At 69.4% G+C, this 55,471-nt stretch carries 56 protein-coding genes and 3 tRNA genes (1 of these 59 cut by a window edge); 40 read left to right on the top strand and 19 right to left on the bottom strand.

The genetic code is table 11. The features are described 5' to 3' along the window. Positions 1–385, bottom strand: partial view of an EAL domain-containing protein gene (locus tag MKK75_RS09720; RefSeq protein ID WP_244042379.1) — the beginning only. It extends 2,498 nt beyond the left edge of the window; the window shows 385 of its 2,883 coding nt (coding positions 1–385); it begins with the start codon at positions 383–385; the stop codon falls past the left edge of the window. A gap of 210 nt (positions 386–595) precedes the next feature. Here MKK75_RS09720 and MKK75_RS09715 point away from each other — a divergent pair, with 210 nt between their 5' ends. Continuing rightward, entirely contained in the window at positions 596–973 is a 378-nt protein-coding gene (locus MKK75_RS09715; RefSeq protein ID WP_244042378.1) for a plastocyanin/azurin family copper-binding protein, read from the top strand. 360 nt (positions 974–1,333) lie between these two features. Here MKK75_RS09715 and MKK75_RS09710 read toward each other — a convergent pair whose 3' ends face one another. Further along, positions 1,334–2,608 (bottom strand): efflux RND transporter periplasmic adaptor subunit, encoded by a 1,275-nt coding sequence (locus tag MKK75_RS09710; protein WP_244042377.1) that lies wholly within the window; start codon positions 2,606–2,608, stop codon positions 1,334–1,336. 93 nt (positions 2,609–2,701) lie between these two features. Then, entirely contained in the window at positions 2,702–3,406 is a 705-nt protein-coding gene (locus MKK75_RS09705; protein WP_244042376.1) for a sulfate transporter family protein, read from the bottom strand. A 110-nt stretch (positions 3,407–3,516) separates the two neighbouring features. Between MKK75_RS09705 and MKK75_RS09700 the strand changes: the two genes are divergently transcribed. From MKK75_RS09700 to MKK75_RS09690, 3 genes are all read left to right on the top strand, one after another. Further along, positions 3,517–4,854, top strand: coding sequence for a flavin monoamine oxidase family protein (locus MKK75_RS09700; RefSeq protein WP_409567547.1), 1,338 nt, complete (start codon positions 3,517–3,519; stop codon positions 4,852–4,854). Positions 4,855–4,931: 77 nt separating this feature from the next. Next, a complete protein-coding gene (locus MKK75_RS09695) occupies positions 4,932–5,555 on the top strand; it encodes a Crp/Fnr family transcriptional regulator (RefSeq protein WP_244042375.1) in 624 nt (207 codons plus the stop codon). Positions 5,556–5,654: 99 nt separating this feature from the next. Then, positions 5,655–6,278: a Crp/Fnr family transcriptional regulator gene (locus tag MKK75_RS09690; RefSeq protein WP_244042374.1), complete on the top strand. Its 624-nt coding sequence runs from the start codon at positions 5,655–5,657 to the stop codon at positions 6,276–6,278. A 25-nt stretch (positions 6,279–6,303) separates the two neighbouring features. Here the strand turns inward: MKK75_RS09690 and MKK75_RS09685 are convergent, their stop codons facing one another. After that, positions 6,304–7,302, bottom strand: a complete 999-nt coding sequence (locus tag MKK75_RS09685) for a 2-hydroxyacid dehydrogenase (RefSeq protein ID WP_244042373.1) — start codon at positions 7,300–7,302, stop codon at positions 6,304–6,306. Positions 7,303–7,540: 238 nt separating this feature from the next. On the opposite strand from MKK75_RS09685, the gene MKK75_RS09680 reads away from it, so the two are divergent. From MKK75_RS09680 to MKK75_RS36055, 3 genes are read left to right on the top strand one after another with little or no spacing between them, the layout of a single operon-like run. Then, positions 7,541–8,104, top strand: a complete 564-nt coding sequence (locus MKK75_RS09680) for an SH3 domain-containing protein (protein WP_244042372.1) — start codon at positions 7,541–7,543, stop codon at positions 8,102–8,104. A 32-nt stretch (positions 8,105–8,136) separates the two neighbouring features. Beyond that, a complete protein-coding gene (locus MKK75_RS36060; protein ID WP_313901847.1) occupies positions 8,137–8,328 on the top strand; it encodes a DUF2267 domain-containing protein in 192 nt (63 codons plus the stop codon). Further along, entirely contained in the window at positions 8,298–8,546 is a 249-nt protein-coding gene (locus tag MKK75_RS36055; RefSeq protein WP_313901846.1) for a DUF2267 domain-containing protein, read from the top strand. The genes MKK75_RS36060 and MKK75_RS36055 overlap by 31 nt, the downstream gene beginning before the upstream one ends. Positions 8,547–8,654: 108 nt before the next feature. On the opposite strand, the gene irr is transcribed toward MKK75_RS36055, so the two are convergent. Next, positions 8,655–9,170, bottom strand: a complete 516-nt coding sequence (gene irr, locus MKK75_RS09670; RefSeq protein WP_244042371.1) for a Fur family transcriptional regulator Irr — start codon at positions 9,168–9,170, stop codon at positions 8,655–8,657. A gap of 219 nt (positions 9,171–9,389) precedes the next feature. Between irr and fabA the strand changes: the two genes are divergently transcribed. The 3 genes from fabA (at position 9,390) to fabI (ending at position 12,475) form a co-directional block, all read left to right on the top strand. Then, positions 9,390–9,926 carry a 3-hydroxyacyl-[acyl-carrier-protein] dehydratase FabA gene (gene fabA / locus MKK75_RS09665; RefSeq protein WP_244042370.1) on the top strand — a complete coding sequence of 179 codons (537 nt, stop codon included), beginning with the start codon at positions 9,390–9,392 and terminating at the stop codon, positions 9,924–9,926. A 131-nt stretch (positions 9,927–10,057) separates the two neighbouring features. Continuing rightward, positions 10,058–11,284, top strand: coding sequence for a beta-ketoacyl-ACP synthase I (fabB, locus tag MKK75_RS09660; protein WP_244042369.1), 1,227 nt, complete (start codon positions 10,058–10,060; stop codon positions 11,282–11,284). Between the two features lie 360 nt (positions 11,285–11,644). Continuing rightward, on the top strand, positions 11,645–12,475 hold the full coding sequence (gene fabI / locus MKK75_RS09655) for an enoyl-ACP reductase FabI (protein WP_244042368.1): 831 nt from the start codon (positions 11,645–11,647) through the stop codon (positions 12,473–12,475). Positions 12,476–12,481: 6 nt separating this feature from the next. On the opposite strand, the gene MKK75_RS09650 is transcribed toward fabI, so the two are convergent. After that, the gene (locus tag MKK75_RS09650) at positions 12,482–12,853 is read right to left on the bottom strand and encodes a hypothetical protein (RefSeq protein WP_244042367.1); all 372 of its coding nucleotides are present in this window, start codon (positions 12,851–12,853) and stop codon (positions 12,482–12,484) included. Between the two features lie 20 nt (positions 12,854–12,873). Between MKK75_RS09650 and MKK75_RS09645 the strand changes: the two genes are divergently transcribed. Both MKK75_RS09645 and MKK75_RS09640 read left to right on the top strand, forming a co-directional pair. Continuing rightward, positions 12,874–13,113 (top strand): hypothetical protein, encoded by a 240-nt coding sequence (locus tag MKK75_RS09645; protein WP_244042366.1) that lies wholly within the window; start codon positions 12,874–12,876, stop codon positions 13,111–13,113. Positions 13,114–13,161: 48 nt separating this feature from the next. Continuing rightward, entirely contained in the window at positions 13,162–14,670 is a 1,509-nt protein-coding gene (locus MKK75_RS09640) for a DUF6880 family protein (protein WP_244042365.1), read from the top strand. A gap of 21 nt (positions 14,671–14,691) precedes the next feature. Here MKK75_RS09640 and MKK75_RS09635 read toward each other — a convergent pair whose 3' ends face one another. Together MKK75_RS09635 and MKK75_RS09630 are read right to left on the bottom strand one after the other, a co-directional pair. After that, entirely contained in the window at positions 14,692–15,054 is a 363-nt protein-coding gene (locus MKK75_RS09635; protein ID WP_244042364.1) for a DUF427 domain-containing protein, read from the bottom strand. After that, positions 15,051–15,941, bottom strand: coding sequence for a methyltransferase domain-containing protein (locus MKK75_RS09630; protein WP_244042363.1), 891 nt, complete (start codon positions 15,939–15,941; stop codon positions 15,051–15,053). Before MKK75_RS09630 ends, MKK75_RS09635 begins: the two co-directional genes overlap by 4 nt. A gap of 167 nt (positions 15,942–16,108) precedes the next feature. On the opposite strand from MKK75_RS09630, the gene MKK75_RS09625 reads away from it, so the two are divergent. Both MKK75_RS09625 and MKK75_RS09620 read left to right on the top strand, forming a co-directional pair. Then, positions 16,109–16,354: a hypothetical protein gene (locus tag MKK75_RS09625; protein WP_244042362.1), complete on the top strand. Its 246-nt coding sequence runs from the start codon at positions 16,109–16,111 to the stop codon at positions 16,352–16,354. 30 nt (positions 16,355–16,384) lie between these two features. Further along, positions 16,385–17,146, top strand: coding sequence for a ComF family protein (locus MKK75_RS09620; RefSeq protein ID WP_244042361.1), 762 nt, complete (start codon positions 16,385–16,387; stop codon positions 17,144–17,146). Positions 17,147–17,584: 438 nt separating this feature from the next. Here the strand turns inward: MKK75_RS09620 and MKK75_RS09615 are convergent, their stop codons facing one another. Next, positions 17,585–18,178 carry a GNAT family N-acetyltransferase gene (locus MKK75_RS09615; protein WP_244042360.1) on the bottom strand — a complete coding sequence of 198 codons (594 nt, stop codon included), beginning with the start codon at positions 18,176–18,178 and terminating at the stop codon, positions 17,585–17,587. Positions 18,179–18,468: 290 nt separating this feature from the next. Here MKK75_RS09615 and zapE point away from each other — a divergent pair, with 290 nt between their 5' ends. Continuing rightward, positions 18,469–19,701, top strand: a complete 1,233-nt coding sequence (zapE, locus tag MKK75_RS09610; RefSeq protein WP_244042359.1) for a cell division protein ZapE — start codon at positions 18,469–18,471, stop codon at positions 19,699–19,701. Continuing rightward, positions 19,698–22,658 carry a response regulator gene (locus tag MKK75_RS09605; RefSeq protein ID WP_244042358.1) on the top strand — a complete coding sequence of 987 codons (2,961 nt, stop codon included), beginning with the start codon at positions 19,698–19,700 and terminating at the stop codon, positions 22,656–22,658. Before zapE ends, MKK75_RS09605 begins: the two co-directional genes overlap by 4 nt. Positions 22,659–22,666: 8 nt before the next feature. Here the strand turns inward: MKK75_RS09605 and ubiB are convergent, their stop codons facing one another. The 3 genes from ubiB to leuB all read right to left on the bottom strand — a co-directional run bounded on the left by ubiB (position 22,667) and on the right by leuB (position 26,427). Continuing rightward, positions 22,667–24,229, bottom strand: coding sequence for a 2-polyprenylphenol 6-hydroxylase (gene ubiB / locus MKK75_RS09600; protein WP_244042357.1), 1,563 nt, complete (start codon positions 24,227–24,229; stop codon positions 22,667–22,669). A gap of 196 nt (positions 24,230–24,425) precedes the next feature. Beyond that, entirely contained in the window at positions 24,426–25,211 is a 786-nt protein-coding gene (gene ubiE, locus MKK75_RS09595) for a bifunctional demethylmenaquinone methyltransferase/2-methoxy-6-polyprenyl-1,4-benzoquinol methylase UbiE (RefSeq protein WP_244042356.1), read from the bottom strand. A 106-nt stretch (positions 25,212–25,317) separates the two neighbouring features. Beyond that, positions 25,318–26,427 carry a 3-isopropylmalate dehydrogenase gene (gene leuB, locus MKK75_RS09590; RefSeq protein ID WP_244042355.1) on the bottom strand — a complete coding sequence of 370 codons (1,110 nt, stop codon included), beginning with the start codon at positions 26,425–26,427 and terminating at the stop codon, positions 25,318–25,320. A 414-nt stretch (positions 26,428–26,841) separates the two neighbouring features. Here leuB and MKK75_RS09585 point away from each other — a divergent pair, with 414 nt between their 5' ends. From MKK75_RS09585 to MKK75_RS09570, 4 genes are all read left to right on the top strand, one after another. Further along, positions 26,842–28,404 (top strand): 2-isopropylmalate synthase, encoded by a 1,563-nt coding sequence (locus tag MKK75_RS09585; RefSeq protein ID WP_244042354.1) that lies wholly within the window; start codon positions 26,842–26,844, stop codon positions 28,402–28,404. Positions 28,405–28,502: 98 nt separating this feature from the next. Next, positions 28,503–28,578, top strand: a tRNA-Lys gene (locus MKK75_RS09580). Between the two features lie 889 nt (positions 28,579–29,467). After that, positions 29,468–29,629, top strand: coding sequence for a hypothetical protein (locus MKK75_RS09575; RefSeq protein WP_244042353.1), 162 nt, complete (start codon positions 29,468–29,470; stop codon positions 29,627–29,629). Positions 29,630–30,406: 777 nt separating this feature from the next. Beyond that, positions 30,407–30,649: a hypothetical protein gene (locus MKK75_RS09570; protein ID WP_244042352.1), complete on the top strand. Its 243-nt coding sequence runs from the start codon at positions 30,407–30,409 to the stop codon at positions 30,647–30,649. Positions 30,650–30,743: 94 nt separating this feature from the next. On the opposite strand, the gene MKK75_RS09565 is transcribed toward MKK75_RS09570, so the two are convergent. Further along, a complete protein-coding gene (locus tag MKK75_RS09565) occupies positions 30,744–31,142 on the bottom strand; it encodes a PRC-barrel domain-containing protein (protein ID WP_244042351.1) in 399 nt (132 codons plus the stop codon). A gap of 262 nt (positions 31,143–31,404) precedes the next feature. Here MKK75_RS09565 and MKK75_RS09560 point away from each other — a divergent pair, with 262 nt between their 5' ends. Then, complete coding sequence (locus MKK75_RS09560) at positions 31,405–32,277, top strand: DMT family transporter (RefSeq protein WP_244042350.1); 873 nt, start codon at positions 31,405–31,407, stop codon at positions 32,275–32,277. A 13-nt stretch (positions 32,278–32,290) separates the two neighbouring features. Here the strand turns inward: MKK75_RS09560 and MKK75_RS09555 are convergent, their stop codons facing one another. Continuing rightward, on the bottom strand, positions 32,291–33,211 hold the full coding sequence (locus tag MKK75_RS09555) for a hypothetical protein (RefSeq protein ID WP_244042349.1): 921 nt from the start codon (positions 33,209–33,211) through the stop codon (positions 32,291–32,293). 225 nt (positions 33,212–33,436) lie between these two features. Here MKK75_RS09555 and MKK75_RS09550 point away from each other — a divergent pair, with 225 nt between their 5' ends. From MKK75_RS09550 to MKK75_RS09525, 6 genes are all read left to right on the top strand, one after another. After that, complete coding sequence (locus tag MKK75_RS09550) at positions 33,437–34,000, top strand: nitroreductase (RefSeq protein ID WP_244042348.1); 564 nt, start codon at positions 33,437–33,439, stop codon at positions 33,998–34,000. Positions 34,001–34,258: 258 nt separating this feature from the next. After that, positions 34,259–34,888, top strand: a complete 630-nt coding sequence (locus tag MKK75_RS09545) for a flavin reductase family protein (protein WP_244042347.1) — start codon at positions 34,259–34,261, stop codon at positions 34,886–34,888. Between the two features lie 90 nt (positions 34,889–34,978). Continuing rightward, positions 34,979–36,061 carry a lytic transglycosylase domain-containing protein gene (locus MKK75_RS09540; RefSeq protein WP_244042391.1) on the top strand — a complete coding sequence of 361 codons (1,083 nt, stop codon included), beginning with the start codon at positions 34,979–34,981 and terminating at the stop codon, positions 36,059–36,061. Further along, complete coding sequence (locus MKK75_RS09535; protein ID WP_244042346.1) at positions 36,058–37,563, top strand: DUF2336 domain-containing protein; 1,506 nt, start codon at positions 36,058–36,060, stop codon at positions 37,561–37,563. The genes MKK75_RS09540 and MKK75_RS09535 overlap by 4 nt, the downstream gene beginning before the upstream one ends. Before the next feature lie 232 nt (positions 37,564–37,795). Beyond that, the gene (locus MKK75_RS09530) at positions 37,796–38,065 is read left to right on the top strand and encodes a type II toxin-antitoxin system ParD family antitoxin (RefSeq protein ID WP_244042345.1); all 270 of its coding nucleotides are present in this window, start codon (positions 37,796–37,798) and stop codon (positions 38,063–38,065) included. Continuing rightward, positions 38,055–38,357 carry a type II toxin-antitoxin system RelE/ParE family toxin gene (locus tag MKK75_RS09525; protein WP_244042344.1) on the top strand — a complete coding sequence of 101 codons (303 nt, stop codon included), beginning with the start codon at positions 38,055–38,057 and terminating at the stop codon, positions 38,355–38,357. Before MKK75_RS09530 ends, MKK75_RS09525 begins: the two co-directional genes overlap by 11 nt. Positions 38,358–38,383: 26 nt before the next feature. Here MKK75_RS09525 and MKK75_RS09520 read toward each other — a convergent pair whose 3' ends face one another. Next, entirely contained in the window at positions 38,384–40,249 is a 1,866-nt protein-coding gene (locus MKK75_RS09520) for a glycoside hydrolase family 15 protein (RefSeq protein ID WP_244042343.1), read from the bottom strand. Positions 40,250–40,542: 293 nt separating this feature from the next. Here MKK75_RS09520 and MKK75_RS09515 point away from each other — a divergent pair, with 293 nt between their 5' ends. The 5 genes from MKK75_RS09515 (at position 40,543) to MKK75_RS09495 (ending at position 45,238) form a co-directional block, all read left to right on the top strand. Beyond that, positions 40,543–41,298: a response regulator gene (locus MKK75_RS09515; RefSeq protein ID WP_244042342.1), complete on the top strand. Its 756-nt coding sequence runs from the start codon at positions 40,543–40,545 to the stop codon at positions 41,296–41,298. After that, a complete protein-coding gene (locus MKK75_RS09510) occupies positions 41,295–42,704 on the top strand; it encodes an ATP-binding protein (RefSeq protein WP_244042341.1) in 1,410 nt (469 codons plus the stop codon). Before MKK75_RS09515 ends, MKK75_RS09510 begins: the two co-directional genes overlap by 4 nt. Positions 42,705–43,218: 514 nt before the next feature. After that, complete coding sequence (rocF, locus tag MKK75_RS09505) at positions 43,219–44,187, top strand: arginase (protein WP_244042340.1); 969 nt, start codon at positions 43,219–43,221, stop codon at positions 44,185–44,187. Beyond that, the gene (locus tag MKK75_RS09500; RefSeq protein WP_244042339.1) at positions 44,187–45,047 is read left to right on the top strand and encodes an urease accessory protein UreD; all 861 of its coding nucleotides are present in this window, start codon (positions 44,187–44,189) and stop codon (positions 45,045–45,047) included. The genes rocF and MKK75_RS09500 overlap by 1 nt, the downstream gene beginning before the upstream one ends. Before the next feature lie 117 nt (positions 45,048–45,164). Further along, positions 45,165–45,238: transfer RNA gene (locus tag MKK75_RS09495), tRNA-Cys, on the top strand. 346 nt (positions 45,239–45,584) lie between these two features. Here MKK75_RS09495 and MKK75_RS09490 read toward each other — a convergent pair. Then, positions 45,585–47,264, bottom strand: coding sequence for a methyl-accepting chemotaxis protein (locus MKK75_RS09490; RefSeq protein WP_244042338.1), 1,680 nt, complete (start codon positions 47,262–47,264; stop codon positions 45,585–45,587). Positions 47,265–47,842: 578 nt separating this feature from the next. On the opposite strand from MKK75_RS09490, the gene MKK75_RS09485 reads away from it, so the two are divergent. From MKK75_RS09485 to MKK75_RS09460, 6 genes are all read left to right on the top strand, one after another. Then, positions 47,843–47,918: transfer RNA gene (locus tag MKK75_RS09485), tRNA-Asn, on the top strand. A 378-nt stretch (positions 47,919–48,296) separates the two neighbouring features. Continuing rightward, a complete protein-coding gene (locus tag MKK75_RS09480) occupies positions 48,297–49,454 on the top strand; it encodes a GGDEF domain-containing protein (protein WP_244042337.1) in 1,158 nt (385 codons plus the stop codon). Positions 49,455–49,515: 61 nt separating this feature from the next. Next, positions 49,516–49,914 carry a hypothetical protein gene (locus MKK75_RS09475; RefSeq protein ID WP_244042336.1) on the top strand — a complete coding sequence of 133 codons (399 nt, stop codon included), beginning with the start codon at positions 49,516–49,518 and terminating at the stop codon, positions 49,912–49,914. Next, complete coding sequence (locus tag MKK75_RS09470; protein ID WP_244042335.1) at positions 49,842–50,528, top strand: cell wall anchor protein; 687 nt, start codon at positions 49,842–49,844, stop codon at positions 50,526–50,528. The genes MKK75_RS09475 and MKK75_RS09470 overlap by 73 nt, the downstream gene beginning before the upstream one ends. 72 nt (positions 50,529–50,600) lie before the next feature. Continuing rightward, positions 50,601–51,179: an NADPH-dependent FMN reductase gene (locus MKK75_RS09465; RefSeq protein WP_244042334.1), complete on the top strand. Its 579-nt coding sequence runs from the start codon at positions 50,601–50,603 to the stop codon at positions 51,177–51,179. A 173-nt stretch (positions 51,180–51,352) separates the two neighbouring features. Next, positions 51,353–51,685 (top strand): hypothetical protein, encoded by a 333-nt coding sequence (locus MKK75_RS09460; RefSeq protein WP_244042333.1) that lies wholly within the window; start codon positions 51,353–51,355, stop codon positions 51,683–51,685. A gap of 198 nt (positions 51,686–51,883) precedes the next feature. Here MKK75_RS09460 and MKK75_RS09455 read toward each other — a convergent pair whose 3' ends face one another. Further along, the gene (locus MKK75_RS09455) at positions 51,884–52,099 is read right to left on the bottom strand and encodes a hypothetical protein (protein ID WP_244042332.1); all 216 of its coding nucleotides are present in this window, start codon (positions 52,097–52,099) and stop codon (positions 51,884–51,886) included. Positions 52,100–52,363: 264 nt separating this feature from the next. Between MKK75_RS09455 and MKK75_RS09450 the strand changes: the two genes are divergently transcribed. Then, a complete protein-coding gene (locus MKK75_RS09450) occupies positions 52,364–52,591 on the top strand; it encodes a hypothetical protein (RefSeq protein WP_244042331.1) in 228 nt (75 codons plus the stop codon). A gap of 105 nt (positions 52,592–52,696) precedes the next feature. On the opposite strand, the gene MKK75_RS09445 is transcribed toward MKK75_RS09450, so the two are convergent. Both MKK75_RS09445 and serA read right to left on the bottom strand, forming a co-directional pair. Then, positions 52,697–53,170 carry a hypothetical protein gene (locus tag MKK75_RS09445; protein ID WP_244042330.1) on the bottom strand — a complete coding sequence of 158 codons (474 nt, stop codon included), beginning with the start codon at positions 53,168–53,170 and terminating at the stop codon, positions 52,697–52,699. A gap of 150 nt (positions 53,171–53,320) precedes the next feature. Continuing rightward, positions 53,321–54,571, bottom strand: a complete 1,251-nt coding sequence (gene serA / locus MKK75_RS09440; RefSeq protein ID WP_244042329.1) for a phosphoglycerate dehydrogenase — start codon at positions 54,569–54,571, stop codon at positions 53,321–53,323. 321 nt (positions 54,572–54,892) lie between these two features. Here serA and MKK75_RS09435 point away from each other — a divergent pair. Then, the coding region (locus MKK75_RS09435; RefSeq protein ID WP_244042328.1) for a transglutaminase-like domain-containing protein at positions 54,893–55,471 on the top strand (579 nt) is incomplete at its 3' end.

The following is a 55,471-nucleotide window of genomic DNA, read 5'->3' as shown; positions in this document are numbered from 1 at the left end:
GGGAACGCTCCACCGCGATCGTCAGATCCTCGGCTAGCGTCGTCGACAGATCCGCGATCTCTCCGTTCAGCTTGGCCGTCTCGGCCTCGTTGCGGAGGTGCATGCGCCGGGCGAAGGCGGTCCGCATCTTGGCGAAGTCCGCCGCCGTCGCCCGGGCGTAATTGATGGACATCAGCGACTCGTCGTAGGTCCGATTGACCAGCGTGCCGATGTGCGAGATCGCGATCACCGCGTAGAGGCCGAGGGCGCCCGAGAGCAGGCTCATGCTCAGGAACGCGACGAGGATCCGGCCGCGGATCGTGGTGAAGAAGCCTGAGAGTCCGCGTGCCCGCCTCGACAGCTTCGCCGGGCTTCGCTCCTCCGTCGCTGTCTCGGGGTTTTGCATCGCACCGGCCGTCGCGCCACAGGTTTGACCATCTGTAGTTGCCACATGTTAAGAGGCGCTTAGTTCGGAGACCCACCGTTTCGATTTAACTGCGCGGCGAGATAGCGCGTATTCCGGTCGATCGTGGTGAAACGGATGGAATTCGGGTTTCGATGAATGATTTTGCAAGGAAGTCTGTGCGACTTTGATCCTGCAAAGCCGAGGGATCACATGTCCGCTTGCGTATCCCGGATCGCCTTAAGCCTTCAGTGGCGGATCTCGGTCCCCGTCGTGCTGGCGCTCGCCCTGGGCGCGGCCTGCGGATTGCTCGTCACGGAGCAGCTCCAGGCCTCCGGCATCATGGTGTCCCAGAAGGGCCGGATGTTCCATCCCGACAACCTTGCGGTGGCGCGGGGCGAGGTGGTCACCTTCGTGAACGACGACAGCGACTTGCTGCATCATGTCTTCGTCGAGTCCGACACCTTCAACTTCGATTCCGGCGATCAGGAACCGGGGAGCCGCACGCCGATCACCTTCTCCGAGCGCGGCACCTTCCAGGTCCTGTGCGGCATCCACCCGAAGATGAAGCTCGTCGTCCGGGTGAACTGAGAGCCTGTTCGACCACCATGGCGTCGTGCAGGTTTGCACCGACCCTTTCCCGGGCGCATGCAGCGTACGCGGCCTGCGACGCGGGACCCAGCACACGACGGTGCGAAGCGTCTATCTGGGTGAACCCGTGCAGCTGGCGCTGCGCTCATTTGGCCGGATGCCGGACCAGGTTCCGCTTCGCTTCACCTGTCCGGGACAGGGCACGCAGCATAAGCCCGGGGGCCGAGCCTGTACCGAGTGCCCGGCCATACACCTCGGGAGGGCTGGGCCTCGACCTATTGAGTCCCTCAAGGAAGCCGCCCGCGCGACGCGGAACACCGTGTGCTCCAGTCAGACAGACCCTGAGATCGCCCCGATCGATCAGCGTTGGGCCGAACGCATCGGCGTCGGCGGCGGGGCTGCCTTCAGGCGTTCGATCGCCTGTCCGTCGCGCAGCTCCGGCGGCGGGCTATAGATGATGCGGCTGTCGGCCGCCAAGCCGGATCCCAGCTCGATGGTGCGTCCGAGGTCGCGTCTGATCGTGACGGTCCGCCACGTCACCCGGTCGTCGTCCCCGACCTCCGCGACCTGGAGGCCCTGGCTGTTGAAGACCGTCGCTTCCGCGGGCACCGCGACCGCCGGCTCCGAACGCGGGATCTTCAGGGTCACGTAGGCGTAGAGCCCAGCTCGCAATTGCCGGTCCGGGTTGGGCACGTCCACCTGGGTCGTGAGCGTGCGCGAAGCGGTGTTCAGGGCGACCGAGCTGCGCTCCACGAAACCGTCGAAGCTCTTGCCGGGAAGCTGCGGCACCGTGATCACCGCCTTGACACCCGGCTTGACGCCGACAGCGTCGTTCTGCGGCACATTCACGGTGATGCGCAGGGTGCTGTCTTGATCGAGGCTCAGCAGCGGCGTGCCGCCGTTATCGGCCCGCACGAGGTCGCCGACATCGACGTTGCGGATCGTGACGACACCGTCGAAGGGAGCCACGACGCGCTCGAACGCGGCCAGTGCCTTCAGCCGGTCGACCACAGCTTCCTGCGACTTGATGTTGGCTGTCGCCACCTTCACGCCGGCCTCCGCGGCGGCAAGCGTCGCGGCCTGCGACAGGACACCCGCCTGCGAGGTGTCGGCGTTCTGGCGGGAGGCCCAGCCCTGAACGGCCAGTGTCGTGGTCCGGTTGTTGGTGAGGTTGGCGAGATTGACGTTGGCGCGGGCCTGCTCGACCTGCGCCTGCGCCTGAAGGAGTTGCGCCCTCAATTGACCGACCTGCGCCTCGGCCTGGGCGAGTTGCTGATCGAGATCCGGGGCCGCGATCCGCAGCAGCAGGTCGCCGGCCTTCACACGCGCGCCGATATCGACCCGGCGCTCGGCGATGTAACCGGTGGCCCGGGCGGCGATCGCCGCCGTGGAGAAGGCCTGCATCTCGCCCGGCAGAATCAAGTCGATCGGACCCTCGGCGCGCTCGGCCGTCACGGTGCGCACCTGCGGCACGAGGGTCTTGATTCGCTCGAGCGTCGCGGTCGCCTCGGCGTCCCGCTGCCAGTGGCCGTAGGCACCCCAACCGACCAGACCGAGACCCACGAGACCGACGAGCAGGAACGGCATGATGCCGGGGGGCGGGGGGACGTCCTGCGCCGCGTCGTGCGCCTTCATCGATCGGCTCCCCGCCCCAACGCCCGCCGGGCTGTGGCGAAGGTAGCGGCCAAAACCCGCCGCGACCAGAGCGGGCTTTGGCCGCATCGACGGCTACAGCGGGCGCGGCCCCGTCAGACGCGTCTGCCGGCTGAGGCGCTTGTGCAGGTGGACCATCAGGGCGATGCCGAAGAGCGGCGTCAGAAGGTTGAGGATCGGCACCACCATCAGCGCCGAGAGCAGGCAGCCGGCGCCGAGCGTTCGGACCGAGAACGTCCGGCGCATGGCGGCGGCCTCGGGCAGCGGCCGGAACCGGGCCGCCGCCATCTCGAAATACTCCCGGGCGAGCAGGTAGGCATTGGCGCCGAAGAAGGCCGCGATCCCGATCACCGGGACGAAGAAGATCACGAGCGCCGCGAGGTTGACGAGCAGCGTCACGCCGGCGAAGCGGACCGCGTAGAGCATCGCGGTGCCGAACGGCATCGCCTGGCCCGGCGGGTCCTCGGGGAAATCCGTCCGCTCGACGATCTCGGCCGCGTCGTCGAGGAAGAAGCCCGCCACCAGGATCGAGATCGCCGGCATCAGGTAGGCGAGCGCGACGAACAGGCCGAAGCCCGCGAGGTAGTAGGCGAGGGTGTCGAGGATCGGGTACTGGGACGAGATGTGATGGCCCGCCTGGAACGTCTGGACCAGCCGGGTCAGGCCGAGCCAGACCAGGATTAGAAGCCCGAGCGTCAGGCCCAGCGATTTCCAGAGAATCGCCCGCAACGGAGGCGAGAAGGTCTGGCGCAAAGCCGCCGCGGCGGACTCGACGAGCATCGGGTGTATTCCGGTCGACGCCGGTCGCGGCGCGGGCGCGTTGTGAAGCGGCGCGGCCGGCGGCGCAAGGCTGCCCATGCCGCAGGGCGGACAAGGATTGAGGAGCGCGCGTGCAGGACGCGATACCAGAGACCCTGACTGCGCGGAGCGTCGATCCGCCGTTGCGGCCCGCCTACCGACCCCGGCTCGCGCCGCTGCCGGAGGCACCGGAGGTGCTGATCATCGGGGCCGGCGCGGCCGGCATCGGCGCGGCACGGACGCTCATGGCCCGGGCCGTGTCCGTGGCGGTGCTGGAGGCTCGCGATCGGGTCGGTGGCCGCGCGCTGACGGTGTCCCTGCGCGGCCACGCCCTCGATCTCGGCGCCCACTGGCTCCATGCCGGGCCGATCAACCCACTGGTGGCCCTGGGCCGGGCACGGGGCGAGCGGCTGCGCAGGGCGCCGCAGGACAGCCACGTCTGGGTCGGACGCCGGCCCGGGCGCGCCGACGATGTTCGGGCCAACGCCCGGGCCTTCGCGCGGGCGGATCGGGCGATGACCGGAGGCGCCGCGCAGCCCGGGGGCGACCGTCCGGCCGCGACCGTGCTGCCGCCGGGGCTCGGGCCTTGGGGGTCCCGGGTCGCGCAGGTTCACGGCCTCGTCTCGGGTCGTCCGCTCACCGAGGTCTCGCTCCACGACTTCCCCAGCATGGAGTACGGCGACAACTTCTTCCTCGCCGACGGCTACGGCAACTATCTGGCCCGCCTCGCCGACAGGCTGCCGGTGGCGCTGGCGACGGCGGTCACGCGGGTCGACTGGTCCGGCGGCCACGTCCGGGTCGAGACCGCCGACGGTGCCACCTATCGGGCCCGGGCGGTGATCGTGACCGTCCCGATGATGGTGCTGCGCGACGGGCCGGCCTTCACGCCCCCCCTTCCGAACGCGGTTCGCGCGGCGATCGACGGCTTCACCACCGGCATCTACGAGCACGCGGTGCTGCACTGGCCGTCGAGCCCGTTCCGCGGCCGCGACCGTCTGGCCGCGATCCACGGCCGGCGCCGCACGCCACCGGGCCTTCTGACCCGCATCGACGGCACGCCGTTCCACTACTACGAACTCGACCTGCGCGAGGCCGCGACGCTCGACGCCGCCGGGGGTGGGGCGGACGGCGTTCGCCGGCACGTCCGGGCCGTCCTGAGCGATTCGTTCGGGCACCACCGTCTGCGCGATCTGAGTATACCGGCCGTGAGCGCGTGGCGCCACGATCCGTGGTCGCGGGGATCCTGGGCCGTGGTGCCGCCGGGCCACGCGCCGGCGCGACAGCGCCTGCACGACCCCGTGGCCGGTACTGTCTGGTTCGCCGGCGAGGCCCTGTCCCGCGAGCAATGGGGCACGGTGGGCGGCGCCTACGCCGAAGGGGTGCGCGCCGCCGAGGCGGTCACCCTGCGCCTGCGGGGCGAAGCGGTCTGACGGATGCGCACCGTCCGTCTTGCCGGGACCCGGCAAGACGGGCATCCCCCCGGCGACAGGACGCTTGGGGGGCGATCATGGATTGGATCGAGGCGATCGGCTATCTCGGCACCGCGCTGACGATCTCGGCCACGGCCATGAGCACGATGATCCCGCTGCGGATCATCTCTCTCTGCGCGAGCTGCGCGGTGATCACGTACGGGACGTTGATCGGCAGCATGCCGGTCGTGCTGACCGAGGTGATCCAGATGCCGTTCAACGCCTACCGGCTTTGGCAGATGCTGCGCCTCGTCCGCGACGTCGAGACGGCGGCGGACGGCGACCTCTCCCTCGAATGGCTGCGCCCGTTCGGCGCGCGGCGCCCGTTTGGAACCGGCGAGGTCGTGTTCCGCAAGGGCGATCTCGCCGACGAGATGTATTACGTCGAGAACGGCGTCTTTCGGATTCCGGAGGTCGGCATCGAAGTTCGCGCAGGCGGGATCGTCGGTGAACTCGGCCTCCTCTCGCCGGGCAATGCGCGCACCGCCTCGCTGATCTGTATCGAGGCCGGCCATGCCCTGTGCGTGACCTACTCCGACGTGAAGCAACTCTACTATCAAAATCCCGAATTCGGCTTTTATTTTTTGAAACTGACAAGTGAACGCTTATTTCAAGGCGTTCAAACCATGAAACGCCCGGTAATATCTGGCGATATCATTTGATGTCGCCGCGCGAAGCGGGTTCTGTCGACGCGAAAAACTTGCGGCGCTTCCAGCGGTCAAGCTACCTGATGCCTCGTTTGCGTTCGCCCGGGGCAGGACATGGATTGGATCGAAGGAATCGGCTTTCTCGGAACGGGATTGGTGATCGTCTCGACTGCGATGACGACGATGATCCCGCTGCGGATCATCGGCATCTGCGCAAGCTGCGCCCTCATCATTTATGGAATCTTGATTCACAGTTGGCCCGTGATCGTGACCGAGCTGTTCGAGCTTCCGCTCAACACCTACCGGCTGTGGCAGATGTTCCGTCTGGTGCGTGAAACGAAGGCGGCCGCCGAGGGCGACCTGTCCTTCAGGTGGTTGCGCCCGTTCGGAACGGAGCGGACGTTCGGCGCCGGCGAGACCGTATTCCGCGCAGGCGATCCGGCGCAGGAGATGTATTACGTCGAGGACGGCGTCTTCCGGGTTCCGGAGATGGATCTTGAGGTGCGGGCGGGAGGCATCGTCGGCGAACTCGGCCTGCTCTCGCCCGGCAACGCCCGCACGGCGTCCCTCGTCTGCGTCGAGCCCGGCAAGGCTCTGTGCGTCACCTACGCCGACCTCAAGGAACTCTACTATCAGAATCCCGATTTCGGCTTCTACTTCCTGAAATTGACGACGGAGCGCTTGTTCCAGAGCCTCCCGTCCACCCGGAAGCCGGTAGCGGCTGCCGACGCGCTCTGACGGCGCGCCGCGACCCGGCGCTCCGTCAGAGCATGCTGGGCAGGATCCGGTCCGGCGGCCGGTGGCCATCCATGAAGGTCTTGATGTTGATGATGACCTTCTCGCCCATGTCGATGCGGCTCTCGTAGGTCGCCGAGCCCATGTGGGGCAGCAGGACGACCTTGCCCTGCCGGGCGAGCTTGACGAGGCGCGGACTCACCGCCGGCTCCTGCTCGAACACGTCGAGGCCGGCGGCGGAGATCTCGCCGCCCTCGATCAGGCGGGCGAGGGCGTTCTCGTCGATCACCTCGCCGCGGGCGGTGTTCACGACCACCGCCTCGGGCTTGAGCAACTTGAGCCGGCGCGCCGACAGCAGGTGATAGGTCGCCGGCGTGTGCGGGCAGTTCACCGACACGATGTCGACGCGCGCCAGCATCTGATCGAGGGACTCCCAGTAGGTCGCGTCCAGCGCGCCCTCGATGGCGGCCGGCACCCGGCGGCGGTTGTGGTAGTGAACCTGCAGGCCGAAGGCCCGGGCGCGCTTGGCGAGGGCCTGTCCGATGCGGCCCATGCCGACGATCCCGAGCCGCTTGCCGGTGATGCGCCGCCCGAGCATCCAGGTCGGCGACCAGCCGGTGGTCCACTCGTCGTCCGGGATGATCCGCGCGCCCTCGGCGACCCGCCGGGCCACCGCGAGGATCAACGCCATCGTCATGTCGGCGGTGTCCTCGGTCAGCACGCCCGGCGTGTTGGTGACCGTGATGCCGCGCTCCAGCGCCGCCGATACGTCGATGTGATCGACGCCGTTGCCGAAATTTGCAATCAGCCGCAGGTTCGGCCCGGCCTGGGCGATCAGCCCCGCATCCACCTCGTCGGTGACGGTGGGGACCAGGACATCGGCCTCGCGCAGGGCGTTGGCCATCGCATCGGCCGCCATGGGCGCGTCGTCGGAACTGAGGCGGACGTCGAACAGCTCGCGCATCCGCGTCTCGACGGCATCCGGCAGCCGCCGCGTCACGACCACCAGCGGCTTGCGCTTCGACACGTCTCTCTCCCCGTCAGCTCTGCGGCCGTGGCGCCCGGCGCAAGCGTCCGTTAACCGAAATCGGCCAGACAGGATCGGTCGCGCGGCGCCGGTTCCGGAGCCTGTCCCGGCCCTCCGGACTCTCTACCAGAGGTGGGCCGGAACACAATCGGATGCCGGCACGGCCCGCGCGCCGGAAGGGCCTCGCTTTCGACAAGCCCGTTCGCCACCAACGACCCGTCCGGACTGGGAGACGATCATGCGCGTGTTACGCCTCAGCCTCGCCGTCGCGGCGCTGCTGGCGGCTGGCCCCGCGATCGACGCGGCGGCAGCCCCCGCCGCCCCGATCGAGACCGGGGTCGGGCCGGTGACCAAGCTGCCGCTGCCGCGCTACGCCAGCCTCAAGACCGATCGCGTCAACCTGCGTGAGGGGCCGTCCAAGGATCACCGCACCCTGTGGGTGTTCCAGCGGGCGGGTCTGCCGGTTGAGATCGTGGGCGAGTTCGAGACTTGGCGCCGGATCCGTGACTCGGAGGGGACCGAGGGCTGGGTCCTGCACTCGCTGCTCTCCGGACGGCGCACCGCCATCGTCAATGCCGGCCCCGAAAAGGGTGTCGAGAAGGCGTCCGTGTCGCTGCGCGCCAAAGCCGATGACGGTGCCGAGGATGAAGCCAAGCTTCAGACCGGGGTGATCGGAAGCGTGAAGAGCTGCACCGGCACATGGTGCCGCCTGATCGTGGCGCTGCCTAACAAGCGCGATGTCGATGGCTACATCCGCCAGAACCGCCTCTGGGGCGTCTACCCGAACGAGGTGGTGGAGTAGCGAGTCCCGTCGGGAACCCTGGTCAGACCGAGATGACCGTCCCCCGTGAATACCGCGTCGCCTCCCGCGATTTCGAGACCTTCCTGATCGCGGCGCGCGATGCTCTGGGGTGCGAGACCACGCATCGCGCCTACGCGGCGGTGCGAGCCGTTCTCCTCGTCTTCCGCCGCCGCCTCTCGGCGCGCGACGCCGTATGCTTCGCCGGATCGTTCCGGCGCTGCTGAGGGCCCTTTTCGTGGCCGATTGGGATATGGACGAGACAGTTCTGCCCTTCGGCGATCGGGCGAGCCTCACGCGGGACGTTCAGACCATACGCATCGATCATAACGTGGCGCCCGAGGACGCCATTGCCGCCGTCGCACGCGCGCTTGCCCACCACGTCGACCGGGCTCGGTTCGAGCGTGTGCTCGCAGCACTCCCAGATGCCGCCCAGGATTATTGAAAAACCGACCTCTGATCGCCGTCAATCGGAATCGATGCGCGGCGGCACAGCATCGCTTCACTGCCTGTTTCGGGCCGAGGCTGTCCGCGACGGTCCGTCCCGCCCAGATCAGCTCTGACGGCGCAGGTTCGGCCGGGCGCGGCGCAGGCGGACGATCACCTCCACGCCGGCGATCTCCATACCCTCGGGGGCCTCGGGCAGCGAATCGACTGTGATGCCGCAATCGGGCATGTCGATCACCTGGCTCTCGTCTTCCAGGTAGAAGTGGTGGTGCTCGCTCGGGTTCGTGTCGAAATAGGCCTTCGACCCGTCGAGCGCGAGCTGACGCAGCAGGCCTGCTTCGGTGAACTGGTGCAGGGTGTTGTAGACCGTCGCCAGCGAGACCGGCACCTTGGCCCGCATGGCCTCGTCGTAGAGCATTTCCGCGGTCAGGTGACGGTCACCGCGCCCGAACAGGAGCCAACCCAGGGACAGGCGCTGCCGCGTCGGGCGCAGGCCCGCCCGGCGCAGACGATCGCGCAGGTCGGACAGCGGGCAGCCGCGGCGCGGAGTCCCGTTGGCCTCGAGCTGGGGAGCGGGAACCCGCCCGTTGAAGACGGCCTGGAAGGGCACCGGTTCGGACATCGCTGGACTGAACGCTCGACGAGGGGCCAGGGAAAGATTCTGACCAGTATATGGAACTGGTCATGTGGTCGCAACCCGAGCATTGCCGCACCACACAGAATCGGCCCAACGGCCTTCGGCTTTGAAGGCGCATCGCCCCGTGCTAACCCGCCCGCCACAGGAGGGGTGGACGCCTTGACGGGCGCGCCGCACCCGGATCCCGAGGAAACAGCCAACGCAATGCCGCCAGACGCCGACACCTCCGCACCGCACGCGAGCCGCCGGTCGCACTTCTCCTTCGAGGACCTTCTGGCCTGCGGGCGGGGCGAACTCTTCGGAGCCGGCAACGCGCAGTTGCCCCTGCCGCCGATGCTGATGTTCGATCGGATCACGTCGATCGCCGCCGACGGGGGCGCCCACGGCAAGGGCCACGTGACCGCGGAACTCGATATCCGTCCCGACCTCTGGTTCTTCCCCTGTCATTTCCAGGGCGATCCGGTGATGCCGGGCTGCCTGGGGCTCGACGCCCTGTGGCAGATGCTGGGCTTCCACCTCGGCTGGCTGGGGTCCCCCGGCCGCGGCCGGGCGCTGGGCGTGGGCGAGGTGAAGCTCGCGGGCCAAGTGCTGCCGTCGATGAAGCGGGTCGTCTACAACGTCGACGTCAAGCGCGTCCGACAGGGCAAGCTCGTGCTCGGGATCGGCGACGGCTGGCTGGAGGCCGACGGCGAACGGGTCTACCAAGTCCAGGACATGCGCGTGGGCCTGTTCCAGAGTTGAATCGGCAGCCCAGTTCGCGGCTTGGCCGCAACGTCGGGCCGATTGGGCGGTTGAGATTGTGTCCGCGTCATCTTAGCTGACCGGGACGCGGTGCGTGCGAGCGACGCCGCGACGGAGGTATCGTCACCATCATGCGCCGTGTCGTCATCACCGGGATGGGCATCGTCTCGTCCATCGGCAACAACACGCAAGAGGTGCTGGCCTCCCTGCGCGAAGCCCGCTCGGGCATCGCGCGCGACGCCAGTTACGCCGAGCACGGCTTCCGAAGCCAAGTCTCCGGCGCGCCCACCCTCGATCCGGAGGGCGTCGTGGACCGCCGGGCCATGCGCTTCCACGGCGGCGGCACCGCCTGGAACCACGTCGCCATGGATCAGGCGATCGCCGATGCGGGATTGGAAGCGAGCGACGTCTCGAACGCGCGCACGGGAATCATCATGGGCTCGGGCGGCCCCTCGACCCGGGTGATCGTCGAGGCGGCCGCCATCGCCCGCGACAAGGGCCCGAAGCGCATCGGCCCGTTCGCGGTGCCAAAGGCGATGTCGTCGACCGCATCCGCGACGCTCGCCACGTGGTTCAAGATCCGCGGCGTGAACTACTCGATCTCCTCGGCCTGCGCGACGTCGAACCATTGCATCGGCAACGCCGCCGAGATCATCCAGGGCGGCCGCCAGGACATCATCTTCGCGGGCGGCTGCGAGGATCTCGATTGGACTCTCTCGGTGCTGTTCGATGCCATGGGCGCCATGTCGTCGAAGTTCAACGACACGCCGGCGCGGGCCTCCCGGGCCTATGATGCCCATCGCGACGGCTTCGTGATCGCAGGCGGTGCGGGCGTCCTCGTTCTGGAGGAGCTGGAGCACGCCAAGGCGCGTGGCGCCCGGATCTACGGAGAGGTCGCGGGATACGGCGCGACCTCCGACGGTCACGACATGGTTGCGCCATCGGGCGAGGGCGCGGTCCGCTGCATGCGGCAGGCGCTCGAAGGGATCAAGGGCGCGCGGATCGACTACATCAATCCCCACGCCACCTCGACGCCGGTGGGCGACGACAAGGAGATCGAGGCGATCCGCGAGGTGTTCGGCCAGGGCGACGCCTGTCCGCCGATCGCCGCCACGAAATCGCTGACCGGGCATTCGCTGGGTGCCACCGGTGTCCAAGAGGCGATCTACAGTCTCTTGATGATGAACAACGGCTTCATCTGCGAGAGCGCGCATATCGACGAGCTGGACCCGGCCTTCGCCGACATGCCGATCCTGCGCGCGCGCCGGGACGGTGCCAAGCTCGGCCATGTCCTGACCAACTCGTTCGGGTTCGGCGGCACCAACGCGACGCTGGTGCTGAAGCACGTCGACGCCTGACCGGTCGTACAGGAACCCTTCGGGCGAGGGCGGCGTTTACCCCGCGTTGAGGATTGGGGGTGGGCATGGGGACATTCATCCTCGGAACGCTGAGCGGGCTGGTGATCGCCGGATATGCTGCGATCTACGCCAAGCAGGCGCTGATCGAAGACGCCAGTTCACAGACCGACGGCCACTTCTGAGCCCGCCCGCAGGATCGTGAGCGCCCCGCCGTGAGGCGGGGCTTTTTTTGTTCGCTGCCAAGCTCCGGCGCGTTTGGAGCGCGGCGCGAGGCGCGTTAAGGCACCCTGTCGCGGTTCGGTCGAGCGCATCGCGGCCCGGCCCTCCGGGCACGGCGGGCGCGTTCGGGAAAATGTCGGCATGACGGGTTTGATGGCGGACAGGCGCGGCCTGATCATGGGTGTCGCCAACGATCACTCGATCGCCTGGGGTATCGCCAGGGCCCTCCACGCCGAAGGGGCCCGACTGGCCTTCACGTATCAGGGCGAGGCGCTGGGCCGACGCGTGACGCCGCTCGCCGCCCAGCTTGATTCGGACATCGTTTTGCCCTGCGACGTTGACGATCTGGCATCCGTGGACGCCGCCTTCGAGGCGCTCGACCGGCGGTTCGACGGCGGGCTCGACTTCGTGGTTCACGCCATCGGCTTCTCCGACAAGGCGCAGCTCAAGGGCCGCTACGTCGACGTGACCACGCGGGAGAACTTCGTGCGCACGATGACGATCTCGTGCTTCTCCTTCACGGAGATCGCCCAGCGGGCGGCGAAGCGCATGAAGCCGGGCGGCTCCCTGTTGACGCTCACCTATGGCGGTGCGACGCGGGTCATGCCGAACTACAACGTGATGGGGGTAGCCAAGGCGGCCCTCGAAGCCTCGGTGCGCTACCTCGCGAGCGATCTTGGGCCCGACGGGATCCGCGTGAACGCCCTTTCGGCCGGTCCGATGCGCACGCTGGCCGGTGCCGGGATCGCCGACGCGCGGCTGATGTACAACCACCAGCGCGCCCATGCTCCGCTGCGGCGGACGGTCAACCTGGAGGATGTCGGCGGCTCGGCCCTCTACCTGCTTTCGCCGCTCTCGGGCGGCGTGACCGGCGAGATCCACTTCGTGGATGCGGGCTACAACATCATCTCGATGCCGCGTCCGGATGTGCTTCAGGCCCAGGATGCGGCCGGGGTGGTCGGCGATTCCTGATCCGCTTCACTCCTCGGGGATTCGGCCTGGGGGTAGGGGCGACGCCTGTGTTCCCCGCTCCCCGCGACCGGATCGCCGCATTCGCTCGGTCCGGACGTCGTCGGCCGTGGGCGGCGTCGAGGAGTAGTTCGACGCAAACGGATTGGGTGGCGTCCCCCGCGAGGAGCCGCCGAACAGCTTGTCGAGGAAGCCGTCTTCGGCGCTGGCCGGTCGCGCGGCGAGCAGGAGTGTCAGGGCTAGGATCGTTCTGAGCCGCATCATCGTTCTGGAACCGCCGGGATCGATCGCGTCTAACCGCACTTTCCGGCGGATCGGAGGCTGGCGCATCAAGCCTTCCGGAACCGTGGCGCGTCCGGCGGGTTCGCGCTCAACGATCATCGGCGCGTACAGGAGGCGTGATGTCCGAAGTGACCTATCGTATCGTCGAGCATGATGGCGGTTTCGCCTACAAGGTCGGCGACGTCTTTTCCGAGACTTTTCCGAGCCGAGAGGAAGCCCTGCAGGCAGCGCAGGCTGCGGCGGCCGAGCAGCAGGTGCCGGGCTCGACGGAGGGCATCCGATACCAGGATCAGGCCGGCGGCTGGCACGACGAGACGGCTCCGGGCAACGATCGGCCGCGCGCCAAGGTCGTCGAGTAGACCCACGCGGGCGACCATGGGGGCTGGTGCGCATCGACAGGAGCGGTCGTGGCACGAACGCGTTCGGTAGAGCCCAAGGCGCCGCCAGCCAAGAAGCCGTCTCTACCGAAGGGCGCACGTCGCACGACGCCGTCGCCCGAGACCTTGGCGGCGCTCGGCATGGACCGCCTGATCGGCCTCATCCTTGGAGAAACAGCGCGCAATGCCGGCTTCAAGAAGCTGGTCAGCGCGGCGCTCGCCTCGCTCCAAGGGCCGGAGGCCGTCGCGGCGATCGTGGATCGGCGCCTGACGGCGCTCGAAGGCGCCCAAAGCTACATCGATTGGCAGAAGCGCCGCGCCTTCGCGGCCGATCTCACCGCCCTGGTCACGGTGATCCTCGACGAGCTGCGCCCCCTCGACTCCGCTGCGGCCCTCGACCGCCTGCGCCGGTTCCTCGACGGCGCCGACACGGTGCTGGACCGGGTCGACGACGGCAACGGCGCGATTCAGGGCATCTTCGATCGGGCCTCCGCAGGGTTCGTCGCGATCGCAAGCGCATTGCCGCCGCATGCCGCCGCCAGCGTCGCCGTGAGCCTCGTCGGACCGTTCACGGACGATCCGTTGGGCCCGCTTGGTGCTCTCCTCAGCGAGATGGTGCCGGTGCTTCCGGTCGATGCCCTCGCGGAGATCGATGTCCGCCTCGCCGACGCGGCAACGCGCACTGAGACCGACATGAAGCGGCGCAAGCGCGCTGCGCTCTACCGGTTGGACCATCGCATCGAGATCCAGCGTCTGCGTCAGGCCATCGCCGACCGCCGCGGCGATCCGGACGCCTATATCGCCCTCGAAAGCGCGATCGCACCCGGGGCCGAGGACCGAGCCGAGATTGCGAGGCGCCTGCTCGGCACGGGCCGCGCGCAGGAAGCGCTGGATTGGATCCGGCGCAAGCAGGATCCCCAGCGCCGCATGGCCACCCGGGAAGACTTGATCGCTGTCTTCGACCCGCGGGTGCCCGAGCGCGAACGGCAGGTGGTGGAGATCGAAATCCTCGACGCCCTCGGCCGGAGCGCGGAGGCACAGGATCTGCGCTGGACCAGGTTCGAGAACGAGCTCGACGCGCCCATGTTGCGCGGGTTCCTCGCCAAACTACCCGATTTCGAGGACGAGGAGGCGCTCCACCGCGCCCTGGACCATGTCGAGGCCTATTCGGATACCCATCGGGCGCTCGCCTTCCTGACCGCATGGCCCGACCCGCGCCGCGCAGCCCGGCTGGTGACGGATCGGCCGACCGTCTGGGATGGTGCCCTGCGCTACACCGTCCTGGCACCGGCCGCCGAAGTCCTGGCCCAGGACCATCCCCTGGCCGCCACGATCCTCTACCGGCGGCTCATCGACGGGATTCTGGATTACGGCCGCAGTCCGGCCTACCCGCACGCCGCGCGCTACCTCGCGGAACTCGACGGCTTGGCGGCGCGGCTCGAACCCGGCGCGGTCGAGCCGGATCCGGAGGGCTACCGCGCCAAGCTTCGGCAACAGCACGGGCGCAAGTCCGGCTTCTGGACCCTCGTCCACGCCTGAGCGCCGAGACGCTTCGGCCGATCAGTCCAACACGTCGAGGGCGTCGACCCGATCCGGGTAGAACGCGACATACTCGCGGATCGCATCGACCGCGGGGTAGGGCATCTCGTAACTCCAGACCGCGTCGGGCCGCCGCGTTCCGGGAACGGCGAGATCGAAATATCGCGCGTCGCCCTTGTAGGGGCAATGGCTGGTGCGCGCCGACGGCGCGAAGAACGCAGACCGCGTATCCCGGCGCGGCACGTAGAAGACCGGGGGATAGCTGGCCTCCTCCAACCTCAGGGCGTCGCGCGTGTCGGCGACGACGGTGCCGGCCACGGTGACGCGGACGCGGCGCGTCTCCGGCGTGACGGTGATGGGATGGTCGGGTCCCGGTATCTTCATGGCGATTCTGGCTCCTGCGGCTTCAGTTCGATCGTTCCGAGAGCGTCGGCAAGACGCGACTTGGCGCTGCCCGGTCGCAGCGGCTTCTGCTGGCTGGCATGCGGGACCCAGCCGGACAGCCACAGCACCTCGAAGGTCGCCCGGACGCGCCCATCGGCATCGGCGAACCGTTCGGCGTAGATCTCCGCGGCGCGCACGAGAGTCGACCGGCGCAACGGCGTCCGCCGCCGCTCGGTGATGGCGTTGGTCATGCCCATGGCGCGCAGGTCGCGCATCAGGCCGAAGGGATCGGCGTAGCGCACCGTCAGGGTGTCCGTGTCGGCCACCGGAAGCGCGAAACCGGCCCGCTGTAGCAGGGCGCCCGCCTCGCGGACGGCCGCGAATGGAGCGACCCGAGGGCTGATGCCGCCCTCGATCTCGCTCTCGGCCTGACCGAAGCTCTGGCGCAGCTCCGTCAGCGTTGCGCCGCCGAACAGGCATCCGACGAACAATCCGTCCGGCCGCAGGGCTCGGCGGAGCTGGATCAGGGTGCCGGGGAGATCGTTCACGCCGTGCAGGGCAAGCAGTGAGACGGCGAGGTCCAGGCTTCCGGGCGCCAGCGGCAGCAGCTCCGGATCGCCGACGATCCGGTTGCCGCCGGCCTCCGCCAGCGGCGCGAGCCGGAGATGCCACGCCTGCGGGTAGCGCCGTTCGAGGATCGGCGCGGCGACCGGGACCGGCGTGGCGAGGTCCAGCACGGTCGGGAAGCTGCGCAGTACCGCGCCCAGGCGGTCGTCCAGATCCTCGGCGAGGCGGTCGAGCAGAAAGCCGGCGTAGCCGCTCTGGACGGCGCGGGCGAGCCGCTGCCGAACGGTCGCGGTGTCGAACAGGGTGGCGGAAGCATCCATCCCGCGCAAATGGCGTGGACGGTGGCGTCCCGCCAGCATCTCGAACCCTTGATGTTGCGGAAGACGCACGGAATCGTGAGGTGCGGCAGACGGGTGGAACGACTCGGCAGGCGCGCTGTTGCTGGTGCAGTTGGCCGTATGGCCCAGATTGTTCGGGAGAAATCACCATGAAGCGCACCCTCGTCGGAGCCGTCGTCGCCATCGCCGCCCTCACCGCTGCGGGCGGCGCCGAGGCCAAGGGCTGCATCAAGGGCGCGATCGTCGGCGGCATCGCCGGCCATTACGCCGGCCATCACGGCCTCATGGGCGCCGCCGCCGGCTGCGCGATCGGCCGCCACCGGGCCAATGCCCGCGCTCGCCAGATGGATCAGCAGCAGATGGGTGCGCCGGCGCGGCCCGTCTCGGCCCAGTAACAACCCGGCTGACAGAGAGCCGGTCACGGGATGACGGCGATCCAGGCGGTCGCTGCGGCCCTGCGCGGAATACCGCGCGGGGCCTTGTCGTTGATCTACCCACCGACCTGCTCGGGCTGCGGCGCGGCGACGGCCGATCCCGGTGCGCTCTGCCCGAGCTGTTGGTCCGGCTTGCGGCTGATCGAGGAACCGGTCTGCCAGCGCTATGGGACGCCCTTCGCGGTGGATCTCGGACTCGGCCCGCTGCTCTCGCCGCGCGCCATCGCCGAGCCACCGGTCTTCGGCCGCTGCCGGGCTGTATCGCTCTACGAAGGCGCGGCGCGCCGCCTGGTGCACCGCCTCAAGTACGAGGATCGCCTTGACCTCGCTAAGGTGATGGCCCGGATGATGGCCGCGCGCGGACGCCTCCTGATTGCCGAAGCCGACTGCCTCGTACCGGTTCCGCTCCATCGGGCCCGCCTCTGGCGCCGCCGCTTCAATCAGGCGGCCTTGCTCGGTCGGGCGATCGCCGCCGATGCGGCGCTTCCCTTCGCGCCGGCTGCGCTGGCGCGCGTGCGGGCAACGCGCTCCCAGGTCGGGCTCAGCCGGGCGGCCAGGGCCGAGAACCTCAGCGGCGCGTTCCGCGTGCCGGCCGCCGAAGCCCATCGAATCCGCGGGCGCCGGGTCCTCCTCGTCGACGACGTGACGACGACCGGTGCCACCGGCAACGCCGCCGCGCGGGCACTCCTGCGCGGCGGGGCCGTCTCCGTCGATCTTCTGACCTTCGCGCTTGTGGGCGACGGGATCGGTTGAGCGCTGTTCGCCCCGCGCTTCGCCCGCAGCAATTGCAGCCTCGAACCCGTGGGCATCACGACCTGTTTGACCCGAGATTCCGGGCTTCCAAAGGGTTCTCAGTCCAGCTCTCTCAAGGTGTTTCCAACCGGCGGCGGGGTGAGGTTTTCTGCGCGATCATCAACGGCGTGGTGGCCATTGCATCCGCGCACCGTCCTTGCGAGCGCAAGCGAAGCAATCCAGTCGGCGCCACGCCCGCCGAGGTTGCTGACCGGCGAGGCGAGCGTCAAACACTTTAAATGAGCTGGTTCTCAACCCTCCGGCGGGTTCTCAGGGCTTAGCCCTGCGGCATGTCCAAGGCTCCGCCCTGCGCCCGTGGACGGTTTCGCCCGGTCGAAACCAGGACTTGAACCGTCCGAACGGCAATCCGTCGCTCGGACGCTTCGCGGGCGGATACCGTCAAGCCGCGGTGCCAGGCCGGTTCGGGAAGCTGACCGAAAGGCTGAAATCGAATGCCTCGGCGATGCCCTCGTACCAGAGCGAGAACGGCGTGGGCTGTTCGAGATGGAGGGCGCCGTCGATCTCGCTGCCCGCATATCGCAAGGCGGCGCCGTGCTTCGCCGCCAGCCGGAGCATCGGCCCATTCCCGGACAGGCAGCGCACGTGGAGGTCGACGACGCCGCGGTGGCGAGCCGCGCGGGCGATCCGTGCGAACAGGTCGGCGCCAAGGCCCTGGCGGCGAAAGGCCCGCTCGACCGCAAACGCCGCCTCGGCCCGTGGGCCCAGGGCATAGCGAGACGGGGACGGTCCCATCGGCCGAAGCTCGCCGAGCCCGCGGAGTACGCCGTCCACGGAGGCGCCGTACATCATGCCGTCCGCCGTGACCGCTTGCGCGGCATAGGCCCGCACGCCCGCCTCGCTGACATTGCCCATGAAGCGGCTCGCCCGCGTCTCGGGATCGAGGCGGAGGAAGTAGTCGAGAACCGCGTCGCGGTCCGCCGGCCACAGGCGCCGGACGGTGCGGACCGGCGCGTTACGCGCTGAAACGGCCATGTTGGGTCTCCGGTCTGAGCGCTCGCGCGCAGAAACTCCGGACGTCCCTCCCGAGAACCACCGCGGATGTCGCATTCCGCGGCTCATTGTGCAATGCAACACGTTGTCCGAACGGCCATGCGCGCGGCTGCCATGCGCCGATCAGCCGAAGCGTTCTGATGTCCGGACGTCCGTCGCGCACTTGATTCAGGTTGGCCTTCCCCGGCACAGGGGGAGGCCCGGGCCGTCGGCTACCGATGCGGGCACGGGCGCCCGAACGGCGCGGCAGCGGGCTGCGAGGAACAAGCGGCGTGAACGACAGATCCGGCCTGCACACCACGCCATCGCCGGAGGCGCGCGCCGGGGCCGTTTCGCCAGGGCCGGTCCACGAACGCTACGAAGCCCTCGTCGCATCGAGCGCGATCGAGCGCGATCCGGCGCAGGCCCGCCTCGTCCGCGCCCTCGACCGGCTGATCTCGGATCTTCAGCGCCGCAAGCGCGCCAGCAAGACCAGTGCGCTGGGCTGGCTGTTCCGGCGGAAGGACGAGGCCGAGACGCCCCGGGGGCTCTACATCTGGGGCTCGGTCGGGCGCGGCAAGACCATGCTGATGGATCTGTTCCACGAATCGGCGCCGGAGCCGAAGCGCCGGGTCCACTTCCACGGCTTCATGGCCGACGCCCATGAGCGCATCCACGCCTATCGCCAGGCACTGAAAGCCGGCACCGTGAAGGGCGACGATCCGATCGGCCCGGTGGCCGATCAGCTCGCCGACGAGGCCACCCTCTTGTGCTTCGACGAGTTCACGGTCACCGACATCGCCGACGCGATGATCCTGGGGCGCCTGTTCGGCCACCTGTTCCGGCGCGGCGTGACCGTGGTGGCGACCTCGAACGTCGAGCCGGACCGGCTCTACGAGGGCGGCTTGAATCGGGCCCTGTTCCTGCCCTTCATCGCGACGTTGATTGAGCGTGTGGAGGTGCTGCGCCTCGACTCCCGCACCGACTTCCGTTTGGAAAAGCTCGGCGGGGCGGCGGTGTATCACGTACCGGCCGGCCCCGAGGCCCGCGCCGCCCTCGATGCCGCGTTCAAGGGCCTCACCGGCAAGGCGAAGGGCCCGCCGGCGGTGGTCGCGGTCCACGGGCGGGACGTCGTGATCCCGGAGGCGGCGGGCGGCGTGGCGCGCTTCGACTTCGATGATCTCTGCCGCAAGCCGCTCGGCGCGTCCGACTACTTGGCCCTGGCCCGCGCTTATCACACGATCATCCTCGACGGGATCCCGGTGATGACCGAGGCTGAGCGCAACGAGGCCAAGCGCTTCATCACGCTGATCGACACGCTCTACGACCGGCACGTCAAGCTGGTGGCGTCAGCCGCCGCCGAGGTGCAGGAACTCTACACCGCCGCGACCGGACGCGAGGCCTTCGAGTTCGACCGGACCGTCTCCCGGCTGATCGAGATGCGCTCGCGCGAATACCTCGCCCTGCCGCACGGCAAACCCGATTCGGAAGCCTCCGGCGCAAGCACGGGACTGGTCGAGACATGATCGCGCGCCCGGGGGTCGGATCGATCTTTCGCCTGCGGCGGCGCAACTGGCGCGGCGCCGGCCCGCTGGGGCCGCTGCTCGGCTCGCCCGCCGCGTTCATCCTGCTCGTCGTGGCGTTGGCGGCCGGCACGGCGAACTACCTCGCGGGCGAGGCCGACCGCGCGGCCACCGCCCGGACCAACGCGGTCATCGCCGAGGTCGAGCGTCTGATCTCCGAAGTGAAAGACCTCGAAACGTCCGAGCGCGGCTTCGTGCTGGTCGGCAGCGAGGACTATCTTGCGCCCTACACGGCCGCTCTTCCGCGGATCGAGGCGGAGTTGGCGAGCCTCGGCTCGGCCGCGCAGGAACCGGTTCGCGCAGGCGGAGCGTCGCTCGGGGGCCTCATCGCGCAGAAGCGGGACTTCGCCACCCGGGTGATCGCGGCGCGGCGCGCGCAGGGGTTCGATGCGGCGACCGACCTCGTCCGGTCCGGCGAGGGCAAGCGCCTGATGGACGCGATCCGCATGGAGGCCGCCGCGCGCCAGGAGGTCGCGGCCGCGAACCTCGCCGCGCTCCAGGTCCGGGCGCACCGGCGCGGATTGATCCTGTTCCTTCTGTCCGGGGCATCGGCGCTGGGCGCCATCCTGTTCCTCGCGCGCCTCGCCCTGGTGCGGCGCCAGGAATCGCTGCGCATGTCGCGGCTCCTCGACGGCGTCTTGGCCAACGCCCCGGTCGGGCTGGGCTTCCTCGACCGCGACCTCCAGATCCGACACATGAATCGGGCGCTCGCAACGATGAGCGAGCGCGGGTTCGGGGCCGATCTCGGCGCGCCGATCTGGGCGATGCTGCCGACCCTGCGCGCGGAGCTGGCGCCGAAGCTCGACGCGGCCCTCAAGGAGGGGTTGGTCTCGCCCGACGTGCCGGTCGCTGTCCCGACGCCTTCGGCGCCGGGAGGGCTGCGCCAGTTCTCGATGAGCTTCTATCCGCTGCGCGGCGCCGACCCCGCAACCGGCACGGTGGGACAGGCTGTCGAGGGCGTCGGCCTCGTCGTCGTCGACGAGACCATCCGCCATCTCGCGGAGGCCCGGCTGCGGCGCAGCGAGGAGCGCTTCCGCTCGCTGATCGAGGCCAGCGCGGCGATCGTCTGGACGGCCAATCCCGAGGGCAGCCTCCAGCGCCGCCAGATCGCCTGGAGCCGGTTCACCGGACAGGACGAGGCGGCCTATGCCGGGCTCGGCTTCCTCGACGCCATCCATCCCGAGGACCGCGACCATACCCGGACGGCCTGGGCGACGGCGGTGGCATCCCGCCGTCCCTACGTGACGGAACACCGGATCCGCATCGCCTCGGGCGGCTATCGGCACATGAGCGTGCGCGCCGTGCCGATCCTCGATTCCGACGGCAGCCTGCGCGAGTGGGTCGGGACGCACACCGATATCACCGAGCGCAAGGAGGCGGAGGCCGCGATCGAGGCGGCCCGGGCCGCCGCCGAGGCGGCCAACACCGCCAAGAGCCAGTTCCTGGCCAACATGAGCCACGAGCTGCGCACGCCGCTCTCCGCGGTGATCGGCTATTCCGAGATGGTGCAGGAGGAGCTGGAGGATCTCGGCGAGGCGGCGCTCATCGCCGACATGAAGAAGATCGAGTCCAATGCGCGGCACCTCCTCGGCCTGATCAACGACGTGCTCGACATCTCGAAGATCGAGGCCGACCGGGTCGAGATCTTCGCCGAGGATTTTGACGTGGCTGCGGTGGTGCGCGATGTCGCCACGACCGTAGAGGGCCTGATCGCCAAGAAGGGCAACACTCTGGCGCTCGATCTCGCCGACGACCTGGGCATCGCCCATACCGACGTCACCAAGCTGCGCCAATGCCTGATCAACCTGCTCAGCAACGCCGCCAAGTTTACCGAGGACGGACGCATCACCCTGGCGGTCGCCCGCACGGGAGACGCACTGCGCTTCGATGTCACCGACACCGGCATCGGCATGACGGCCGCGCAGGTCGCCAAGCTGTTCGAGCGCTTCGCCCAGGCCGACGCCTCGACCACGCGCCGCTTCGGCGGCACCGGCCTCGGCCTCGCCATCACCCGGGCCTTCGCCGAGATGCTCGGCGGCGCGATCACGGTGGCGAGCCGGGAAGGGCAGGGCACCACCTTCACGCTGACTCTGCCGCTGCACGTTCCGGGCGCCGAGGCGTCGGCGCCGGGGGAAGCCGGCACGGTCGGGGCCGATCGCAACACCATCTTGGTGATCGACGACGATGCCGCCACCCGCGACCTGCTCGCCCGGTTCCTGGAGCGCGAGGGCTTCTCCGTGACGGTGGCCGAGGACGGGCGGCGGGGACTGGACCTCGCCCGGACCTTGCGCCCGCGGGCGGTGCTCCTCGATGTGACCATGCCGCAGATGGACGGTTGGGACGTGCTGCGGGCGCTGCGGGCCGACCCCGAGATCGGGGCGACGCCGATCGTCATGGTGACCATCCTGGACGAGCAGAACTTCGCCTTCTCGCTCGGTGCGACCGACTATCTCCAGAAGCCGATCGACTGGGGCAACCTGCGCCAGGTCGTGGATCGGTTCCGGCCCGCGGGCGGCGAAGGTCCGATCCTAGTGGTCGAGGACGAGGCGGATGTCCGCGCGCATATCTGCGCCTACCTGCGACGCGAAGGCTTTCCCGTGCGGGAAGCGGAGAATGGCGTCCGCGCGCTGGACCGGATCGCGGAGGAGCAGCCCGGGCTGATCCTCCTCGACCTGATGATGCCGGAGATGGACGGCTTCACCTTCCTGCGCGTTCTGCGGGAGCGCCCGGACCGGCGCGACGTGCCGGTGGTGGTGCTCACCGCCAAGGACATCACCGCCGAGGACCGGCGGCGGCTCGCCGGGCAGGCGGACCGGGTCCTGGCCAAGGGCAAGACGGGGCTCGGTGAACTCGTCCGCGAGTTGCGCGCGCTGATGCCGTCGCAGGCCGACGCCGCCTGACCGCGGCCTCAGAGGCCCCGGAAGGCGAGCACCAGAGCCCCGACGGCGATGCCCCACAGCGCCAGGGTCGACCAGATCGCACGCACGCGCTCGGCCCGGGCGAACCCCTCCAGGCGGCGGGCATCGCCCGTGCCGGCTTCGTCCAGGCGGACCAGCACGCGCTTCACCCGCATGGCGAGATCCGGGATATCGCCGACCACGTCGGAGACGACCCGCAACGCCTCCAGGCCGCCCTGGGCACGGCCGACCGGTCCCATGTTGCGGGCGATCCAGGCGCGCACCACCGGCTCGGCGGTGGTCCACATGTCGAGGCGCGGATCGAGGGAGCGGGCGACGCCCTCGACCACCACCATGGTCTTCTGGAGCATCACCAGCTCGGTCCGGGTGCTCATGTCGAACAGGGCCGTGATGTCGAAGAGCAGGGTCAGCACCTTGGCCATCGAGATCTCGTCCGCCCGGCGCTGGTGGATCGGCTCGCCGATCGCGCGGATCGCCTGCGCGAAATCATCGACGGAGTGGTGGGCCGGCACGTAGCCGGCCTCGAAATGCACCTTCGCCACCCGGCGGTAGTCGCGCAGAATGAAGCCCAGCAGGATCTCGGCGAGGAACCGGCGCTCGTTCGGGCCGAGCCGCCCCATGATGCCGAAATCCACCGCCACCAGCCGGCCTTCGGCATCGACCAGCAGGTTGCCCTGGTGCATGTCGGCGTGGAAAAACCCGTCGCGGATCGCCTGCCGGAGGAAGCTCTGGATCACGGTCCGGCCGATCGCCTGCGGGTCGTGCCCCTTGGCGGCGAGTTCGGCCGCGCTGTGCAGGCGGGTCCCCTCGATCCATTCCGCCGAGAGCACCTCGCGGGCGGTGAGTTCCCATTCGGGCTTCGGAACGCGGAAATCCGTATCGTTCCTGGTGTTCTCGGCCAGTTCCGAGGCCGCCGCCGCCTCGAGCCGAAAGTCCATCTCCATGAGGACGGAGCGGGCCAGGATCTCCACGACCTCGCGGGGCCGCAGCCGCTCCGCCTGCGGCGACAGGGCGTGGACCACCCGGGCCATGAAGCGCATAACTTCGAGGTCGCGCATGAAGCGCTCGCGCACGCCCGGCCGCATGACCTTCACGGCCAGCGCGCGCTGCGTGCCGTCGGCATCCCGCACGATTGCCTTGTGGACCTGCGCGATCGAGGCGGCGGCGATCGGCTCGCTGAACGAGACGAACAGCGCGCTCACGGGCTTGCCGAGGGCGGCCTCGACGGTGCGGATCGCGATCTCCTGCGGAAAGGGGGGAACCCGGTCCTGCAGCGTCTCCAGGTCGAAGGCGGCCCGCATGCCGACGATGTCGGGCCGGGTCGCCAGGAACTGGCCGAACTTCACGTAGGAGGGGCCGAGGCGGGTCAGCGCCGCCGACAGCCGGGCGGCGCCCGCGCCGAGGCCGGGCCGCTCCAGCAGGCGTCCGATCCGCAGGGCGAGGCGCAGGTGCGGCGGCAGCTCCGACGGGTCTGCGAAGGCGAGGGCTCCCTCGCGGGCCAACACGAAGCCGACCCGGGCGCCGCGGAAAAGGTTGATCACGGCGCCGATCATGCGAGCCTTTTCCCTCCCCCCCCTGCGGGGGAGGGCGGCCCGGCCATAAGGTCGGGTCGTGAGAGGGGAGCGCCGGTTCTGGAGAGGTCGCTTCGGGAGCCGAAACTCTCGGGGTCGCGCTGCCCCTCGCTCCGCCTTCCCCGCAGGGTACCCTCCATAGCAGAGGGGTGAGGGAGATCGCGCGCCGAGATCACGGTCAGGAGACCTTCCAGCCCGAATGGATCGCCACGATTCCACCGGTGAGCGGCCGGTCGGTGACATGGCGGAAGCCGGCGCGCTCGATCATGCCGGCGAAGGCCCCGCGCGTCGGGAACTTCCGGATCGACTCGACGAGGTAGCGGTACGAGTCCGCATCCCCCGCCACCCGGGCGCCGATCCGCGGTATCACGTTGAACGAGTAGGCGTCGTAGATCCGGTCGAGGAGCGGGATGTCGACGGCCGAGAATTCCAGGCACAGGAAGCGTCCGCCCGGTTTGAGCACCCGCCGCGCCTCGGCCAGCGCCGTCTCGATCCGCGGCACGTTCCGGATGCCGAAGGCGATCGTATAGGCGTCGAAGGCGGCCTCCGGCAGCGGCAGCGTCTCCGCATTGCCGGTCACGAAGGCGATCCGGTCACCGTCTGCGTCGACCTTGCGCTCCCGCGCCCGCTCGGCACCGACGCGCAGCATCGATTCGTTGATGTCGAGTACGGTCACCCGCGTGCGCGGGCCGCCGGCGGCGAGCACCCGGAAGGCGACGTCGCCGGTGCCGCCCGCCACGTCCAGATGGGTGAAGGCGCGGGTCTGCGGAGGCCGCAGCATGGAGACGAGCTGCGCCTTCCAGGCCCGGTGCAGGCCGGCCGACATCAGGTCGTTCATGATGTCGTATCGGCGGGCCACGGAGTGGAAGACGCTGTCGACCCGCCCCTGCTTCTCGTCGAGCGCCACGCGCTCGAAGCCGAAATCCGCGCTCCCGCGCTCGGACGCCCCGTCTTCGACCTTCATGACGCTCCCGCTTCTCGATGGGCGCGTCTTAGCGAAGCGCGCGCCCATCCGCCATGCGTCGTAACACGCGGGCGCCGGCGTTCCCCCGGCACCTGTGTCCGGAACGTCAGGCCGCGCGGGCCTTCAAGGCATCGGCCACGGCCGACGCCATGGCACGGGTACCCATCGGGTTCGTATCCGCGCCGGCGATATCGGCGGTGCGCGCGCCGCCCGCGAGCGCGTCCGTTATGGCGCGGTCCAACGCGTCCGCGGCCTCGCCGAGGCCGAAGGAGTAGCGCAGGCACATGGCGAGCGAGCCGATCATGGCGATCGGATTCGCCTTATCCTGGCCGGCGATGTCGGGGGCGGAGCCGTGGACCGGCTCGTACAGGGCCCGGCGCAGGCCGCTCGCATCGACCGCGCCCAATGAGGCCGAGGGCAGCATGCCGAGGGAGCCGGTCAGCATGGCGGCGATGTCGGATAGAACGTCGCCGAACAGGTTGTCGGTCACCAGCACGTCGAACTGCTTGGGCCGGCGCACGAGCTGCATGGCGCAGTTGTCGGCCAGGATGTGCTCGAGCTGGAGGTCGGCGTAGTGGTCGGCGTGAACCCTGGTGACGACCTCCTTCCAGAGGATTCCGGACTTCATCACGTTGTGCTTCTCGGCCGAGGCGACCCGGCCAGAGCGCTTGCCGGCGAGATCGAAGGCCACGTGGGCGATCCGCTCGATCTCGCCGGTCGTGTAGACCTGGGTGTCGACGGCGCGCTTGGAGCCGTCCTCAAGGGTGGTGATCTCCTTCGGCTCGCCGAAATAGACGCCGCCCGTGAGTTCCCGGACGATCATGATGTCCAGGCCCTCGACCAGCTCGCGCTTGAGCGCCGACGCCTCGGCGAGCGCCGGGTAGCAGATCGCCGGGCGCAGGTTGGCGAAGAGGTCGAGATCCTTGCGCAGGCGCAGCAGCCCGGCCTCCGGGCGGTTCTCATAAGCCACGCCCGCCCATTTCGGGCCGCCGACCGCACCGAGCAGGATCGCATCTGCGTTGCGGGCTCGCTCCAAAGTCGCGTCGGCCAGCGGAACCCCGTGGGCGTCGAGGGCGCTGCCGCCAACGAGGTCGGTCTCGGTCTCGAACGTCGCGAGGCCGGTCTCCTTGAGGGCGTCCAGTACCACCTGCATGCCGCCCGCGACCTCCGGGCCGATCCCGTCGCCGGGGAGGAGCAGGAGCTTGTAGCTGGCCATGGCGGTCTCGCGGATTCTCTCGACGTGCCGGCGGGCTTTATCGAGGCGGGACCGCCATTGGCAAGGCGCCCCGGGAGGCAAACGGAGGCTGGCACTTGTGTTTCGAGCGGACGGGCGCTACCTCTGCCGCCCACCGCGCGGATGCTGCTCGATGCCGTCCGCGCCCGACCCGGGAGAGACGAGCCTTGGCCAGAGCCGGCTCAGCGACCGAGACCGCCTGCACCGCCGCTACGGTGCGCCGGCTCCGTGCGCGCCGCGCCGGGCTTCGCCTTTCGCTTCTGCTTACCCGCCCCTGAGGGCCGTCCGGGCGCGCGCCTGGGCCTTCAGGGGATTTTTCGACATTCGCGAACCCGCCCGCCTGGGCATCACGCCGCGCCGCGCCACATGCCGGCCGGCCCGCGACAGGGTAAGACTATGACCACGACCAGCATCACAGCCCGCGACCGCATTCTGATCTTCGACACCACCCTGCGCGACGGCGAGCAATGCCCCGGCGCCACCATGACGTTCGACGAGAAGCTGGCGGTGGCCGAACTCCTCGACACGATGGGCGTCGACATCATCGAGGCCGGCTTCCCGATCGCCTCGATCGGCGATTTCGAGGCCGTCTCGGAGATCGCGAAGCGCACCAAGCGCGCCACCATCGCGGGCCTCGCCCGCGCGATCCCCGCCGACATCGCCCGGGCCGGCGAGGCCGTGCGGCACGCCCAGCGCGCGCGAATCCACACCTTCGTGTCGACCTCGCCGATCCACCTCGCCCACCAGATGCGCAAGAGCCAGGACGAGGTGGTCGAGATCATCCTGAAGACCGTCGCCCAGGCCCGCGACCTCGTGGAAGACGTGGAATGGTCGGCCATGGACGCGACTCGCACGCCGATCGACTACCTGTGCCGCTGCGTCGAGGCCGCCATCAAGGCCGGTGCCACGACGATCAACCTGCCCGACACCGTGGGCTACGCCACGCCCTCCGAGTACCGCGACATGTTCGCGAGCGTCCGCGAGCGGGTACCGAACGCCGACAGGGCGGTGTTCTCGGTCCATTGCCACAACGACCTGGGGCTGGCGATCGCCAACTCGCTCGCCGGCATCGAGGGCGGCGCCCGGCAGGTCGAGTGCACGATCAACGGCATCGGCGAGCGGGCCGGCAACGCCGCGCTCGAGGAGATCGTCATGGCCCTGCGCACCCGCGCCGACGTGCTGCCCTATGAGACCGGGGTCGAATCGACCATGCTGACCCGCGCCTCGAAGCTCGTGAGCCACGCCACCAACTTCCCGGTGCAGTTCAACAAGGCGATCGTCGGCCGCAACGCCTTCGCGCACGAGAGCGGCATCCACCAGGACGGGATGCTCAAGAACGCGGAGACCTACGAGATCATGACGCCGGCCTCGGTCGGCCTGACCAAGACCTCCCTGGTGATGGGCAAGCATTCCGGCCGGGCCGCCTTCCGCTCCAAGCTGGAGGATCTCGGCCTCCACCTGTCCGACAACCAGTTCCAGGATGCGTTCGAGCGGTTCAAGGCCTTGGCCGACCGCAAGAAGCACGTCTACGACGAGGATATCGAGGCGCTGGTGGACGAGAACCTCGCCACGGCGCACGACCGGATCCGCCTGGTCTCCCTGTCGGTGATCGCCGGCACTCGGGGCCCGCAGCGCGCGACCCTGCGGGTCGCAGACGAGACCGGCACGCGGATCGAGGAGGCGGACGGCAACGGGCCTGTGGATGCCGTGTTCAACGCGATCTCGGCCCTGGTGCCGCATCAGGCGCAGCTGGAACTCTATCAGGTCCACGCCGTCACGGGCGGGACCGATGCCCAGGCCGAGGTCTCGGTGCGCCTGCGGGATGGCGAGCGCAGCGTCACGGCCCGCGGCGCCGACCCGGATACGCTGGTGGCGTCCGCCAAGGCGTATCTCTCGGCGCTGAACAAGCTCGCGGCCCATGCGGTGCGCGTGCATGCACAGCATGCCGCTGCGGAATGAGAAAAACCGGCGTCGGGGGTGGACAGCCCCCGGCCACGTTGGTATCAGCCCGCCACCCCAGCGGACTTGGTGGCCGCCGGGCGATCGCAGATGCGATCGGGCGCATAGCTCAGTTGGTAGAGCAGCTGACTCTTAATCAGCGGGTCCTAGGTTCGAACCCTAGTGCGCCCACCATCCTCTCAGACTTACGAAGCGATATCGTAGACCCGGCGGGATAACAGCTGGATCTCGGGTTAGGACGTGCTCAACGTTGAGGCCGCGTGCATGCGCTGCGGCTTGGAGTTTCGCTGCCTCGGCCTACGGGCGAGGCGAGACCCCGAACGTTGAGGAGCCCGCCATCGTCGCGCGTCGGATCGCCATCCTCCTCTGCTGCGCCTGTCGCGGTCTCGGACGGCGCTCTACCGCCCAATCTCGAGCCGGGCCGTCTCCTGAAGCCCGGCCTCGGAGCCGCTGGCGGCGTCGATCCCGAGGCACAGCTCGAAGCCTCAGCCCGCGAACGGAGCACCTGGGCTCCGTTTCGCGCGGAGCCGATCGATCGACTGGCCTTCGTCAACTCCCGGAATGGGGGCCGCGGCGATCGCACCGCCCCGACCGGCATGGCCAGGACGCCGTCCTCCGGCACCGGAGACCCTCGGGACGATGCATCACCCGCCCAAGGGCGAGACGCCACGATGGATCGCCTGGAACATGAGGGGCAGCCCACGGCCAAGCCGATCTGCAGCGCTTGCTGAGACCGGTGGCCTCGGCCTGATGGCAGGATCGTCGTCCAGCGATCGTGTGCTGTAGCACGTCGACCGGGAAAGCTTGAGCTTACATCGGTGTCACGCCGCGAACATTACCGCGGACCCGATGGAGACAGACGATGACCCGCACCACCCGCCTCACCGTCGCAGCCGCAGCCGCCGCCGTGACCGTCGCCGTTCTGGCCGGCACCTACGCCGAGATGCTCGACCGTGCCCTGCCGCTGCATTTCCTCTGATCGCGCCGGGCGCGCCGCAGGACACGCGAAATCTGAGGCGCCACCGGTCCACGGCGGCGCGCTCGGACGGGGAGGGAATCGCCGATGAACGGAACGCTGCACCGGGTCTTCGATCACGCTTTCAAGTTCGTCGACGCGCTCGACGACCTGATCGGGGAGGCAGCCCTCGGTTTCGGAGCCGCCGCCCCGATGATCATCGACCCGAATGACGACGCGCCTTGCGAACCGAGCCGGACGGTCGATTAGGCGTCCGATCGAGCGGTCGATTCAGGGATCCGCCGCTCTCGTTCCGCACCACCCGCCACAGTCGCGCAACGGGAGTTGATCCTCGCCCCGCCTGGGACGACCCGGGTGGAGCGCTCCTGAGCGAGTCCGCAAAAGCGGCCACCGGTTTGGCAACGAAAACCTGTGGTACACCAAGGGCCAAAGCGAATGATGCGGTGGCCTGCCCACGGTACGCCACGCGAGACTGCGAAACCACAAGTCGGCCCGCCCAGCCAATCCCTTCAACCTGAGGCGCTGGAGCGAAGCCTCGGCCTCAGAGGAGACCTCCGGCCAGCCGCGCTATCCCTGCAGCTCTCCTTCGAGGCCCGCTGAGGCGGGCATTTCAGGATGAGCTGGCGGGTGGGATCGCCCGATGACGCTAACCACAGGTCGCTGCCGTGTACCGTGTGCAAGGCGATCGGCCATGGCAGGTGTCGAGTTGGCCCGCTTGCGCGGTAGTGGCGAAGGTAGGGGCATCGCAGATCGCCGGAACGCAACATCGCTTGTCAGATGCCGAGCGGCCGTCCGGACAGCAGGTTTCGCGGCGGGACGTCGCTGCCGCTCAAGCACGTTCCCGCCCATCGATCCGGCCGGCACGCCGCACGCCGGCAGAATCGGCCTACCGCATTCGGAGGATGCCGAATCATCGCGATCTATCTGACAGTTAGGAGCGGCATCACTATTGCCCAAGTGGCGATAGGTATCCATCTCTTGTCTCACAGGCGGACAAGCGGCGGGTCGCAGTCCAGGATTGAGCCAATGGCGTCCGTTACTCTGGAAAAGCCGCTCGATGTCGGCGGTCCGATCAGCCGCCGGGCGGCGGCGCTCGCCAACGCGAAATGGTTTCGTGCGCTGGCGTGGCGCGCCCTGCGCGAAGGCGGACCGCAGGCTCCGCTTCGCGCAGCGAACGCGCGGGCTGCGGCGCGTATCATCCTGCGTCAGGCCCGGCGTGAGGCCGTCGTCGCCCGGATGGCGCACGAGGCCTTCGACGGTCCCGTCTGACGCGCGGTCCAGCCGAGGTGCGTCGCAGCCGTGCCGTCTGAACGGTGCCGGACCGTCCCCGCCCGTCACGCGGCCGGGGACGAATTCCAGATGCTTACCGCTTGAACTTGCCGTCGTACTTGAATTCGGGCGCTGACTTCAGCTGATCCTTGCTCGCGCCGATGATCGCCTTCCACTTCTTAGCGTTGGCGTCGTAGCCGAGGGCGATGGAAGACGGCGTGACCGCCACGTAGTGCTCGCCCATGCCCAGGAAGCCGCCGACCGAGACGATGTAGCCCGTGAGCTTGTCGTGATCGATCACGAGGTCCTTGATCTCGCCGACGGTGTTGTTCTGCGCGTCGGTGACGTTGAGCCCGATCAGGTTGTAGCTCAGCACGGCGTCCTGCGGGACTGATTCGAACTTCGGAGCGGTGGTCGCGGGCGCTTCATTGGCGGCGAGGGCCGGTCCGGCCAGGGCTGCGACGGCGAGGGTAGCGAGGACGAGGCGGCGCATATGTGTCTCCAGAAGCCCGAAATAGGCGGCTGGAAATCCGCTGAGTCTCCGACTCGTTCCGCAACCGCACGGAAATGTTAATCTCCGGAACATGGAACAGCGGGCGATTGCCGGGGGCACGGATCGACCCGGATCGTACTGCCCGCACGGCAGGACAGATCGGCCGCCCGACATGGCATCGTCCCTGGCAGCTGCTCTTCGGTGATGTCACCCACGGCGGTGGCACGCACGGGAGGGTCGTTTGGTGGGACAGCCGGTTTGGATGACATCGGCGCGCCACGGCAGCGCCGGCGCTTGGATCGACGGGCTCATCGGCGTCTCGATCTTCAGCGCGTCGCTGGTGGCCACGCGCCTCGCGCTGACCGGCATGGATGCGCCGTTCCTCAGCGCCGCGCGGGCAGCCCTCGCCGGGATCGCGGCCGCGGCGACCCTCGCGGCCTTCCGGGAGCGACGGCCGCGCGGGCGGGATATCCCGGCGCTCGTCATCGTGGCGGCCGGCGTAGTGCTGGGTTTCCCCCTGCTGACGGCCTTGGCCCTGAGGACGGTGAGCGCGGCGCACGGCACCATCTTTGTCGGTCTGCTCCCGCTCGCGACCGCGCTGTTCGGGGCGCTGCGATCCGGCGAACGGCCGTCCCGCACGTTCTGGCTGCTGTCGATCTGCGGCGCGCTCATCACGGTGGGCTTCGCCGCGCGCGGACTGTCGAGTGCACCCGGGCCCGGGGACGCCCTGATGTTCGCCGCGGTCCTGATCTGCGGCCTCGGCTACGCGGAGGGCGGCGTCCTGGCGCGGCGGCTTGGCGGCTGGCAGGTGATCGCCTGGGCTACGGTGCTGTCGCTGCCGGTCAGTCTGCCGCTGGCGCTGATCCTGAGCCCAGCCGAACCCGCTGCGATTCCACTGCCGGCCTGGGCAGGCCTAGCCTACGTCGCGACGTTCAGCATGCTGATCGGGTTCGTGTTCTGGTATCGGGCGCTCGCCCGGGGCGGGATCGCCGCGATCGGGCAGCTCCAACTGCTGCAACCGTTCCTCGGGTTCGGCGTCGCCGCCCTCGTGCTCGGCGAGCGGATCGAGCCGGCAATGATCGTCGCGGCTGCCGCGGTCGCCGTCTGCGTCGCGCTGGCACGGTGGTTCGCCTGATGCGGCCCGCGCCTCAGCCCGATTTGGCCACCACCTCGATATCCCGGTCGAGCCCGCTCTCGACCTTGAATTCGCGGGTGTAGACCTGCCCGTCATGGCGGGCGATCAGGACGTAGTCGCCCTCCGCGAGCGTCACCTGCGGGAAGGCGCCGATCGCCTCGCGGATCGTGTCGCCGCCGGGCGTCAGTACCGAGAAGGCAGTGCCGGCGAAGGCCTCCGCCCCCGGTGCGGAGACCAGCTTCAGGGTCACGGTCGCGGCGCGGTGGTTGAGGGTCGCCTCCGTCACCTTGCCGTTCTCGACCCGGAGGTCGGCCCGCTGGATCGCGTTGGATTCGCCGTAGATCGACACCACGTGATAGGTGCCCTCCGGCAGCCGCAGCAGCTCGCCGGTCTTGATGCCGGAGCGGACGAGCCGGCCCTCGGAATTGGTCCCGACCGGCACGAAGACCGAGAACGACACTTCGGCCGGTGGAATCTTCTGATCGCCCACCGCACCGGAGAGCTTCAGGGCGCCGGCCGCCACGCGCAGCGTTTCAGTGACCGGCTGGCCCGCCATGACGATCCGCTTCGACGCGGTGGCGAAACCGTAGGTCACGGTCGCCGTGTAGGTACCGGGCGCCAGGACGAAACGTGGCTCGGCCTCCGACGATCGCGCGACGATCGAGGGCCGGACGCCATCTCCGGCCTCGTCGTAGATCCGCCATGCGAGGCCCTGCCGCAGCGGGGTGCCCGGCCCGGACAGCAGCGCCGACAGCGACAGCGGCGCCTCCGGCTCCGCGGATGGGAGGGCGGGCGGCAGATCCGGCGTCGTGATCGACGGCGAGGGCAGGGGGCCGCCGAGACGATTCTGGATGGGATCCTGGGCGCGGGCGGGCACGAGCGCGATTCCCGTGACGAGAATCGCCAACGCCGTCGCGGCCAGCCTCGTGCGCATCGATCGGACCTCTTCCTCTGCCGGCCTCTTCGCCGCCTCGGCGTCCGGCACGATCCACGTCGGTGACGGGCGGGCACACTTCGCGGACCCGCGCCGCGTTCAGCAGAGACCCCGTCCCTGTCGTATGCCGTCTGCAACCGGACCATGGCGACGGCAAGGCCGCACTTCCCCGGGCGGCCGGCGCATGCCACATCCCGTCCGCATCGCGAACCCGGGACGGAGCGCATGACCGCCACCCTCGATCTCCTGAAGACCCGCCGCTCGGTGCCGCCGCCGCTGCTGGACGAACCCGGTCCGGACCGGGCACAGCTCGAAACGATCCTCACGGCCGCCTCCCGTGTGCCCGATCACGGCAAGCTGGCACCCTGGCGCTTCATCGTGATCGCTGGCGCGGCGCGGGACCGGGTCGGCGAGACGATCGCGGCGACCTTCGCGGCCGACAATCAGGACGCTTCCGCGGAGCGCCTCGCACAGGAGCGCGGGCGGCTGACGCACGCCCCCGTCGCGGTGGCCGTGGTGTCGCGGGCGGGCCCGCACGTGAAGATCCCGGAATGGGAGCAGGTGCTCTCCGTTGGCGCCGCCACCATGAACCTCGTGATCGCCGCCAATGCGGCCGGGTTCGCGACCTCCTGGCTGACCGAATGGTTCGCCTATGACCGCCGCGTGTTGGACGCGCTGGGGCTGGCACCGTCGGAAAAGCTCGCGGGCTTCGTCCATATCGGCCGGGCGCGCGAGGTGCCCCCCGACCGGCCGCGGCCGGCGCTCGACGAGATCGTCACCTTCCTTTGAGGGTTTGTTCGGCGCTGGACCCGTCGGACCCACGCGACGATGCGAGCGCAGCGAGGCGACGGAGGCAAGCGCGACAGCTTCCGGCGTGGCGCGTCACCGGGCTGCGTCGCTGCGCCGGCAAGGACGGCCCTGCGTGTCACGATCAATAATTGGTCGTGCGATCTGTCGCGAAGAGGCGTCTTTCGATCGCGATCGTGCGTTAAGGACCAGTTGCTGTCGCCGCCGGGACGTTTGCCGTCGGCGCTTCGGAGGTCCTCGGTGCATTACGATCTCGACGTCCCGCGGGAGGCGCGCGCGCTTCCGCACAACCCGCTCAAGGCGATCGTCGCACCCCGGCCGATCGGCTGGATCAGCTCCATGAGCCGCGACGGCAAGCTGAATCTCGCGCCCTACTCGTTCTTCAACGCGGTCGCCGACAACATGGTCGCGTTCTCGTCTTCGGGTCGAAAGGATGCGATGACCTTCGCGGAGGAGGGGCGGGAATTCGTATGCAGCCTCGCCACCTGGGATCTGCGCGACGGGATGAACGATTCCTCGGCACCGCTGCCGCGCGGCGAGAGCGAGTTCGCCTTCGCCAAGCTCGCGACCGCCCCCTCCCAGAAGGTCCGCCCGCCACGGGTCGCGGCCTCGCCGGCGGCCCTCGAATGCCGGTGGCTTCAGACCGTCCCGCTGGTCCCGCTCGAAGGCGGCGAGGCGAAGAACTTCCTGGTCATCGGGCAAGTGGTCTCGATCTATGTCGACGCGGCCTACGTGAAGGATGGGATGGTCGATACCGGGGCGATGCACCCGATCATGCGCGGCGGCTACTTCGATTACTTCCACGCCACGCAGGACACCCGCTTCCAGATGCGGAGGCCGAAGGGCGCGGGCGAGTTCTCGACGTCCTGAAACCGGACTTCGTCTTCCAAGACGGATTGAGGGCTTGTTTACCATAGCGGGCGCAGATTCCGGAGGTCTCCAGCCCCCGTGCGCGCCCGGATGTTCCTGTTCACCACGCCGTCCAGCCCTCCGGAGAGCCCGCCGCCGCCGGCGCGAGCGATGCCGGGGACAGCCGTCTCAGGACCGGTGGTCCAGGCGATCCGCGATGGGGCGATGGCGAGCGGCGTCGGGTTCGACTACCTGCTCGCCACGGCGCGGCGGGAATCCGCCCTCGATCCCGCCGCCAAAGCCGGGACCTCTTCGGCCACAGGGCTCTTCCAGTTCATCGAGCAGACCTGGCTCGGCGTGATGAAGAACGCCGGCCCCCGCCTCGGGCTCCAGACCGAAGCCGATGCCATCACACGGCAAGCGGATGGCAGCTACGTCGTGGCGGATGCCGGGCAGCGGCAGGCGATCCTCGATCTACGGCGGGATCCGAAGGTCTCGGCGACGCTCGCGGGAGCCCTGACGCAGCAGAACGCCGAGGCCCTGTCCGGGACGCTCGGCCGCGAGCCGACCGCGGGCGACCTCTACGTGGCGCACGTGCTCGGTGCCAAGGGCGCCGCCGCGCTGATCGCGACCGCGCGCGCCCTCCCGGCCCGGGCCGCCGCCCTCGATCTGCCGGAAGCCGCCGCCGCCAACCGCGCCCTGTTCTACGACCGCACCGGCCGCCCGCGGGGCGCGGCCGAACTCTACGCCAGCCTCGCGGCGGCCGCCCAGGGCGCCGCCGCCACCGATCTCACCGGCCTGCGCCAGGACGAGGCGGCGCCGCAGGCGGTCTCGGCCTATGCGAGCGCGGCGACGGCCTTCGGCGGCACGAGCGACCTGCGCAGCCTGTTCCAGACGGATCCGCGCGTGACCGCCACCGATGCCGCCGCGCGAAACCTGCAGGCGCGCAGCCAGGCGCAGGCGTCCGCGCACGCCGCACCGACCTATTTCCCGCGGACCGGTTCGGATCCGTTCACGGCCGCATCCGCTCCGGATCCGGTCGCGACCGGCGCGCTCGCTGCCCCCGCGGCGACGCCGCCCGGCGGCGCGCTCGTCAACCCGCCGTTGCCGCCGCGGCGCCCGGCCGAGCTCGCCGCGGCGGGCGCCACGACCGGCGTCGGGAACAGCCTGTTCGCACCCCGGAGGGGTCCATGATCATCCGCGAGTTCCTGACCCGGACGCAGACCGCCTCCGCGGCCCAGCGCGCCGAGGCCGCAGCTGTCCTGGCGCGCGCCTATCTCTACGGCGACCTCGCCGCGGACGAGGCCTGGGAGGCCAAGACCGCGCTCCTCACCCTCCTGGACGATCCCTCGCCGATCGTTCGCCGGGCCCTAGCGGAAACCTGCGCGGCCTCGGCGCGGACGCCGCGACCGCTGGTGGTGGCGCTCTCCTGTGACGTGCCGGAGGTGGCGCGTCCGGTCCTGGCGCGCTCGCCGGTTCTGACCGATGCCGACCTCGTGGACGCCGCCGCCCTCGGCGACGAGGCGACGCGCGCCGTGATCGCCGCGCGGCACCACCTGTCCCACACGGTTTCCGGGGCGCTGGCCGAGATCGGCGAGCTCGACACGCTGGTGGCGCTCATCCGCAATCCGACCGCAAAGATCACCGCCGGCCGGATGCTGCGCATGATCGAGCGCCGCGGCGCGGAGCCCGACCTGCGCGAGGCCCTGCTCGGCCGGGCCGACCTGCCGCCGGAGGTGCGCCACGCCGTCGGACTCGCGGTGGCGCAGGCGCTCTCGGGCTTCGTGATCGACCGGGGCTGGCTCGGGAGCGAGCGCTGCGACCGGCTGCGCCGGGAGGTCGGCGAGCGCGTCGCCCTCGACGTCTGCGAGGGCTCCGGCGCCGCCGGCGTCGCCCGGCTGGTCGCGCATCTGCGCACGAGCCACCAGCTCAACGCCGGACTTATCCTGCGCGCCGTGCTGTCGGGGCGGACCGACTTCGCCCTCGCCGCCCTGGCCGACCTGTCCGGCCAGGATCATGCCGGGGTCGCCCGGGCGATGCGCGACCCGCGGGCCTTCGCCGATCTGCACCACCGGGCGGGTCTCCCCGACGCGCTGCTGCCGGCCCTGCAGGCCGCGCTCTGGGCGTGGCAGGACGTCGCCCGGCGCGCGACGCCCGTCCGCGGCACCGGCCTGTCGCAGCGGATCATCGCCTGCGCGATCGAGGCCTGCGCCAGCCTGCCAGGGGCCGAGATGCAGCCGGTCCTCGTGCTGCTCAACCGCTACGAGGCCGAGGCCGCCCGGGATGAGGCCCGGGATGCCGCCCGCGCCATCGCGGCGGCCGCGGTCGCGCGCGAGACCGCGCGCCGCGAGGCCGAGACGCTCGATGCGACGTGGCGCGCCGCCCTGGACGACCAGCGCCGGTCGGCCGTCTCGTCCGAGACCGCACAGGTCGTCGTCCCCGACACCGCGGTCGCAACGGTGGTGGTCGAACCGAACAACCCGGTCGGCGCGATCCTGGATGCGCTGCCCGAGCAGATCCTGGCCTGGTACCGGACCGAGGCACCAGCGGCAGACCCGGCGACGGAGGCCGCCACGGAGGCCGTGCTGAGCAGCCTCGAGGACAGCCTGCTGGATCAGTTCCGCGCCAGCCGCACGCCGGTGGCAGGCACATCCGCGGAGGGCGAGCCCGACAAGGCGGCCAAGATCGCCGCCTGACGGCGCGTATGTTGGATCAGGCGTTCGTCGTGATGCGGTTGGTCATCGGTGGCTGCGCCACCATCGATCACAATCCCACGTTTCACGAACGTTGACCGTCGACAGGTCGCCTATCGGATCTCACCGGTGGGCATCGTTCGGCGCGGTTTGCCGCGGCGCTATGCAATGTTATTCCCTGATCATACCGGCAAGGCACCGTCAGGGCGGGGTTCATAGGGCCGACATGGCGCGCATGACGGTGGTGTTCACCGAGCCCATGGCGGCAGAAATCCGCGCGGCTGTGGAAGCAGGGGAGTACGCCTCGACGGGTGAAGCGGTCCAGGACGCAGTCCGGCCCTGGTCGACGCGCCGCCAGCTTCGCGAACAGGACGTCGCGGGACTTCGCACGGCGTGGGACCGCGGACTTCCCAGTGGCTTCGTCGGTCCGCCGGACTTCGGCGATCTGCGGCGGGACGCCCACGCAGGCATGATCGTAACAGACGATGTTGAGCATGGCGGTTGAGGTCATCTGGACCCGACATGCCCGCGAAGGACTAATTTCTATCTACAGGGCGATCGGCTCGGACAACATCATCGCGGCCAATCGGATCGAGCCGCGTGTCTCGCGGCTCGCAGATCTTCCGAGAATGAGCTCACGGCGGCCGAACATCCGCCCGTCGACGCGCATCCTGGTCGCGCATCCGTCTCTCATTCTCTACGAGACCGTTCCTGACACGGATTCTGGTCCGGTCAACCGCGTCAATATCGTCACCGTCGTGGATGGCCGCCGCAATCGGCTCGACGGCATGTCCTGAAGATTTCCAAGCCAGCCTAAGCCCGTCTACTCGGCCGCCCTGCGCTCTCCCGCATCCGCAGTCTCCGTCAATCCGTAGCGCGCGATCGTGTCATCCAGGCGCAGGGCGGCGTTGATCAGCGCCATGTGCGAGAAACCCTGCGGCGTGTTCCCGCGCTGCTCGCCGGTCGCCGGATCGATCTCCTCGGCAAACAGCCCGACATCGTTGCCCCGGGCGATCAGCCGCTCGAACGCCGTCTTGGCGTCGGCGGTCCGGCCGTCGAGGGCGAGGCAGCCGACCCGCCAGAACGCGCAGGCCGTGAAGGTGCCCTCGTCGCCGGCGAGCCCGTCATCCATGCGGTAGCGGTAGATCAGATCGCCGACGCCGAGCTCCCGCTCGACCGCCGCCAGGGTCGCGCGCGTGCGCGGGTCCTTCGGATCGAGGGCGCCGAACAGGACGACACGGAGCACCGCGGCATCCAGGTGATGCGACTCATAGGCCCCGGTATAGGCCTGCTTCTCCTCGCTCCAGCCCTTCTCCAGATACTCCGCCCGGACCTCGGCGGCGACGCGCTCCCACTCCGCGATCTTCGCCTCGGGAACGCCCTTAATGTTCCGGGCGATTCGCGCCGCGTCGGTCAGCGCCACCCAGATCATCGCCTTGGTGTGGACCTGATGGCGCGGCCCGGTCCGCAATTCCCAGATGCCGCTGTCCGGGTCGTGCCGGTGGCGGATCGCCCGCGCCGTCAGGTTGTCGAGCACCTCGGGCAGGCGGTCGTTGACCTTCTCGGGCGGATCGTAATCGACGGCCTCCAGAAACACGCACAGGGCGCGCAGCAGCTCGCCGTAGATGTCGTGCTGGTCCTGCCCCTCGGCGAGGTTGCCGATCACCACGGGCCGCACGCCGTTCCAGCCGGCGAGGTGTTCGAGCTCCTCCTCCTCCGGCATGCCGTCGCTGATCCCGTACATCAGGCGCGTCTCGCGGCCGTACGTGCCGTCGCGCTCGCGCAGGAAGCGCAGGAACTCGGAGGCCTCGCGCACGTAGCCGAGCATCACGAAGGCCGTCACCGTGAAGGAGGCGTCGCGCATCCAGGTGAAGCGGTAATCGTAGTTGCGGTCGCCAGGTACGGCCTCCGGCAAACCCGCCGTCGCCGCAGCCAGGATACCGCCGGAGGGCGAGTAGGTCAGGAGCTTCAGGCAGAGGGCCGAGCGCATCACCGCATCGCGGTAGGCACCGTGGTAGGTGCTGCGGGCGCACCAGCGGCGCCAGTATTCCCCGGTGGCGTCCAAGCGGCTCTGCGCCCCCGCGAAGTCGTCGATTGCGGCGTCCTGCTGATCCTCCCCGTGGGTGAGGACGAGGTAGGCGCTCTCACCCGCCGCCAGGGTGAAGCGGATCTCGGCGGTATCCTCCGCCAGAACCGGCCGTGGATGCGCGTTCACCCGCAAGCGGCAGTCGCCGGCCTCGAACAGCACGGACGTGCCCTCGACGGTCGGCGTGCAGGGGCGTCGCGCATAGTCGAAGGTCGGGCACACCCGGAACACGCCGCTGACGCTGCCCGCGTCGCAGGTGAGTATGCGGATCAGCCGGCTCTCGCCCTCGCCGTCGGGACCCTCCTCGGGCTCGGGGCTCGGGGGGTTCACCGGCATGACGTCGATCAGGCGCGCCCGTCCCGTCCGCGTCGAGAAGGTCGTCTCGAGGATGTTGGTCTCGGGCAGATAGCGCCGCGCCGTGCCGTCGAGGCCCTCGAACGCCACGCTGCAGGCGCCGCCGTTCTCGTCGTCGAGGAGTTTGACGAACAGGGCCGGCGAATCGTGGCGCGGCCAGCACAGCCAATCGATCGAGCCGTCGCGGCTGATCAACGCGCAGGAATGGGTGTCGCCGATGATGGCGTAGTCGCTGATAGGCTTTGACACGGGGATTTCCGGCTTGCGGCCTCGCCCGTCAAGCTAGGCGAACGCTGACCGGGGGAGTTAGCCGGGGAGCGTCGCGTGAGGAGTCCGGATCGACGATTCGCCGCAGGAGGAGCAGCGACGCGGCATGGCGCCGCGATGTCGCACCGGAGGCGGTGCTGCAATCCGTCCAACCCTGAGCGGGATCGTCGGGGCGGTGCCTGTATCGGTGCGAGCGTCCGCAGGGAAACACGCGCTTACAAATTGGTTCCGTCCACCGTCTTCGAATAATCGTCGGTTCGGGGCATGATGGATCCATGATGCAGGCTGAACCGCACACAGACTCCGTCGCGATGACGATTCCGGCGACCCCCCATATCCTCGTGGTCGAGGACGATCGGGAGATCTCGACCCTGATCGCACGCTATCTGCGCGGGAACGATTGTCGCGTCACGCTGGCCGGCGACGGCACCGACATGGACCGGGCGCTGGCGGAATCGCGCATCGACCTGATCGTGCTCGATCTGATGCTGCCTGGCGAGGATGGGCTGAGCCTGTGCCGGCGCCTGCGCGAATCCTCGCAGATTCCGATCCTGATCCTGACGGCGAAATCCGAGGATGTGGATCGGATCCTCGGGCTGGAACTCGGCGCCGACGATTATCTCGCCAAACCGTTCAACCCGCGGGAGCTCTTGGCACGGATCCGCGCGGTTCTGCGCCGGGTCACCGCGGAGGCGCCCGACACGGACGAGCGCCGCCGCCTGCACTTCTCGGGCTGGACCCTCGACGTCTCCCTGCGTCAGGTGCTCTCGCCCGAGGGCGCGCGCATCGCCATCACCGGGGCGGAGTTCGATCTGCTGCACGCCCTCTGCCTGCGGCCCGGGCGGGTCCTGTCGCGCGACCAGCTTCTGGACCTGACGCAGGGACGCGCCGCCGGGCCGTTCGAGCGCAGCATCGACGTGCTGATCTCGCGGATCCGCCAGAAGATCGAGCGCGATACCCGCAATCCTGAATTCATCCGGACGATCCGCTCCGGGGGCTACCTGTTCACCCCCGAGGTCACGCGCTCATGAGCGTGCTGCGGCGGCTGCGCGCCCGGCTGCGGCCGGCGACCATCGCGGGGCAGATCGCGTTGCTCGTGGTGGCGGGGATCGCGGTGGCGCATGTCGTCGCCACCGCCGCGTTCCTGCTTCTGCACGAATCCCAGAACCCCGACGAACTGCCCGGCGTCGCGGCGAGCCGCCTCGGCATGCTGTCGCGGCTCCTCGATACGGTCGAGCCGGCGGCCCGGCCCGCGCTTCTGGCGAGCGCGCGCAGCCTGCCGCTGATCCATGTCGAAGCCTGGGACGGCCACGCTCCACCAGGCGCCGTGCCGGTCCCGGATCTTCCGGTGATCCGGCGCCTGCGCAACGGTGCCGGACGGCCGGTGACGATCGTCGACCTGTCCGCCGCGGACCCGGACCAGGAGCGATCGGCCGGGCGTCTCCATGTCGGGATCGTCACGGCCGGCGGGGCGACGCTTCAGGCGACCCTGCCGAACGATCCGCTCCGCACGCCCAAGCAGGGTGCCCTGATCTTCACCGTGGTGTTTCTGGCGCTCACGCTGGCGCTGCTCTGCGTCTGGGCGACCCGCGCGCTGACCGCGCCGCTGAAGCGGCTCGCCGGCGCCGCGGAGGCGTTCGGAGCCCGCGACGATCACGTGGCCCTGCCGGAGGCCGGACCGCGCGAGGTGCTGGCCGTGTCGCGGGCGCTGGACCGCATGCGCTCGCGGGTGCGCCGGCTGATCGATGACCGCACGCAGATGCTCGCGGCGATCAGCCACGACCTGCGCACGCCGATCACCCGCCTGCGCCTGCGCGCCGAATTCATCGAAGACGACACCGCCCGGGCCGCCACCCTGCGCGACCTCGACCAGATGAACGGCCTCGTGGAGGCGGCGCTCTCCTTCGTGCGCGACGGTCAGGCGCGCGACGCCAGCAGCTTCACCCTGGTGGACCTCGCCTCCGTGGTCCAGACGGTCTGCGACGATTTTTCGGATATCGGAGCGCCGGTCAGCGTCGGCCGCAGCCGCCACGTCCTCGTGCGCGGCCGGCCCGAGGAACTGCAGCGGGCGGTGACGAATCTTGTCGACAACGCTGTGAAGTATGGCGACCGGGCGGAGGTCCACATGGAAGCCTCCGCGCGCGGGGTCCGCGTCTGCGTGCGCGATGGCGGACCGGGCATCCCGGAGGCCGAGCGCGAGGCGATGCTGCAGCCCTTCGTCCGTGGCGACCGCGCGCGAAACCTCAACGAGGCGCGGGGCTTCGGCCTCGGCCTCTCGATCGTGCAGGCCATCGTCGAGGCGCACGATGGCCGGCTGATGCTGGAGAATGTCCGCGGCGGCGGCCTCGACGCCGTGATCGAGCTGCCCCTCGCGGCCCAGGTTTTCGCCGGGCAGACGGTCCGAAGACCGGCTCCGGCCCCCGCCGAGGCTGCCTGACGCCTATCGCCGGCACACTCGATCGAGTCGGGCGGGCCACGGACCATCAGGCCCTTTGCGTCGAGAGACTGCGAGATCGATGCGTGAGGTGTTGCGCATCGCGCGGGCAGCCCGAATCCTGGTTTCGAAAGGTTTCGACTCCGCCCTTTCAAGGTGTTTCCAACCGGCGGCAGGGTGAGGTCTCTATGCGATCATCAAGGGCTTGGTGGGTATTGCCTCCGCTCACTGTCTTTGCGCGCGCGAGCGAAGCAATCCAGTCGGCGCCACGCTCACTGAGGTCCCACTGCCCCGGGTCGCTTCGCAGCGCGCGCGATGTCGGCGCGCGGTCGCGGCCAAGTCGAACGTACAACATCCGGAAAGGGCTGGGTCTTACCGTTGGGAGGCCCTCGAACCGGGGTCGAACAGATACGAAAGCCGCGCTGAACACGCCCGTCATCGATCCGCGCCGCGTCATCGAACAGCGGCCCGCGGCCTGCTAGAGCAGTAAGGAGCGCAGAACACCGCGGGAGACGGGATGACGGGCGAGACCAGTTCCTGCGGCGAGCACAGGATCGCGCTGATCGGCGCACCGATCGAGGTCGGGACCAGCGAGCCCGGCGCCCTGATGGGGCCTGCGGCCCTGCGCACCGCCGGCCTCGTCCGTGCCCTCGCGGATCTCGGCTATGCGGTTGCCGATCACGGCGACATCGTCCCCGATGGGCCGGTCGGGGAGCGGGGTCTCGACGCCGTGGCCGCCTGGACGCGCGCCCTGTCCCGAGCCGTCGAGAACGCCCTCGTCGGGGGTGCCTTGCCGCTGACCGCCGGCGGCGACCACAGCCTCTCGCTCGGCTCGATCGACGGCGTCATGCGGCACTGCGCCCGGCACGGTCGGCCACTCGTCGTGCTTTGGCTCGATGCCCATGCCGATTTCAACACGCCGGAGACCTCGCCTTCGGGCAACGTTCACGGCATGCCGCTGGCGGCGCTCTGCGGGGAGGCGGGCTTTCCGCACCTGTTCGCCGATCCGGTTCCGGCCGCGCTCAGCCCCACCAACGTCCATCTGTTCGGATTGCGCTCGATCGATGCCGGCGAGCGGGCTCTGGTCACGGCCCGGCGCGTCGGCGTCACCGACATGCGGACCATCGACGAGTTCGGCGTGGTCGCCCCGTTGCGAAAGATCCTCGCGCAGGTCGCCGCCCAAGGCGCGCACCTCCACGTCAGCTTCGACATCGATTTCCTCGACCCTTCCATCGCCCCGGGCGTCGGCACGACGGTGCCGGGCGGCGCCACCTTCCGGGAAGCCCACCTGATCATGGAGATGCTGCACGATTCCGGCCTCGTGCGCTCGCTGGACATCGTGGAGCTCAACCCGTTCCTCGATGAACGCGGCCGCAGTGCCCGGGTGCTGGTGGAACTGGCGGCCAGCCTCTTCGGGCGGCGCATCCTCGATCGCCCGACCGTGCCGATCGAGGCGGTGCCTCCCGACGCGACCGAGCGCGACTGATGCACGGCCAGATCCCGGATGCGGGCAAGACGGCCGGAGGGGCGCCGGGGCGGCAACGCTCGAACGGCCGCGTTCGGCTGCGGGCCGGACCGGCCTGCGCGGGCGGCGAGACGCGGATCCTCGACCTATCGGAATCCGGTCCGTTGCGGCTGCGGTTTCCGCGCGGGGAGGGGCCCCTGGAGGCGGTTCTCGTGAACACGGCCGGCGGCGTGGCGTGCGGCGACGCCTTCTCGATCGCGCTGGACCTCGCGCCATCGTCCGACCTCACGCTCACCACCACGGCGGCCGAGAAGGTCTATCGATCCGACGGGCCGGTGAGCCACATCAAGAATCGCTTGAGCCTCGGGGCGGGGGCACGGCTCGCCTGGCTGCCCCAGGAGACGATCCTGTTCGACGAGGCCCGGATCAACCGGCGGTTCGAGGCCGATCTCGCCGCGGACGCGTCCCTCCTCGCCGTGGAGATCGTCGTCTTCGGCCGCGCCGCGCGGGGCGAGCGGATCACCGCCGGATCCTTCAAGGATGCGTGGCGCGTGCGCCGGGCCGGCCGACTCGTCTATGCCGACGACCTCTTGATCGAGGGGCCGATCAGCGACCTTCTCGCCCGTCCGGCGATCGGCGGCGCCGCGTGCGCCTGCGCGACGCTCCTCGACGTGTCCGACCGGGCCGAGGCCCGGCTGGACGAAGCGCGGGGCCTCCTGGCCGCGGCCGAGCAGCCCGGGATCGAGGCGGCGGCGAGCGCCTGGAACGGGCATCTGGTGGTGCGCGCCCTCTCGGCCGGCGTCGGCCCCTTGCGTACCCTGGTCGCCCGCTTCCTCACCGGCTACCGCAATCTGCCGATGCCGCGGGTCTGGCAGAGCTGAGACGATCCTGCGGATCGGCGGCGTCGAAGCCGTTGCCTGCGACCGCCGACCTCTGCTAGAGACGCGCACCCGGAGCTGTCCGCCAAGCTCCGCACGGCGCATCGGCGCCGTCGGTACGGCCTCGTGGCGGAGTGGTTACGCAGAGGACTGCAAATCCTTGCACCCCGGTTCGATTCCGGGCGAGGCCTCCATCCTTCCTTTCCGACATCGGCCCTGGCGGACGGCTTGCGACGAAGCGGGCCGCGCAGCGCCCGAAATCGCCCCCATAGCCAGCCTCTCTGCCTTTTCGCGGTTTTGGGCCGAAACACTGTGCACGGCCCAGAGCCGGTCTGCACGGCCGTCTTCCCGGGCGCACGCAGCGCCGGCGGGATCGGGACGCAATGCTGTCCGTGCCAGTTCCCGGCCGAGGTTCCGCTGACGCTCCACCAGTCCGGAGAAGGGCGGCACGTCATGGGTCCAAGAGCACCGATTCGTTGCCGGGCACGCGGCAAGGCGCGTCGAACGTGCCGGCCGGCGCCGGCGTTCCGGGCTTACGGCTCAGGCGCCGTGGACCTGTATCATGTAAGTCTCGATCGCCTGCTGCAGGCTGTGCGTCCCGGTCGTCACGCGCGCCGCGCTGCCGCGCACCTGACCGGCCTGGGCCTCGTTGGACGCGGCGGCGGCCCTGACCCCGGCGACGCTCTCGGACACCTTGCGGGCATCCGCCGCCGCGTCGAAGATGGCCCGCGCGATCTCCTGGCTGGCGTTGCCCTGCTGATCGGTCGCCTCCGCGACCTCGGAGGCGATCATGCTCATGCGGGCGATTGTCTGGGCGATCGACTCGATGGCGCTGACGGTCCGGTCGGCGGCGCCCTGGATGGACCCGACCTGCCCGGTGATGCGGTCGGTGGCGAGCGCGGTCTGGCCGGCCAGCGCCTTGACCTCTGCGGCGACCACCGCGAACCCGCGGCCGGCGGCGCCGGCACGGGCCGCCTCGATGGTGGCGTTCAGCGCCAGAAGATTGGTCTGCTCGGCGACCTCGCGGATCAGCGTCACGACCGCCCCGATCTCCTCGGCAGCCTGCGAGAGCGAGCGCACGGTCGCCTCCAGGCCCCGCGTATCGGTCAGGGCCGTCGATGCGATCTCGCTGGTGTAGCGGACACGGGCCTCGATCTCCCGGGCCGACGCCGAGAGCTCCTCGGCCGCGCTGGCGATACTGTCGACGATGACGGCAGTCTGGCTGGAGGCGCCGGCCACGACAGTCGCCCGAGCCGCCATGTCGCCGGCGTTGCCCGAGAGCGTATCGGCGGCCGCCTGCATCGCCTCGGCCGAGCCGGCGAGATCGGCGACCGCCGTTTGCGTCTCGACTTCGAATGCGTGCGTCGCCGTCGCGAGTTTGTCGATGCGGACGAGGTCGCGGTCGCGCCGGGCCTGCGCATCCGCGTCGAGGTCGCGCTTCTCGATCAGGGCCTTCTGGAAGGCCGCGATGGCCCCTGCCATCTCGCCGATCTCGTCGCGGCGATGCGTGAACGGAATCGGCTGCCCCAGGTCATTGGCGGCGAGGGTCGTCATGCTGGCCTTGAGCCGATGCAGGGGTCGCCGGACCTGCGTTAGGATGATCCAGATCGCCGCGAGCGTGCCGATGGCCAGCGCCAGGGCCGGCACGGTGATCAGCGTGATCCGCGCCTGCCTGCGATCTGCGGCATCCGCGGCGCGTCGGGCGTTCAGGCGCGCCAGCACCTCGCGGCCCAGGGCGGCGATCTCCGAGACCATGCGCTCCCGATTCTTCACCGTCGACTCGTCGGTCGCCTGGATGAGGGCGGCCTTGGGGGACACCGTGAGACCCAACTCGGCGGTGTCGTTCTGGTAGGCAATGAACTCCTTGACGAAGAGATCGAAGCGCCGGCGGCGATCCTCCGGGAGCTGATCCTCCATCGCTTCGAGGAACGGAACGCGCACCTGCTCGACGGTGGCGAGAGCCTCATGGAGCGCGGACAGGCGCGTCCGGGCCTCCGTCACGTCCTCGGAGGTGAACAGCGCCGTCGCCTGGACCACGGCATGCTCGATCGCCTGACCGAGGGCGCCGGCCTGCAATCCGGCATTCCAGATCTTGTCGGTGGCAGCCGCGCGCTCCTGCTCCAGCGCGGACTGGCGCAGGGCGAAGACCGCGATGCCGATGGCCACGACGGCCAGCAGGCCGACCACGACCGAGAGCTTAACGCCGAGGGAGATGCGCATCGCGACGAGGCTGCTTCTGCATGGGACCCGGATCGATCAAGCCATACAGCAGGCACAGGCGCAGCACATTCAAATATAGCCGGCAAAAATCAAAAATCTTTCCTCATCAAGAACGGCCTTTTTGAAGATGGAAGCATTTGCTCGCGATCCACGCACATCGGACGATAGGCCATGGAACGCTTTCTAGTTTTCCTCAGATCTGGATTTGACGATTCGGCCGAAGGTGAGTGACCTTCAACGTTGAGGTCCATCGCTGAGGGCGGCATCATCTTGGCTCGGCCCCGGTCAGGTCGGAACGTCAGGCGAGCGGCACGAGTCACGGCCTGCAATCCCGCCCGGGGTACCGCCGGCCCGGCCGGCGGGACGAACGCCAAGACCAAATCTCTTTCGGGCGCGCCCTGTGAATCGCGAACCCTCTGCCCGTCGTGCCGCCTGCGGTCCGTGCGTCCGATAGCGGGGGGCTGACCCGCCGCGACGCGCCCTCGCCATCCTGACGAAGGTGAACGCGAGCGAGGCATGGCGATCTTCATCGAGGCCCTTGCGCCGGTCGGCTCCGGTGTGTAGAGACGCGGCCGTGATCCCCGATAGCTCAGTTGGTAGAGCAGGCGACTGTTAATCGCCTTGTCGCAGGTTCGAGTCCTGCTCGGGGAGCCATCGGTCCTTCGATCGTTCGGGCGCTTCGCGATCGCCCAGGTCTGGTAGACCGGTTGGCGCGGATCGTCCTCCGCCGATTGACCGTTGGGCATCACCCGGACGTATCCTGAAAGCCTGGCTCTCGACCGACGCCGGATCCCCCGGCTCGCCGGAACGATCGACACGGCCGCCCCACGCGGCGTGCCGTCTGGGCTGAGGCGCCTCGGCCGCGCGCGCATACGGGGACTCGCGACGCGCGAGATCGCCCGTGCAAGGGACGCGCCGGCCAAGCCGGGCCCCGTGCGGCGCGACCCACTGCAGGGAAGATCCGGAGCGCGCTGCTTCGATCGCCGGACCGGACTGCTTCAATCTGAGGGATAAAAGCGCGATAAACGCGCCATGTTGCGCCGATTCGGCTATCCCGCGGAAACAAACAGCCTGTTCATCGCCCTTGTCGATGAACTTGCGACGGGCGTGTTTCCCGCCGCCATCATGGCCGTAACTTATTGCGGTGTGGCGAGCGTCGTCGCTTTCAGACTTGGATCACCGATGTTGTGGGTCATTGCCCTCACAGGCACGATCATCAGCGGCTCGAAGTGCCTTATCAAGCGATGCCATCAACGTGCCCTGCGGATCCGTTCGTGGACCCGCCAGCGCGCGGCCCGCTGGGAGTGGGTGCACACCGGGTTCACGCTCGGCTTCGCGGCCCATATCGGTTGCGTCGCCGCGTGCGGGTTCCTCGCCTCCGATCCCGCCCTCCCCATCCTCGTGACGGGGCTCGTGTTCGGCTACTGCTCGGGCACCGTGACGCGCATCTCGTTCAGGCCCGTCGTCGCGGGCGCCGCCATCAGTATCGCGACAGTACCGGGGATCGCGGCGACGGCCCTCCGGGGCGACGTGACCAGCATCGCGATCGCAACGGTGTTCACGGTGTTCCTGTGCGGAGGGTTCGAGACCATCCGGTACCTCTACCGGAACACGCGGCGTCAGATCATCCTGCGGCACGACATGGCGACGCTGGCCAAGAACGATCCCTTGACGCGTCTGCTGAACCGCCTGGGCCTGCGCGAGGCGTTCCGCGCCGTGGTGGCCGAGGCGCGCGGGAACGCGATCGCCGTGCATTGCCTGGACCTGGACGGGTTCAAGCCGGTCAACGATCAGTATGGCCACGCGGCCGGGGATCTGCTCCTTCAGGCGATCGCTGACCGGCTGCGCGCCGTCGCACCGACCAAGGCGGCAATCGCCCGCGTCGGCGGCGATGAGTTCGTGATCGTCCACGGACCGTTGCTGCAGCCCGATGAAGCCGAGCGTCTCGCTCAGCAACTCGACCGCGCGATCACCGAGCCGTTTCTGATTCAGGGCCGGGAGATCCGCGTCGGGACCAGCATCGGAATCGCGACCGCGCCGCCGGGCTCCCTCGAACTCGATCCCCTCCTGGCCGCGGCCGATGCCGAGCTGTATCGCGCGAAGAAGGGCAAAGGCGGACGCGCCGCTCGGCCGGTGCCGAGGGCGGCGGCCGATCACCAGCCCACCCTGCAGGTGAACGCAGCGTCCTGACCCGGCGCGGGGCGTTCCGCCACAAAGCCCTCGGTTCAACGGGCGCTCTTAGGCCGAACCGGTGTCCAGTGCGGCGGAGAACGCTTCAGAAACGCGCTTTCGCGAGGCGGGGACGTCCGCGATCGTCGGCCTGCCCATCGCGATCGCCGCGGTGTTCAGCCTGGGCGGTAGCCTCACCTGGAAGGCCGGCAAGTGGGCCGAGGCCGTGACGGACGGGTGCCGCGCCGTATTCCTGCGCCGCGGGCTACTGAACGCCATCGCGCGGTTGTCGTTCCTCGCCGGCATCGCATCGGCTGTCCCGACCGTGATCCGGTCCCGGCCGAGCGGGTCCTCCGGGCCGGCAGGATTTGCCGCGCGGCCGATCCTGCCGCTTTTGGAAGCCGATGCGTGCTTGAAAAACAAAGCGAATTTCTGGAACGCCCCATGCCTGACCGCATCACGGCAACGATTCGAGGACTGAACATGTCGGTCAACGCGGTATCGGGAACATCACTCCGGCAGGATCTTGTCAGCGCCTTGCGGCAGGCGCGCGCCGCCAGCACCCAGCCGATCGACGCCAGCGGATACAGCACGGCGAGCCAGGATGCAGGCACCACCCAGGCCACAGGGTCCGCCACGCAGACGGGCAGTGCCGCCGCGAGCCCGGCCATGTCCAGCGACCTGATGGCATCGCTCCTCCAACTGCAATCCGATTTCAGCCAGATGGGGCTGCAGACCGGCGTCACGTCGGGTGCCGAATCCGACAGCGCGTCTGCGACATCCGGCGCCACGGAGGCAAGCCAGGCGTCGAGCGGCGCGGCCCCCGTCCATCACCATCACGGCCATCATGCCCGCCCGTCGGAGTCGGACGCTGCGGCCGACGCTCAGACCGGGTCTTCGGCGACCGCCACGAATGCGGCCACGACTTCGGACGGCAGCGTGACGTCGGGCGGGACCGCCACCGCCACCGGCACCGAGTCGACCGATGGCCTGCAGGGCCTGTTCCAGCAGATGACGAAGGCGATCGCCGCCTACGCCACCGGCGGCCCCGCCGGCATCGCGGCTGCCGCGCTGACGAGTCCGTCGAAGGCCTGAACCGCGCCCGGGTCGAAGCACCCTGGAGCGATGCGCGTTTCCCTGACATGATCGGCCCCTCCGGAGGCTGCCATGTCCCTCACCGTACCCGTGATCCTCGGCAGCGTCCGCCGCGACCGGCTAGGTATCCGGGCGGCGCGTTTCCTGATCGCGCAGCTCGATGCGCGCGGTCATGCGGCACCTCTGGTCGATCCGGCCGAGCTGAAGCTGCCGCTGCTCGACCGGATGTACAAGGAATATCCGGCCGGCACGGCGCCGGAAACCCTGGAGCGATTGGCCGCGCTCTATCGGCGCGCCGACGCATTCTTGGTTGTGACGGCCGAATACAATCACAACGTGCCGCCGGCGCTGTCCAACACGCTCGATCATTTTCTCGAAGAGTATTATTGGCGGCCGTCGGCGATCTGCTGCTACTCCGCCGGGCCGTTCGGCGGCGTCCGCGCCGCCATGCCCCTGCGGGCGATGCTTTCGGAGTTGGGCATGCCGAGCATCCCCTCGCTCCTGCCCATCCCCCGGCTGCAGACTGCCGTCGGGGAAGACGGCGCGCTGAATGAACCGCGGCTCGAAAGCTCCGCCGGGCGCTTCCTCGACGAGCTGACATGGTACGCGGAAGCGCTCGGCGAGCGCCGCCGGCACGGAACGCCCTACTGACGACGCGCGGTGCGATGTTGCCCGCGCGCCCATTGCCACCGTCACCCGACTTCACCGCGTCGCGCAAGGATTCGCTGTACCGGCAGACCTGATTTCGCTGTTGCAAAAAGGTGGCTGCGTGCACGGCCAAAGTATGAGAGCTTAACCGTGTTCCCGAACACGGATTGACTCCGATGAAGATCGAAGACCGGGCGCTCCTGCAGGAGCGCGTGCGGACGCTCGTCTTGCGTCACGCCCTTCAGGCCGTCCTCGACCGCCTTGCGGCCGCGACCCGGGTGGCCGGGCAGGATGCGGAGGCCGAGTTGCTCACCCTCGAGCAATCCCTCGTGGCGGCCGCGCGCAGCCTCGCCGATCGTGCGAGCGCTCAGAAGCTGGCGGTGCTGGTCGCCGTCGAGGATGCGGCCGCGACGATCCGCACCGCCTTCGACAACGCGCATGACCGGCTCGAAAACCTGACTCCGCCCCAGCTCGCTTTCGTCGAGGCACCGGCCGCGGTCGCCGCTTAGAGCGCTCTATGCCGCAATGGACGCCGGTCCGGCGCAAGAGAGCTTGTCACGACACGGGCCGAGAGCCGCGCGCGATGGCAGCGCGATCGGGCACGGCGCTCGGGTGAGGACGTCGACGGGACGCACGCGAGCCGCCGACTGACCATACGGTCAGTCGAAAGCGCCGACGCGCGAGCCCGATCCGACGCGACGCGCGGCTCACTGCTTCGCGCGGTTGATGATCGTCCAGAGAGCCCGGGCCACCGGCTCGGTCACCGTGCGGCGGTACTTGCGGTGGACGAGCTGGCCGTTGTGGAAGACATCCTGCTCGACATAGAGCCTCTCCCCATCCCAGCGGACGATGTTGTCGGACTCGATCGTCTCCTCGACGCCAAGATCGCCTCGCAGGATCGAGCTACCCGTCTGGTTCAGCATACGCGCGTCCTCGTTCACGCAATCGATTCGCCGGGGAGCGCATCGATCCCGCCGATGCCGCCATACCCTACCGTGCGTCCCGGACGGCTCCCCATGTCGGCAGCATAGGAGGGCGCGGCCCGACACGCCAGCGATGCCGTCGACGCAAACGGGCAGCCGTAACGCGGACGCGCCGTTCCGTCAGGGCCAGACCGGTTTCCGCGCCCCGTCACGTTCCCATGTGCGCTTTTGCACCTCGGGACCGGCGTCGTCGTGCGATGTTCCTTGAGCGCGCCAGGGCTGCACGCAGGACAGGTCGCCGAGGGTCCGGACGCCCGGGACCCCGCCACGGAGGCGCTCATGGTGGTTCGCCCATTCCGCTTCGTCGCCCCGGCGCTGGCCGCCCTCGGCCTGATCGGCCTGCGCCTCCTCAGCCCGATCATCGGGCCGGTGCAGCCGGCCTCATCCAGTCCGGTCGAGGACGGGCGCGTGGTGTTCCGCCACTACCTCTGACGCCGCAGCAGGTTTCGGGGAAGCGGCCTCCGGTTACGCGACGAAAACCTGCGGCCCACCAACGACCTGAGCGGCCGACGCGTTGGCCTGCCGACGCAAATCCACTCAGCCGCGTCGGTCGAGGACGGCGCCCGGCATCGCGCAGGCCGGCTGCGCCGACGGCCCCAGGATGATGTCCCCCTGCTGCGGGTTGTTGACCGTGAAGGGCGCGGTCTCCTGAAGGCCGATGAAGCCGCGCCCGATCTGCGGGACGAACAGATCGCCGCCGAACCGCACGAAGCAGCGGTCGAGCACGGCCTCGTAGTCGAAGGTGCGCTGTTCGACGGGCGTCCCCCCCGCCGACGGAATGCCGCAATAAGCCGCGAGGTCGATCCGGCCCGGCCGCGACAGCCGCAGCGACACGGACTGCCCTGGAAGCATCACCGCCGGCGGCCCGCCATCCTGGCGCGCCACAAGGACGAGGCTCGAGCGATTGTAGACCCGGCGCAGGCAATCCGCCGAGGCGGGGGAGGGGATCGAGGCCGACCCGGCCAGGGCGAGGCCGATACCGGCCCAGGCGCACCATACACGCTTCGTCACCGCAAACCCTCCGCCGGACGACCGTTCGATCAGTATCGGTCGCGTTCCACTAGAACAGCGGCCAGCGTGGCCGCGCAAGACGAACGCCGCAACAGCAGGAGCGTTCATCCGCGCGGTTTCGATCGGATCGACGGCGATGGAAAGCCGGTCTCAGCGCCGTTCGTAGAGCAAACGCGCCCGGATCGTCCCCGGGATGGCCCGGATCTCCGTCAGCAGCACCTCGGCATCGGCGTCGGTGGCATCGGTTTCCAGCACCACGTAACCAACTTCGCCGTCCGTCTGGTAGAACTGCGCCGCGATGTTGACGTGCCCGCGGGAGAACACGTCGTTCAGGCGGCCCAGCATGCCGGGCAGGTTGCGCTGGACATGGATGAAGCGCGTGCCGGTCGGCCGGGCGGGGAGCTGGACCTGCGGGAAGTTCACGGCGCCGACCGTCGACCCAATATCCGAGTAATCGACGAGCTTGCGCGCCACCTCGGTGCCGATGCGCTCCTGGGCCTCCTCGGTCGAGCCGCCGATATGCGGGGTCAGGATCACGTTCTCGATCCCCTGAAGCGGACTTACGAAGGCCTCGGCGTTGGAGCCGGGCTCCACCGGAAATACGTCGATGGCCGCACCCTTCAGGTGTCCGTCGCGGAGCGCGCGCGCCAGGGCGTCGAGGTCGACCACCGTGCCCCGGGCGTTGTTGATCAGGAAGGCGCCGGGCTTCATCGCCCGGATCTCGGCCTCACCGATCATGTTGGCGGTGGAGTCGGTTTCCGGCACGTGCAGCGAGACCACGTCGCTCTGGGCGAGGAGGTCGCGCAGCGTCCCGGTCGGCTCAGTGTTGCCGTGGCGCAGCTTGTCGGTGTGGTCGTAGTACAGCACGCGCATGCCCATCGCCTCGGCGAGGGTCGAGAGCTGCGTGCCGATATTGCCGTAGCCGACGATGCCGAGGGTCTTGCCGCGGACTTCCAGGGAACCCGCCGCCGACTTGTCCCAGTGGCCCGCATGGGCGCCGACCGAGCGCGGCACGATCCGCCGCAGCAGCATCACGATCTCGCCGATCGTCAGTTCCGCCACCGAGCGGGTGTTCGAGAACGGCGCATTGAACACCGGGATGCCGCGGTGGCGCGCCGCCTCCAGTTCCACTTGATTCGTGCCGACCGAGAAGCAGCCCACCGCCAGCAACCGGTCGGCCGCCTCGAACGCCGCGGCGTCGAGCTGCGTGCGCGAGCGGATGCCCAGCATGTGCACGCCCTGGAGCGCCTCGTGCAGCGCCTCCCGGTCGAGCGCCTTCGGCAGTCGGGTCAGGTTCTTGTAGCCGGCCGCCCGCATCAACGCCACGGCGCTGTCGTTGATGCCTTCGAGGAGCAGGATCCGGATCTTGTCCTTGGGCAGGGAGAGCTTGTCGGGCGTCATGGCGATCGATCGTCTGTCACTGCGGCCTGGCGGGCGTGACGTCGCCGGACCTGATGGTGAACCGTGAGCGATACGAGCCTGCCCTGTGCGATGCAACATGGCGCCGTGCTGGGCAGCCAAGCATGGCCGGGAGCTGCGGGTCCGGAAGGCGCCCAGGTCCGCGCCGCACGTCGGCGCCCCTATGCCGAACATTGAGGCAGTCCGGCATTGAAAACAGCACTGCTTGGCGGAACTTGATGGGCCTTGAAGCTTTTTAGGCCGCTGTACTGTTCTTGCCTCTCCCGCTCGGCGTTGCGCCGATGCCCGACACGGTCCACTCCCATGCATATCCGCACCGGCTTCACGATCAGCTTCGAGACGTTCGGCCCGACGCCGATGAACCTGCTGCTGAACGTTCACCCGGATCGTCACGACGACCTGATCACCCCGGAGCTGATCACGTTCGATCCGCCGGTGCCGGCACGCCAGCACATCGACGCGTTCGGGAATGTCAGCACCCGCATCGTCGCCCCCGGCGGCCGCATCGCCATGGCGGCGGATTTCACCGTTTCGGATACGGGTATGGCGGACGCGGTCGAGCCGGCGGCGCGTCAGATCCCGGTGCAGGACCTGCCCGACGCCGTGCTGATGTTCCTGCTCGGCTCGCGCTACTGCGACACCGACAAGCTGTCCCAGACCGCGTGGTCGCTGTTCGGCGGCATGCCCGAGGGCTGGGCCCGCGTCCAGGCGATCGTCGACTACACCCACGAGCGCCTGCGCTTCGACTACCAGCGCGCCGACGCCACCCGCACCGCCCATGACGGCTTCATGCAGCGCGAGGGCGTCTGCCGCGACTTCGCCCATCTGGCCATCACGCTCTGCCGCTGCATGAACATCCCCGCCCGCTACGCCACCGGCTAT

The organism is Methylobacterium sp. J-030 (assembly GCF_022829545.1).
GTDB lineage: Bacteria > Pseudomonadota > Alphaproteobacteria > Rhizobiales > Beijerinckiaceae > Methylobacterium.
This window is presented reverse-complemented; position numbering and strand designations above follow the sequence as displayed.

Bases quoted from the DNA above. Each gene is read 5' to 3' on its own strand.
- fabB (WP_244042369.1), top strand. From the start codon at position 10,058: ATGCGCCGTGTCGTCATCACCGGGATGGGCATCGTCTCGTCCATCGGC.
- irr (WP_244042371.1), bottom strand. From the start codon at position 9,170: ATGTCCGAACCGGTGCCCTTCCAGGCCGTCTTCAACGGGCGGGTTCCC.
- MKK75_RS09620 (WP_244042361.1), top strand. From the start codon at position 16,385: ATGACGGCGATCCAGGCGGTCGCTGCGGCCCTGCGCGGAATACCGCGC.
- ubiB (WP_244042357.1), bottom strand. From the start codon at position 24,229: ATGATCGGCGCCGTGATCAACCTTTTCCGCGGCGCCCGGGTCGGCTTC.
- MKK75_RS09635 (WP_244042364.1), bottom strand. From the start codon at position 15,054: ATGAAGATACCGGGACCCGACCATCCCATCACCGTCACGCCGGAGACG.
- MKK75_RS09480 (WP_244042337.1), top strand. From the start codon at position 48,297: ATGTTGCGCCGATTCGGCTATCCCGCGGAAACAAACAGCCTGTTCATC.
- MKK75_RS09650 (WP_244042367.1), bottom strand. From the start codon at position 12,853: ATGATCGTTGAGCGCGAACCCGCCGGACGCGCCACGGTTCCGGAAGGC.
- MKK75_RS09615 (WP_244042360.1), bottom strand. From the start codon at position 18,178: ATGGCCGTTTCAGCGCGTAACGCGCCGGTCCGCACCGTCCGGCGCCTG.
- MKK75_RS09575 (WP_244042353.1), top strand. From the start codon at position 29,468: ATGAACGGAACGCTGCACCGGGTCTTCGATCACGCTTTCAAGTTCGTC.
- MKK75_RS09715 (WP_244042378.1), top strand. From the start codon at position 596: ATGTCCGCTTGCGTATCCCGGATCGCCTTAAGCCTTCAGTGGCGGATC.
- MKK75_RS09510 (WP_244042341.1), top strand. From the start codon at position 41,295: ATGAGCGTGCTGCGGCGGCTGCGCGCCCGGCTGCGGCCGGCGACCATC.
- MKK75_RS09555 (WP_244042349.1), bottom strand. From the start codon at position 33,211: ATGCGCACGAGGCTGGCCGCGACGGCGTTGGCGATTCTCGTCACGGGA.
- MKK75_RS09540 (WP_244042391.1), top strand. From the start codon at position 34,979: ATGTTCCTGTTCACCACGCCGTCCAGCCCTCCGGAGAGCCCGCCGCCG.
- serA (WP_244042329.1), bottom strand. From the start codon at position 54,571: ATGACGCCCGACAAGCTCTCCCTGCCCAAGGACAAGATCCGGATCCTG.
- MKK75_RS09690 (WP_244042374.1), top strand. From the start codon at position 5,655: ATGGATTGGATCGAAGGAATCGGCTTTCTCGGAACGGGATTGGTGATC.
- MKK75_RS09565 (WP_244042351.1), bottom strand. From the start codon at position 31,142: ATGCGCCGCCTCGTCCTCGCTACCCTCGCCGTCGCAGCCCTGGCCGGA.
- MKK75_RS36055 (WP_313901846.1), top strand. From the start codon at position 8,298: ATGCTTCGCCGGATCGTTCCGGCGCTGCTGAGGGCCCTTTTCGTGGCC.
- MKK75_RS09585 (WP_244042354.1), top strand. From the start codon at position 26,842: ATGACCACGACCAGCATCACAGCCCGCGACCGCATTCTGATCTTCGAC.
- MKK75_RS09710 (WP_244042377.1), bottom strand. From the start codon at position 2,608: ATGAAGGCGCACGACGCGGCGCAGGACGTCCCCCCGCCCCCCGGCATC.
- MKK75_RS09525 (WP_244042344.1), top strand. From the start codon at position 38,055: ATGGCGGTTGAGGTCATCTGGACCCGACATGCCCGCGAAGGACTAATT.
- MKK75_RS36060 (WP_313901847.1), top strand. From the start codon at position 8,137: ATGACCGTCCCCCGTGAATACCGCGTCGCCTCCCGCGATTTCGAGACC.
- MKK75_RS09645 (WP_244042366.1), top strand. From the start codon at position 12,874: ATGTCCGAAGTGACCTATCGTATCGTCGAGCATGATGGCGGTTTCGCC.
- fabA (WP_244042370.1), top strand. From the start codon at position 9,390: ATGCCGCCAGACGCCGACACCTCCGCACCGCACGCGAGCCGCCGGTCG.
- ubiE (WP_244042356.1), bottom strand. From the start codon at position 25,211: ATGAAGGTCGAAGACGGGGCGTCCGAGCGCGGGAGCGCGGATTTCGGC.
- MKK75_RS09695 (WP_244042375.1), top strand. From the start codon at position 4,932: ATGGATTGGATCGAGGCGATCGGCTATCTCGGCACCGCGCTGACGATC.
- MKK75_RS09705 (WP_244042376.1), bottom strand. From the start codon at position 3,406: ATGCTCGTCGAGTCCGCCGCGGCGGCTTTGCGCCAGACCTTCTCGCCT.
- rocF (WP_244042340.1), top strand. From the start codon at position 43,219: ATGACGGGCGAGACCAGTTCCTGCGGCGAGCACAGGATCGCGCTGATC.
- MKK75_RS09570 (WP_244042352.1), top strand. From the start codon at position 30,407: ATGGCGTCCGTTACTCTGGAAAAGCCGCTCGATGTCGGCGGTCCGATC.
- leuB (WP_244042355.1), bottom strand. From the start codon at position 26,427: ATGGCCAGCTACAAGCTCCTGCTCCTCCCCGGCGACGGGATCGGCCCG.
- MKK75_RS09490 (WP_244042338.1), bottom strand. From the start codon at position 47,264: ATGCGCATCTCCCTCGGCGTTAAGCTCTCGGTCGTGGTCGGCCTGCTG.
- MKK75_RS09560 (WP_244042350.1), top strand. From the start codon at position 31,405: ATGACATCGGCGCGCCACGGCAGCGCCGGCGCTTGGATCGACGGGCTC.
- MKK75_RS09680 (WP_244042372.1), top strand. From the start codon at position 7,541: ATGCGCGTGTTACGCCTCAGCCTCGCCGTCGCGGCGCTGCTGGCGGCT.
- MKK75_RS09625 (WP_244042362.1), top strand. From the start codon at position 16,109: ATGAAGCGCACCCTCGTCGGAGCCGTCGTCGCCATCGCCGCCCTCACC.
- MKK75_RS09630 (WP_244042363.1), bottom strand. From the start codon at position 15,941: ATGGATGCTTCCGCCACCCTGTTCGACACCGCGACCGTTCGGCAGCGG.
- MKK75_RS09465 (WP_244042334.1), top strand. From the start codon at position 50,601: ATGTCCCTCACCGTACCCGTGATCCTCGGCAGCGTCCGCCGCGACCGG.
- fabI (WP_244042368.1), top strand. From the start codon at position 11,645: ATGACGGGTTTGATGGCGGACAGGCGCGGCCTGATCATGGGTGTCGCC.
- MKK75_RS09605 (WP_244042358.1), top strand. From the start codon at position 19,698: ATGATCGCGCGCCCGGGGGTCGGATCGATCTTTCGCCTGCGGCGGCGC.
- MKK75_RS09500 (WP_244042339.1), top strand. From the start codon at position 44,187: ATGCACGGCCAGATCCCGGATGCGGGCAAGACGGCCGGAGGGGCGCCG.
- MKK75_RS09530 (WP_244042345.1), top strand. From the start codon at position 37,796: ATGACGGTGGTGTTCACCGAGCCCATGGCGGCAGAAATCCGCGCGGCT.
- MKK75_RS09460 (WP_244042333.1), top strand. From the start codon at position 51,353: ATGAAGATCGAAGACCGGGCGCTCCTGCAGGAGCGCGTGCGGACGCTC.
- MKK75_RS09535 (WP_244042346.1), top strand. From the start codon at position 36,058: ATGATCATCCGCGAGTTCCTGACCCGGACGCAGACCGCCTCCGCGGCC.
- MKK75_RS09455 (WP_244042332.1), bottom strand. From the start codon at position 52,099: ATGCTGAACCAGACGGGTAGCTCGATCCTGCGAGGCGATCTTGGCGTC.
- MKK75_RS09515 (WP_244042342.1), top strand. From the start codon at position 40,543: ATGATGCAGGCTGAACCGCACACAGACTCCGTCGCGATGACGATTCCG.
- MKK75_RS09550 (WP_244042348.1), top strand. From the start codon at position 33,437: ATGACCGCCACCCTCGATCTCCTGAAGACCCGCCGCTCGGTGCCGCCG.